This window comes from Streptomyces sp. LaBMicrA B280, from assembly GCF_049222185.1.
GTDB classification, from domain to species: Bacteria; Actinomycetota; Actinomycetes; order Streptomycetales; family Streptomycetaceae; genus Streptomyces; species Streptomyces murinus.
The window spans coordinates 1-55,636 of sequence record NZ_JBMJCT010000015.1 but is presented as its reverse complement, the minus strand read 5'-3'; the positions used below and the strand labels follow the sequence as shown (position 1 = coordinate 55,636).

At 72.1% G+C, this 55,636-nt stretch carries 51 protein-coding genes and 2 pseudogenes; 22 read left to right on the top strand and 31 right to left on the bottom strand.

The genetic code is table 11. From position 1 onward, the window contains the following. Positions 1-69 precede the first annotated feature (69 nt). The 3 genes from ACLF5H_RS15465 to ACLF5H_RS15455 all read right to left on the bottom strand — a co-directional run bounded on the left by ACLF5H_RS15465 (position 70) and on the right by ACLF5H_RS15455 (position 2,887). Positions 70-816 (bottom strand): methionine ABC transporter permease, encoded by a 747-nt coding sequence (locus ACLF5H_RS15465; RefSeq protein WP_421676658.1) that lies wholly within the window; start codon positions 814-816, stop codon positions 70-72. Continuing rightward, positions 813-1,847: a methionine ABC transporter ATP-binding protein gene (locus ACLF5H_RS15460; RefSeq protein WP_421676657.1), complete on the bottom strand. Its 1,035-nt coding sequence runs from the start codon at positions 1,845-1,847 to the stop codon at positions 813-815. Before ACLF5H_RS15460 ends, ACLF5H_RS15465 begins: the two co-directional genes overlap by 4 nt. Positions 1,848-2,242: 395 nt before the next feature. Further along, complete coding sequence (locus tag ACLF5H_RS15455) at positions 2,243-2,887, bottom strand: HAD-IA family hydrolase (RefSeq protein ID WP_421676656.1); 645 nt, start codon at positions 2,885-2,887, stop codon at positions 2,243-2,245. A 70-nt stretch (positions 2,888-2,957) separates the two neighbouring features. Here ACLF5H_RS15455 and ACLF5H_RS15450 point away from each other — a divergent pair, with 70 nt between their 5' ends. Together ACLF5H_RS15450 and ACLF5H_RS15445 are read left to right on the top strand one after the other, a co-directional pair. Next, positions 2,958-3,317, top strand: coding sequence for a hypothetical protein (locus ACLF5H_RS15450; RefSeq protein WP_037651124.1), 360 nt, complete (start codon positions 2,958-2,960; stop codon positions 3,315-3,317). Positions 3,318-3,319: 2 nt separating this feature from the next. Beyond that, a complete protein-coding gene (locus ACLF5H_RS15445) occupies positions 3,320-3,739 on the top strand; it encodes a hypothetical protein (RefSeq protein ID WP_037651125.1) in 420 nt (139 codons plus the stop codon). A gap of 25 nt (positions 3,740-3,764) precedes the next feature. Here the strand turns inward: ACLF5H_RS15445 and ACLF5H_RS15440 are convergent, their stop codons facing one another. Together ACLF5H_RS15440 and ACLF5H_RS15435 are read right to left on the bottom strand one after the other, a co-directional pair. Beyond that, complete coding sequence (locus ACLF5H_RS15440; RefSeq protein WP_421676655.1) at positions 3,765-4,262, bottom strand: GNAT family N-acetyltransferase; 498 nt, start codon at positions 4,260-4,262, stop codon at positions 3,765-3,767. A 184-nt stretch (positions 4,263-4,446) separates the two neighbouring features. Next, on the bottom strand, positions 4,447-5,628 hold the full coding sequence (locus ACLF5H_RS15435) for a glycerophosphodiester phosphodiesterase (protein WP_421676755.1): 1,182 nt from the start codon (positions 5,626-5,628) through the stop codon (positions 4,447-4,449). A 285-nt stretch (positions 5,629-5,913) separates the two neighbouring features. On the opposite strand from ACLF5H_RS15435, the gene ACLF5H_RS15430 reads away from it, so the two are divergent. Then, positions 5,914-6,678: a lysophospholipid acyltransferase family protein gene (locus tag ACLF5H_RS15430; protein WP_421676754.1), complete on the top strand. Its 765-nt coding sequence runs from the start codon at positions 5,914-5,916 to the stop codon at positions 6,676-6,678. A 147-nt stretch (positions 6,679-6,825) separates the two neighbouring features. Next, the gene (locus ACLF5H_RS15425) at positions 6,826-8,493 is read left to right on the top strand and encodes a multicopper oxidase family protein (RefSeq protein WP_421676654.1); all 1,668 of its coding nucleotides are present in this window, start codon (positions 6,826-6,828) and stop codon (positions 8,491-8,493) included. A 22-nt stretch (positions 8,494-8,515) separates the two neighbouring features. On the opposite strand, the gene ACLF5H_RS15420 is transcribed toward ACLF5H_RS15425, so the two are convergent. The 5 genes from ACLF5H_RS15420 to ACLF5H_RS15400 form a co-directional block, all read right to left on the bottom strand. After that, positions 8,516-10,039, bottom strand: coding sequence for an MFS transporter (locus tag ACLF5H_RS15420; protein ID WP_421676653.1), 1,524 nt, complete (start codon positions 10,037-10,039; stop codon positions 8,516-8,518). Further along, positions 10,036-10,587 carry a TetR/AcrR family transcriptional regulator gene (locus ACLF5H_RS15415; protein ID WP_421676652.1) on the bottom strand — a complete coding sequence of 184 codons (552 nt, stop codon included), beginning with the start codon at positions 10,585-10,587 and terminating at the stop codon, positions 10,036-10,038. The genes ACLF5H_RS15420 and ACLF5H_RS15415 overlap by 4 nt, the downstream gene beginning before the upstream one ends. An 84-nt stretch (positions 10,588-10,671) precedes the next feature. Beyond that, positions 10,672-11,643 (bottom strand): aldo/keto reductase, encoded by a 972-nt coding sequence (locus ACLF5H_RS15410; protein ID WP_421676651.1) that lies wholly within the window; start codon positions 11,641-11,643, stop codon positions 10,672-10,674. Positions 11,644-11,750: 107 nt separating this feature from the next. Continuing rightward, positions 11,751-13,178, bottom strand: a complete 1,428-nt coding sequence (argH, locus tag ACLF5H_RS15405) for an argininosuccinate lyase (protein WP_421676650.1) — start codon at positions 13,176-13,178, stop codon at positions 11,751-11,753. Between the two features lie 101 nt (positions 13,179-13,279). Then, a complete protein-coding gene (locus ACLF5H_RS15400) occupies positions 13,280-14,473 on the bottom strand; it encodes an argininosuccinate synthase (protein WP_421676649.1) in 1,194 nt (397 codons plus the stop codon). A gap of 144 nt (positions 14,474-14,617) precedes the next feature. Here ACLF5H_RS15400 and ACLF5H_RS15395 point away from each other — a divergent pair, with 144 nt between their 5' ends. Both ACLF5H_RS15395 and ACLF5H_RS15390 read left to right on the top strand, forming a co-directional pair. After that, positions 14,618-15,205, top strand: a complete 588-nt coding sequence (locus ACLF5H_RS15395) for a pyridoxamine 5'-phosphate oxidase family protein (protein WP_421676648.1) — start codon at positions 14,618-14,620, stop codon at positions 15,203-15,205. A 2-nt stretch (positions 15,206-15,207) separates the two neighbouring features. Next, the gene (locus ACLF5H_RS15390) at positions 15,208-15,921 is read left to right on the top strand and encodes a L,D-transpeptidase family protein (RefSeq protein ID WP_421676647.1); all 714 of its coding nucleotides are present in this window, start codon (positions 15,208-15,210) and stop codon (positions 15,919-15,921) included. Here ACLF5H_RS15390 and ACLF5H_RS15385 read toward each other — a convergent pair. Both ACLF5H_RS15385 and ACLF5H_RS15380 read right to left on the bottom strand, forming a co-directional pair. Next, positions 15,908-17,404 carry a sensor histidine kinase gene (locus tag ACLF5H_RS15385; protein ID WP_421676646.1) on the bottom strand — a complete coding sequence of 499 codons (1,497 nt, stop codon included), beginning with the start codon at positions 17,402-17,404 and terminating at the stop codon, positions 15,908-15,910. The genes ACLF5H_RS15390 and ACLF5H_RS15385 overlap by 14 nt on opposite strands. 131 nt (positions 17,405-17,535) lie before the next feature. Beyond that, on the bottom strand, positions 17,536-18,282 hold the full coding sequence (locus tag ACLF5H_RS15380) for a response regulator transcription factor (protein WP_421676645.1): 747 nt from the start codon (positions 18,280-18,282) through the stop codon (positions 17,536-17,538). A gap of 266 nt (positions 18,283-18,548) precedes the next feature. On the opposite strand from ACLF5H_RS15380, the pseudogene ACLF5H_RS15375 reads away from it, so the two are divergent. The 6 genes and pseudogenes from ACLF5H_RS15375 to ACLF5H_RS15350 form a co-directional block, all read left to right on the top strand. After that, a pseudogene (locus ACLF5H_RS15375) lies at positions 18,549-18,656 on the top strand (ATP-binding protein); the annotation flags it as partial. A 35-nt stretch (positions 18,657-18,691) separates the two neighbouring features. Then, entirely contained in the window at positions 18,692-19,972 is a 1,281-nt protein-coding gene (locus ACLF5H_RS15370; protein ID WP_421676753.1) for a ferric reductase-like transmembrane domain-containing protein, read from the top strand. Positions 19,973-19,982: 10 nt separating this feature from the next. Then, a complete protein-coding gene (locus tag ACLF5H_RS15365) occupies positions 19,983-20,510 on the top strand; it encodes an FMN-binding protein (RefSeq protein ID WP_421676644.1) in 528 nt (175 codons plus the stop codon). Further along, complete coding sequence (locus tag ACLF5H_RS15360; RefSeq protein WP_421676643.1) at positions 20,503-21,276, top strand: FAD:protein FMN transferase; 774 nt, start codon at positions 20,503-20,505, stop codon at positions 21,274-21,276. Before ACLF5H_RS15365 ends, ACLF5H_RS15360 begins: the two co-directional genes overlap by 8 nt. Before the next feature lie 96 nt (positions 21,277-21,372). Beyond that, a complete protein-coding gene (locus ACLF5H_RS15355) occupies positions 21,373-21,582 on the top strand; it encodes a hypothetical protein (protein WP_421676642.1) in 210 nt (69 codons plus the stop codon). 75 nt (positions 21,583-21,657) lie between these two features. Further along, positions 21,658-23,502: an ABC transporter ATP-binding protein gene (locus ACLF5H_RS15350; protein ID WP_421676641.1), complete on the top strand. Its 1,845-nt coding sequence runs from the start codon at positions 21,658-21,660 to the stop codon at positions 23,500-23,502. Positions 23,503-23,535: 33 nt separating this feature from the next. Here the strand turns inward: ACLF5H_RS15350 and ACLF5H_RS15345 are convergent, their stop codons facing one another. The 7 genes from ACLF5H_RS15345 to argC all read right to left on the bottom strand — a co-directional run bounded on the left by ACLF5H_RS15345 (position 23,536) and on the right by argC (position 29,849). Then, the gene (locus tag ACLF5H_RS15345) at positions 23,536-23,979 is read right to left on the bottom strand and encodes a hypothetical protein (protein WP_421676640.1); all 444 of its coding nucleotides are present in this window, start codon (positions 23,977-23,979) and stop codon (positions 23,536-23,538) included. Positions 23,980-24,332: 353 nt separating this feature from the next. Next, positions 24,333-24,920 (bottom strand): RNA polymerase sigma factor, encoded by a 588-nt coding sequence (locus tag ACLF5H_RS15340; RefSeq protein ID WP_421676639.1) that lies wholly within the window; start codon positions 24,918-24,920, stop codon positions 24,333-24,335. An 89-nt stretch (positions 24,921-25,009) separates the two neighbouring features. Beyond that, entirely contained in the window at positions 25,010-25,555 is a 546-nt protein-coding gene (locus tag ACLF5H_RS15335; RefSeq protein WP_285560682.1) for an arginine repressor, read from the bottom strand. A gap of 7 nt (positions 25,556-25,562) precedes the next feature. After that, positions 25,563-26,771, bottom strand: a complete 1,209-nt coding sequence (locus ACLF5H_RS15330; protein WP_421676638.1) for an acetylornithine transaminase — start codon at positions 26,769-26,771, stop codon at positions 25,563-25,565. Then, positions 26,768-27,676 carry an acetylglutamate kinase gene (gene argB, locus ACLF5H_RS15325; protein ID WP_421676637.1) on the bottom strand — a complete coding sequence of 303 codons (909 nt, stop codon included), beginning with the start codon at positions 27,674-27,676 and terminating at the stop codon, positions 26,768-26,770. The genes ACLF5H_RS15330 and argB overlap by 4 nt, the downstream gene beginning before the upstream one ends. After that, positions 27,673-28,824 (bottom strand): bifunctional glutamate N-acetyltransferase/amino-acid acetyltransferase ArgJ, encoded by a 1,152-nt coding sequence (gene argJ, locus ACLF5H_RS15320; RefSeq protein ID WP_421676636.1) that lies wholly within the window; start codon positions 28,822-28,824, stop codon positions 27,673-27,675. The genes argB and argJ overlap by 4 nt, the downstream gene beginning before the upstream one ends. Next, a complete protein-coding gene (gene argC, locus ACLF5H_RS15315; RefSeq protein ID WP_421676635.1) occupies positions 28,821-29,849 on the bottom strand; it encodes an N-acetyl-gamma-glutamyl-phosphate reductase in 1,029 nt (342 codons plus the stop codon). The genes argJ and argC overlap by 4 nt, the downstream gene beginning before the upstream one ends. 251 nt (positions 29,850-30,100) lie before the next feature. On the opposite strand from argC, the gene ACLF5H_RS15310 reads away from it, so the two are divergent. The 5 genes and pseudogenes from ACLF5H_RS15310 (at position 30,101) to ACLF5H_RS15290 (ending at position 35,920) form a co-directional block, all read left to right on the top strand. Next, a complete protein-coding gene (locus ACLF5H_RS15310) occupies positions 30,101-30,805 on the top strand; it encodes a DUF4232 domain-containing protein (RefSeq protein ID WP_421676634.1) in 705 nt (234 codons plus the stop codon). Positions 30,806-31,023: 218 nt separating this feature from the next. Beyond that, positions 31,024-31,764 carry a VOC family protein gene (locus ACLF5H_RS15305; RefSeq protein WP_421676633.1) on the top strand — a complete coding sequence of 247 codons (741 nt, stop codon included), beginning with the start codon at positions 31,024-31,026 and terminating at the stop codon, positions 31,762-31,764. 244 nt (positions 31,765-32,008) lie between these two features. After that, positions 32,009-33,286 (top strand): annotated as a pseudogene (locus ACLF5H_RS15300) (MFS transporter); the annotation flags it as partial. A 143-nt stretch (positions 33,287-33,429) separates the two neighbouring features. Further along, positions 33,430-35,121 carry an amidohydrolase gene (locus tag ACLF5H_RS15295; protein ID WP_421676632.1) on the top strand — a complete coding sequence of 564 codons (1,692 nt, stop codon included), beginning with the start codon at positions 33,430-33,432 and terminating at the stop codon, positions 35,119-35,121. Positions 35,122-35,179: 58 nt separating this feature from the next. Further along, a complete protein-coding gene (locus ACLF5H_RS15290; RefSeq protein ID WP_421676631.1) occupies positions 35,180-35,920 on the top strand; it encodes a LuxR C-terminal-related transcriptional regulator in 741 nt (246 codons plus the stop codon). Between the two features lie 25 nt (positions 35,921-35,945). Here the strand turns inward: ACLF5H_RS15290 and ACLF5H_RS15285 are convergent, their stop codons facing one another. The 6 genes from ACLF5H_RS15285 to ACLF5H_RS15260 form a co-directional block, all read right to left on the bottom strand. Further along, positions 35,946-36,338 (bottom strand): GtrA family protein, encoded by a 393-nt coding sequence (locus tag ACLF5H_RS15285; RefSeq protein WP_037651178.1) that lies wholly within the window; start codon positions 36,336-36,338, stop codon positions 35,946-35,948. Then, positions 36,335-37,285, bottom strand: a complete 951-nt coding sequence (locus tag ACLF5H_RS15280) for a glycosyltransferase family 2 protein (RefSeq protein WP_421676630.1) — start codon at positions 37,283-37,285, stop codon at positions 36,335-36,337. Before ACLF5H_RS15280 ends, ACLF5H_RS15285 begins: the two co-directional genes overlap by 4 nt. A gap of 35 nt (positions 37,286-37,320) precedes the next feature. Further along, on the bottom strand, positions 37,321-39,888 hold the full coding sequence (locus tag ACLF5H_RS15275) for a YfhO family protein (RefSeq protein WP_421676629.1): 2,568 nt from the start codon (positions 39,886-39,888) through the stop codon (positions 37,321-37,323). A gap of 208 nt (positions 39,889-40,096) precedes the next feature. Next, positions 40,097-40,690 (bottom strand): histidine phosphatase family protein, encoded by a 594-nt coding sequence (locus tag ACLF5H_RS15270; RefSeq protein WP_421676628.1) that lies wholly within the window; start codon positions 40,688-40,690, stop codon positions 40,097-40,099. A gap of 73 nt (positions 40,691-40,763) precedes the next feature. Then, complete coding sequence (locus tag ACLF5H_RS15265) at positions 40,764-41,207, bottom strand: GNAT family N-acetyltransferase (protein WP_421676627.1); 444 nt, start codon at positions 41,205-41,207, stop codon at positions 40,764-40,766. A gap of 85 nt (positions 41,208-41,292) precedes the next feature. After that, entirely contained in the window at positions 41,293-42,660 is a 1,368-nt protein-coding gene (locus ACLF5H_RS15260) for a PLP-dependent aminotransferase family protein (protein WP_421676626.1), read from the bottom strand. On the opposite strand from ACLF5H_RS15260, the gene ACLF5H_RS15255 reads away from it, so the two are divergent. Then, complete coding sequence (locus ACLF5H_RS15255) at positions 42,659-43,573, top strand: DMT family transporter (protein WP_421676625.1); 915 nt, start codon at positions 42,659-42,661, stop codon at positions 43,571-43,573. The genes ACLF5H_RS15260 and ACLF5H_RS15255 overlap by 2 nt on opposite strands. A gap of 20 nt (positions 43,574-43,593) precedes the next feature. Beyond that, complete coding sequence (locus ACLF5H_RS15250) at positions 43,594-43,791, top strand: DUF1918 domain-containing protein (RefSeq protein WP_037651188.1); 198 nt, start codon at positions 43,594-43,596, stop codon at positions 43,789-43,791. Positions 43,792-43,822: 31 nt separating this feature from the next. On the opposite strand, the gene ACLF5H_RS15245 is transcribed toward ACLF5H_RS15250, so the two are convergent. After that, on the bottom strand, positions 43,823-45,115 hold the full coding sequence (locus tag ACLF5H_RS15245; RefSeq protein WP_421676624.1) for a glycoside hydrolase family 10 protein: 1,293 nt from the start codon (positions 45,113-45,115) through the stop codon (positions 43,823-43,825). A 173-nt stretch (positions 45,116-45,288) separates the two neighbouring features. On the opposite strand from ACLF5H_RS15245, the gene ACLF5H_RS15240 reads away from it, so the two are divergent. Further along, entirely contained in the window at positions 45,289-46,146 is an 858-nt protein-coding gene (locus tag ACLF5H_RS15240) for a 3-hydroxybutyryl-CoA dehydrogenase (RefSeq protein WP_421676623.1), read from the top strand. Between the two features lie 63 nt (positions 46,147-46,209). On the opposite strand, the gene ACLF5H_RS15235 is transcribed toward ACLF5H_RS15240, so the two are convergent. After that, positions 46,210-47,562, bottom strand: coding sequence for an MFS transporter (locus tag ACLF5H_RS15235; RefSeq protein ID WP_421676622.1), 1,353 nt, complete (start codon positions 47,560-47,562; stop codon positions 46,210-46,212). Continuing rightward, entirely contained in the window at positions 47,559-48,533 is a 975-nt protein-coding gene (locus ACLF5H_RS15230) for a methyltransferase (RefSeq protein WP_421676621.1), read from the bottom strand. The genes ACLF5H_RS15235 and ACLF5H_RS15230 overlap by 4 nt, the downstream gene beginning before the upstream one ends. Before the next feature lie 347 nt (positions 48,534-48,880). Between ACLF5H_RS15230 and ACLF5H_RS15225 the strand changes: the two genes are divergently transcribed. Next, positions 48,881-50,356 carry an MFS transporter gene (locus tag ACLF5H_RS15225; protein WP_421676620.1) on the top strand — a complete coding sequence of 492 codons (1,476 nt, stop codon included), beginning with the start codon at positions 48,881-48,883 and terminating at the stop codon, positions 50,354-50,356. 36 nt (positions 50,357-50,392) lie between these two features. Here ACLF5H_RS15225 and ACLF5H_RS15220 read toward each other — a convergent pair whose 3' ends face one another. Further along, positions 50,393-51,478, bottom strand: a complete 1,086-nt coding sequence (locus ACLF5H_RS15220) for an iron-containing redox enzyme family protein (RefSeq protein ID WP_421676619.1) — start codon at positions 51,476-51,478, stop codon at positions 50,393-50,395. A gap of 419 nt (positions 51,479-51,897) precedes the next feature. Between ACLF5H_RS15220 and ACLF5H_RS15215 the strand changes: the two genes are divergently transcribed. Next, positions 51,898-52,647 (top strand): 2OG-Fe dioxygenase family protein, encoded by a 750-nt coding sequence (locus ACLF5H_RS15215; RefSeq protein ID WP_421676618.1) that lies wholly within the window; start codon positions 51,898-51,900, stop codon positions 52,645-52,647. 55 nt (positions 52,648-52,702) lie between these two features. Here ACLF5H_RS15215 and ACLF5H_RS15210 read toward each other — a convergent pair whose 3' ends face one another. Further along, positions 52,703-54,001 carry an ATP-grasp domain-containing protein gene (locus ACLF5H_RS15210; protein ID WP_421676617.1) on the bottom strand — a complete coding sequence of 433 codons (1,299 nt, stop codon included), beginning with the start codon at positions 53,999-54,001 and terminating at the stop codon, positions 52,703-52,705. A gap of 4 nt (positions 54,002-54,005) precedes the next feature. After that, complete coding sequence (locus ACLF5H_RS15205) at positions 54,006-55,094, bottom strand: GNAT family N-acetyltransferase (RefSeq protein WP_421676616.1); 1,089 nt, start codon at positions 55,092-55,094, stop codon at positions 54,006-54,008. Positions 55,095-55,636: the final 542 nt, after the last annotated feature.

Genomic DNA, 55,636 nt, shown 5'->3' with positions numbered 1-55,636 from the left:
GGCGCGGAGCGCCTCGTTGAGGGGTGGTGGTCGGGTGACGGGTGGGCGACGGGGAGTCCGGGGGTGCCGCTACGCGGCCTTGGTGACCTCGGCCGTGTCCGGCTCCTCGGTCTCCTTGGCCTTCAGCAGCCGCAGCTTGGGCGCGGGGCCCGAGCGGCCGCCGCGGTGGTGCAGGGCGCGGGCCGCGAAGTCGCCGGCGAACTGGATGAGGGAGATGACGACGGCGAGGATGCCGACGGTGATCCACATCAGCTCGGTCTCGAAGCGCTGGTAGCCGTAGCGGACGGCGAGGTCGCCGAGGCCGCCGCCGCCGACCGTGCCGGCCATGGCGGAGTAGCCGATGAGGGCGATGACCGTGGTGGTGGTGCTGGCGATCAGGGAGGGCAGGGACTCGGGGACGAGCACCTTGCGGACGATGGTCCAGGTGTTGCCGCCCATGGACTGCACGGCCTCCACGAGCCCGCCGTCCACCTCGCGCACGGCCGTCTCGACCAGGCGGGCGAAGAACGGGATGCCGCCGATGGCGAGCGGTACGACCGCGGCGGCGGTGCCGATCGTCGTCCCGGTGACCCAGCGGGTGAAGCTCATCAGGGCGACCATCAGGATGATGAACGGCAGCGAGCGGCCGACGTTCACGATCTGGCCGATCACCTTGTTGGCGACGACGTTCTGAAGCAGGCCCCCGCGGTCCGTGAGGACGAGGAGCAGGCCGAGCGGAAGGCCCACGACGACGGCGATCAGGGTGGACCAGAGCACCATGTCGAACGTCTGGGAACACGCGTCCGACAGCAGCGGCCGCATCTCGGACCAGGTCACTTGGCACCTTCCTTCACCAGTGCGGCCTCCTGGCCCACGACGTCGATCTGGAGCCCCTGCTCGCGCAGGAAGCCGATGGGCACCACGTTGTCCTCGTAGTGGCCGGGCAGCTCGATGCGCATCCGGCCGATCTGGAGCCCGCCGACGGTGTCGATGGCGGCGCCGAGGATCGAGATGTCGATGTTGTAGGTGCGCGACAGCTGGGAGATGACCGGCTGGGTCGCGGCCTCGCCGTGGAAGGTGACGTCGAGGACGGTGCGCTCCGCGCCGGTGCGCTCGCCGCTCACCGGGAACAGCGCGGCGGCCAGCTGGGAGCCGGGGGTCGCCAGCAGCTCGCTGACCGTGCCGGACTCCACGATCCGGCCCTTCTCCATCAGGGCGGCGGAGTCGCAGATCGACTTGACCACGTCCATCTCGTGGGTGATGAGCAGGACGGTGAGGCCGAGCTGCCGGTTCAGGTCGCGCAGCAGCTGGAGGATGGCGCGGGTGGTCTCCGGGTCGAGCGCGCTGGTGGCCTCGTCGGAGAGCAGCACCTTGGGGTCGCCGGCCAGGGCGCGGGCGATGCCGACGCGCTGCTTCTGGCCGCCGGAGAGCTGGGCGGGGTAGGACTTGGCCTTGTCGGCGAGGCCGACCAGGTCGAGCAGCTCCAGCGCCTTGCGGGAACGTTCCTTCCCGGAGGTGCCGAGGATCTCCAGCGGCAGCTCGACGTTGTCCTGCACGGTCCGCGAGGACAGCAGGTTGAAGTGCTGGAAGACCATGCCGATCCGGCTGCGCGCCTGGCGCAGTTCCCGGCCCGCGCGCGGGCCGCGGCCGGCCAGGGCGGTGAGGTCCTGACCGGCGACGGTCACGGTGCCGGAGGTGGGGCGCTCCAGCAGGTTGACGCAGCGGATGAGCGAGGACTTGCCGGCGCCGGACTGGCCGATGACGCCGTAGACCTCGCCTTCGCGGACGTGGAGATCGACGCCGTCGAGGGCGGTGACATCGCGGCCGCGGGAGCGGTAGACCTTGGTCAGGCCCGATGTGGTGATCACAGGATTTCCGTCACTGTCGAGTGCGCGGGCGCGGGTGTGCCCGGGCACGGGTGCGTTGCGTGCGTTCGTGGGGTACGCGGCACGGTTCTCGGGTGGCGGTGGAGCGGAGAGAACGTGGTGTGCGCGGTACGGCCCTCGGGTCCCGCTCGCCCGGGTGGGGGCGCGGGACGGGCCGCGGCTCTCGCTTCGGGGCGCGAGGCTCAGATGGTGCGGGGGCCCTCTAGAAGGCGCACATTCGACACGGACACAGACAAACAGCACCGGGCGTCATGGTCGCCTCGGTCGCAGGGATGCGGCTGTTCGTCGTGGTCATGCGGCCCAGTAAAGCAGAAGCCCGCCGGGGAGCGGTGGCCGCCGTCCGCATAGTGGACAGCGGCGGACACCTGGGGGCGGGCTCAGTCGCGGACGGAGATCGCCACTCCCCCGTCGGTGACCAGTGCCCGCAAGGCCGCGAGGTCGTCCACGACGAGGTCGGCGTCGAGCTCCTCGGCGCGGTGGGTTGTGGCCAACGCCACGGTCCGCATGCCGGCCGCGCGGGCCGCGCGCAGTCCGGCGGGGGCGTCCTCGAAGACCACGCAGTCGGCCGGGTCGGCGCCGAGCTGCCGGGCGGCCAGCAGATAGGGCTCCGGGTCAGGCTTGCCCCGGGACACGTCGTCGGCGCTGACCAGGCACTTCGGGGTGACATCCACGGCCGTGAGGCGGGCCTCGGCGAGCCTGCGGGTGGCGGAGGTGACGACGGCCCAGCGATCGGCGGGCAGCGCGTCCAGGAACTCCCGGGTGCCGGGCAGCAGCCGTACCCCGGACACGTCCGCCACCTCCAGCTGCTCGACCCGGGCGACGGCCCGGGGCACCAGGTCGGCGGGGAGCAGGTCGGCGATGATCTCCGCCGCGGTACGGCCGTGCAGCTCCACCTGTCCGAACCGCTCGGCCGGCACCCCGTACTCCTCGGCCCAGCGCGTCCAGCAGCGCACGACGGAGTCGTAGGAGGAGACCAGGGTGCCGTCGTTGTCGAACAGGAGAGCGTGCGCGTGGATCGTCATGGCCTCGACCCTACGGCGTACGGCGGGGTCGGCGGCGTTGGCCCGATTCCGCCGTAATAAGGTCGACCGCATGCTCACTGTCCTGACGCTGGTGACCGGGGTCGCCGCGCTGCTGCTCGCCGCGTGGTGCGGCTGGGCCGCCTATCGTGACCAGCCGACGAAGGACTGGCACTTCATCGGCATGGCCGTGGTGTCGCTGCTGGGCGTGATCCAGCTGGTGATCGGGATCGTGCAGCTGGCGCGGGGCGAGAAGCCGGAGCAGGGGACCGCGATCTTCGTGGCGTATCTGCTGGGCGCGTTCGCGTGTGTGCCGGCCGCGGGGTTCATGTCGCTGGCCGAGCGGACCCGGTGGGGTTCGGTGACGGCCGCGGCGGGCGGCGTGGTGCTGGCCGTGCTTCAGGTCCGGCTCTTTGACATCTGGGGAGGCTGAGGATGACGACGGTCGAGGAGAAGCCGGCCCGGTTGATCAGCGGGCCGGGCATGCTGCTCGTGTGGTTCTACGGCGTGATGGTCGTCGGCGCGGTGTCGCGTTCCGTCTACCAGATCGCGACGGACTTCGGACGGGCGCCGCTCGCCTACGCGCTGTCCGCGGTCGCCGGGCTGATCTACGCCTTCATCACCTACACCCTGGTGCGGGGCGGGGACGTGGCCCGGCGGGCGGCGCTGCTGTGCTGCGGGGTCGAGTTGGCGGGGGTGCTGCTCGTGGGGACGTGGACGGTGGTCGATCCCTCGGCGTTCCCCGACTCCACGGTGTGGTCCGACTACGGCATGGGCTACGTGTTCATTCCCGTGCTGCTGCCCGTCTCCGCGATGTACTGGCTGCGGAAGGCGCGGTCGCAGGGGGCCGGCTGAGTCGCGGGGGCGGGGGGCGCGCCCCTCACGCCGTGGCCACATAGGTGGCCGCCGGCTTCTCCAGCACGATCAGGTCGACGCCGTCCGTGCCCTTCGCCCGGCCCACCGGCTCGTAGCCGACGCGGCGGTAGAGGCGGAGGTTGCCTTCGCTGCGGTAGCCGGTCTGGAGGCGGAAGAGGGTGGCGCCGCGTTCTCCCGCCAGGTCGGCCTCGGCGGCGCGCAGCAGCCGGGCACCGATGCCATGGCCCTGGAGGCGGGGGTGGACGCAGAGGCGGGCGATCGCGGCGGAGCCGTCCTCGGTGACCCTGCCGCGTACGGCGCCCACCACCTCGTCGCCGAGCCGGGCGACGAAGACGCAGTCGACGCCGATCTCGCGGCGGACGGCGTCGAGGGTCTCGACGAGCGGGTCGATGCGGTAGTTGCCGTACAGCTGCGCCTCGCTCTGGAAGCACAAGTACTGGAGGCGGAAGATCTCCTCCGCGTCCCCTTCGGTCGCCACCGAGATGGTCACGCTCATGCCCATGTGCGCATGCCTCCCGCTCACCTGATCATCTGTCGTCCCCCACACTCCTATCCCCGCGCCCGGCGGGAAGCAACCTTCGTCGCGCGGGGACGCCCTGTGACTTAGCCAACTCCCCGCGATCTCCCGGCCGACCGGGGCCTTTGGGGAGATCGCGGGGACGTCGGCACGGCGGGGGACGCGCGGGTCAGCCCAGGAAGTCGGCGCGGGCCAGGACGCCGGTGTCGGCGTTGTCGGTGAAGACGCCGTCGATGCCGGTCGCGAAGTACGCCTTGAAGGCGCCGAAGGGATCGCCGTAGCCGTCGGCCGCGCCGCCCTTGCGGAACTCGGTGGGCAGGAAGGGGTTCTCGTTGCGCATGGTGTAGGGGTGCAGGATCAGGCCGACCCGGTGCGCGTCGGAGACCAGGGTGGAGGGCTCGGCCAGGGAGCCGTCCGCCTTCTTGGGGATGACGAGGTCCAGGGTGGGGCCGATGCCCTGGGCGTAACCGGCGATCTCCCGCAGCCCCTTGGGGGTGATCAGGTCGGCGACCGTGCGCGGGTCGCCCGCCTCCACGAAGTCGAAGGGGCGGCTGTCGGCCGTGGACAGCAGCACCACGAGCGGGTTGTCGACCAGCTGGTTCAGCCTCTGGATGCTGGTGGGCTCGAACGACTGGAGGATCACCGGGGAGTTGCGGGTGTCCTTGCCGTGCTTGCGCAGCAGCTTGGCCACCCGCTCCTCCAGGGCGAGGCCCAGCTTGCGGAAGTAGGTGGGGTGCTTGGTCTCGGGGTAGATCCAGACCTGCTTGCCGCGCTTGCGGGTCTGTTCGTCCTGCCACTTCAGGACTTCCTCGAAGGTGGGGATCTCCCAGCGGCCGTTGTAGAGCTTGTTGTGCGGCCGGTTGTCCGGGATGCGTTCGATCGCGCGCAGCGTCTTCAGCTCGGCGAGGGTGAAGTCCTCGGTGAACCAGCCGGTGGTGGGGACGCCGTCGAGCACCTTGGTGGTCCTGCGGCCGGCGAACTCGGGGTGGTCCGCGACATCGGTGGTGCCGCCGATCTCCGGTTCGTGCCGGCAGACCAGATGGCCGTCCTTGGTGGGGCACAGGTCGCCGGCCTCGACGATGTCGGCGCCGAGGTCGAGGGCCAGCTCGTAGGAGCCGAAGGTGTGTTCGGGGCGGTAGCCGCTGGCGCCGCGGTGGCCGACGATGGTCGGCACCGGCAGGCCCTTGAGCCCGCGCGCGGTGCGCTTGGCCGCCGGGGCCTCGGCGGCCCGGGCGGTGCCGGACAGCCCGAGGACCGCGCCGCCCGCGCCCAGCATCGCGGCGCCGAGGAGCGCCCGCCGTCCCGTGACCTGCGTCTGTGGCTGCGTCTCGTTCGTACGCTCGGTTCCCATGGCGGCCTCCTGCCGTCTTCTGTCTTCTTCGCTCATCAGTCCGATGCTCATCAGTCCGGGAGATCGTAGGGGCGCGCATATGACAGAAGGGCGGCTTCGCGTCGAACTCGCGGGTGCCGGCGTATGGCCCGTGCGTGCGGGCAGGTGACGGGGTGTCGCGTACGGGGACGGGACGAGCGATGTCCGTCACATCGGCACAAGGGCGTCACAAGCCGTCAACGGCACGTCACCGCAGGTAAACCCATGTCAACACTTCGTAAGACCTCGGTGAACCGCCCGTCCCCGATGTGCGTTCGCGGCGTAGCCGCGAGTAATGTCCTCACCTGCACAGACCCACATCGCACAGATTCATACCGCCCCCTGACATCGGAGGACCCGTTGTCCCGCTTCCGCCTCATCAAGGCAGTGCTCGGACCGATCATGCGCCTGATGTTCCGCCCACAGGTGGAGGGCGCGGAGAACATCCCCGGGGACGGGCCGGTGATTCTGGCCGGAAATCACCTCACCTTCATCGACTCGATCGTGCTTCCGGTCGTCACGAAGCGTCAGGTCCTCTTCATCGGCAAGGACGAGTACGTCACCGGCAAGGGCTTCAAGGGCCGGCTGATGGCGTGGTTCTTCACCGGGGTCGGCATGATCCCGGTGGACCGGGACGGCGCGAACGGCGGGGTGGCGGCGCTGATGACGGGGCGCCGGGTCCTGGAGGAGGGCAAGGTCTTCGGGATCTACCCGGAGGGCACCCGCTCCCCCGACGGCCGCCTGTACCGCGGGCGTACGGGCATCGCCCGGCTGACCCTGATGACCGGCGCGCCGGTGGTGCCGTTCGCCATGATCGGCACCGACAAGCTCCAGCCGGGCGGCAACGGCATCCCGCGGCCCGGCAAGGTCACCGTCCGGTTCGGACCGGCGATGGAGTTCTCCCGCTACGACGGCATGGACCGCGACCGCTATGTGCTGCGCGCCGTCACCGACTCCGTGATGACCGAGGTCATGCGGCTGTCCGGGCAGGAGTACGTCGACATGTACGCCACCAAGGCGAAGGCCGCCTGAGTCCGGCGCAGCAGATGGTCGCGGGCCGTTCCGGTTGTACCGGGGCGGCCCGCGTTCGTCCGTCTGCCGGTGTGAATCTCCCCTGGGGCAGGGTCATTCGGCCTACGCCCCCGAGCGCATGATCCACAGAACATGTCTTATTCAGACATGGATACACCTTCGCGGCGAACCCTCCTCCGTGTCCCGATCGCAGCCGTCGGCGCGGGTTTCCTGGCGGCCTGCGGCTCCGGTTCGGGGCCCGAGACCCGCTCCGGTCCGCACCACCCGGACACCGGTCCCCTCGGGGCGGGCATCGAGGGGAACTTCGTACCGGCGGGGCCCAAGGGGTACGTCAACCCGTCGGACCCGGAGGTGCTCGCCACCGAGCGCAAACGCGGGGCGGGGCGCGTGCGCACGTACCGGTTCACCGCCGCGGAGACCAAGCTTGACCTGGGCGGGCGCTCGGTGCGCACCTGGGCGTACAACGACACGGTGCCGGGGCCGCTGGTCCGGGTGACCGCGGGCGACGTCCTCGATCTGACGCTCACCAACCAGCTGCCGACCACCACCACCCTGCACTCCCACGGGGTACGGCTGCGCTGCGACATGGACGGCGTCCCGGATCTGACGCAGCGCCCGATCCCGGCCGGCACGGACTACCGCTACCGGTTCACCGTGAAGCACCCCGGCACCTATCTGCTCCACTCCCACGTCGGGATGCAGCCGGACCGCGCGCTGTACGCGCCGCTGGTCGTGGACGATCCCAAGGAGACCCTCGCCTACGACAAGGAGTGGGTCGTCGTCCTGGACGACTGGCTCGACGGCGTGGACGGCTCCACCCCCGACAGCGTCCTCGAACAGCTCAAGCCGGGCGGCTCCGGGATGGCCGGCATGGGCATGGGCCCGGAGCATCCGCACGCGAGCGGGAGCCCCTCCCCGAGCGCGAGCAGATCGGCCAAGGCGAAGCCGTCGCCGCCGATGAGGGCCGGAGGCGGTCCGAACCGGGTGCTGCACGACTCCCACAGCCGCATGCTGGACGGCGACGGCGGCAGTGTCGACTACCCGTACTACCTCGCCAACGGGCGCCTGCCGCACCGGCCCCAGGAGTTCCGCTGCCGTCCCGGCGACCGCATCCGGGTGCGCTTCGTCAACGCGGGTTCGGAGACGGCCTTCCGGGTCTCGCTCGGCGGGCACGCCATGACGGTCACCCACACCGACGGCTACCCCGTGCGGCACAAGGAGACCGACGCGCTGCTCATCGGGATGTCCGAGCGGTACGACGTGCTGGTGACCGCCAAGGACGGCTGCTTCCCGCTGGTCGCGCTGGCCGAGGGCAAGAAGGGCGGCGCGCTCGCCGTGCTGCGCACCGACAAGGGGAAGAACCTTCCGGCGCCGGATGTCCGCCCCGACGAACTGGACGGCGAGTGCGTGCCCGCGCGACGGCTCAAGCCGGCCGACTCGGTGGCACTGGCCGAGCGGCACCCGGACCGCCAGCTGCGCATCAAGATCACCGGCAGCATGGGGAAGTACGACTGGGGCTTCGACCACAAGCCGTACGACGTCCGCCAGCGGCACGAGATCCACGCCGGGGAGCGGGTGCGGCTGACCCTCATCAACGCCACCGACATGTGGCACCCCATGCATCTGCACGGGCACACCTTCGCGATGACGGGCCTGGACGCGGTGGGCGCGCGCAAGGACACGGCCCTGGTGCTGCCGCACCGCAAGCTGGTGGTGGAGTTCGACGCGGACAACCCCGGCCTGTGGATGCTGCACTGCCACAACCAGTACCACTCGGAGAGCGGGATGATGACGGTGCTCGGCTACAAGCGGTGAGGGGCCGCCGGGTGAGGCGCGCTCACCCGGCGTTCTCCAGCCGCTGCCCCTTCAGCAGGAACCACGCCGCGACCGCCGTGCCCAGCAGGACCGCCGCGCCCGCGCCGGAGGCCAGGTGGAGGCCGTGGACGAAGGCGTCACGGGCCGCGTCCAGGAGGGACTCGGCGGTCTCCGGCGGCAGCTGGGCCGACGCCTGCACGGCGGCGCCCAGCGAGTCATGGGCGCCCGGCGGGGTGCCGGCCGGGCCGTGGAAGCCGCTGTAGACGGCGGTCACGATGGAGCCGAGGAGGGCGATGCCCAGGGCGGCGCCCAGTTCGTAGGCCGTCTCGGAGACCGCGGAGGCGGCGCCCGCCTGCTCCTTGGGCACGCTGGAGAGGATGACATCGGCGGTGACCGTGAAGGACAGGCCCGCGCCGACGCCCACCACCAGCAGGGCGGCGCCGAGCACCGGATAGCCCGTGCTCTGGCCGAGGCAGGTCAGCACGGCCAGGGACAGGCCGACCGCGGCGAGCCCGGCCGAGACCACCGAGCGGACCGAGAAGCGCCGGGCGGCGCTGCCCGCGGCGAGTCCGGCCGCCACCGCGCCCACGGCGGCGGGCAGTTCGGCGAGACCCGCCTCGAACGGGCGCCTGTCCTGCACGAGTTGGAGGTACTGGGAGAGGAAGAAGACCAGGCCGGACATGCCGAGCACGGTCAGCAGGTCGGCGAGGACCGCGCCGCTGAAGCCGCGGTGCCGGAACAGCCGCATGTCCAGCAGCGGGGCCGGCATGGTCAACTGGCGCCGTACGAAGCCGTACAGCGCGCCCGCGCCCAGCAGACCCGCGGCGAGCGTGGGCCAGGAGAAGCCGTGGGTGGCCGCCTCCTTGACGGCGTAGACCACGCCGATCATGCCGACCAGGGAGAGCAGCACGCTGGCCAGGTCCCAGGGGCCCGGGTTCGGGTTACGGGACTCGGGCAGGGTGCGGATGCCGACCAGGACGAGGACCGCCATCACCGGCAGGTTGATCAGGAAGACCGAGCCCCACCAGAAGTGCTCCAGCAGGAAGCCGCCGACGATGGGACCGACCGCCGTACCGGCCGAGGCCGTCGCGCCCCAGATGCCGACGGCGAGGCTGCGCTCGCGCGGGTCGTGGAAGAGGTTGCGGATCAGGGCGAGGGTGGCCGGCATCAGGGTCGCGCCCGCGACACCGAGCAGCGCTCGCGCCAGGATCATCAACTCCGGTGTCGTGGCGTAGGCGTTGAGCACGGATATCGCGCCGAACGCGGTGGCGCCGCAGAGCAGGATCCGCTTGCGCCCGATGCGGTCGCCGAGGCTGCCCATGGAGACCAGCAGACCGGCGATGACGAAGGAGTAGACGTCACCGATCCACAGCAGCTGGGTGCCGGAGGGGTGCAGGTCCTCGCTGATGTAGGGGGTCGCCAGGCCGAGCACGGTGGCGTCGACGGCCACCAGCAGCACGGCCAGGACGAGGACGCAGAGCGCGAGCCAGCGGCCCGGACGCGCCGTGGGCCGCGCCGCCTTGGCCGGCCGCACTGTGCTGGTCATGATTCCTCTCTCCGTAGAGCGCCGCCGAGCAGCAGCTCGGCGACCATGGTCGGGAAGTCGCGGGCGGCCACGCGGCCGTCCAGGGTGGCCCAGGCGCAGGAGGCGGTCAGGCCGTACAGCGCCTCGGTGAGCCAGACGGGTGTCAGGTCGATGCGGAACTCGCCGTCCTGTTGTCCGCGCTGGAACAGGGCGCCGATCCGGCTGTCCAGCCGCTGCCAGCCGTCGTTCTGCCGATCGCCCTCCCACAGCTGGCTCTCGCCGTACAGGAAGGCGAGCAGTCCCGCGGCCGGCTGGATCTCGCGGACCAGTCGGCGTACGCCGTCGGTCGCGGTTCCCTCCTCCGGGCGGGCCCGGTCCAGCGCCGCCTCGCACTCGGCGATGCCGAGCGCCTCCAGCGCCCGTACGAGCGCGTCGCGTCCGGCGAAGTGCCGGTGCAGTGTCGCCCGGCTGATCCCGGCGGCCTTGGCGACCTCGTCCATGGTCGCGGTGGATTTACGGGTCAGCAGCGCGGCGGCGGCGCGCAGTACATGGTCTCGGTCCAGGGCCATGAGACAAGAGTAGCCCATGTGAGACATGAATGTCTCATCATGGGCATGCGTGACTCATCGTCGCTGGTCAGCGAGGGTTTTCGATCAGTGCCAGGGCAGCTGTCCGCGCCGCTCCCAGTACGCGCGCGGCTCCTCCGTGAGCGTGGCGAGGCGGGTCATCCGGTCCGCGTCCAGATCGACGGCGGGGGCGTGCAGATTGGAGGAGAGCTGGGTGAGGGTCGCGGCGCCGGAGAGGACGACGCCCGCCCAGGGCTGCCGCAGGATCCAGGCGAGGGCGACGGCGTCGGGGCCGAGCCCCTCCTCGGCGGCGATCGACCGCAGTGCCTCGGGGGCGTTCGGACCGGCGAGCCGCCCGTTGGCCATGCCTTCCTTGACGATCACGGTCAGCCCGGCGTCATGGGCCTCGGCGAGGGCGGGGGCGGCCGAGTGCTCCAGGATGTTGTACGTCGACTGGACGGTACGGAAGAGGGGCGCGCCGTCGACCGTCACCGCGAGGGCGGCGCGGACGGTGTCCGCCTGCCGGGGCCCGCTGGTGGAGAAGCCGACGGTCAGTCCCCCGGCGGCGGCCTCGGCGAGCCGCGCGTGGAGTTCCTTGTCGGTGAGGGCGGGGCTGTCCGGGGTGAGCGAGTGGATCTGGTAGAGGTCGAGCCGGTCGCCGAGCAGCGCGTCGGACTCGGCGCGCTGACGCTCGTACGTCGCCAGGGTGTGGTCCTTGACCTCGTGCCGCTCGGCGTCGGTGGACCAGTCGGCGGTGTAGGTGTAGCCCCACTTGCTGCCGATGACGACGTCGTCGACGCCGGGGTTCTTCGTCAGCCAGTCGGCGAGGAACTCCTCGGAACGGCCGTAGGAGCGGGCCACGTCGATGTAGCGGACGCCCTGCGCGTAGGCCGCGTCGAGGAGTTCATGGGTACGGGTGCGCAGGGCGTCGACGCTGCGGTCCCCGCCGAGGTCGTCGTCCCGGCCGAGGTTGATGTAGCCGGGGCGACCGACGGCGGCGAGACCGAGTCCGATGTGGCAGGTCGGGGTGGTCGCGTGGGCGAGGCGGGCGAAGGGCATCGCGGGCTCCGGTTCGGTCGGTTCCGGTTCGGTTCCGGTTCACGACCAACGTAACCCGCGGGGGGCTCGACACGGCCCCGCGCCTCTTCGGGGCGCCCGCCGTACGGCTACTTCTTGGCCGCCGCCCACGCGTGCTGTGCCGCCACGTCCGTCTTGACCTCGGCCAGTTGCACCGCCACCGCGCTCGGGGCCGTACCGCCGCGGCCGTTGCGGGAGGCCAGGGCGCCGGGGACGTTCAGGACGGTGCGGACCTCGGGGGTGAGGTGGGCGGAGATCTTGGCGAACTGCTCGTCCGTCAGCTCGTCCAGTTCCTTGCCCTCGGCCTCGGCGGCCTTGACGCACTCCCCCGCGACCTCGTGCGCCACCCGGAAGGGGACGCCCTGGCGCACCAGCCACTCGGCGATGTCCGTGGCGAGGGAGAAGCCGGCCGGGGCCAGTTCCGCCATGCGCTCGCGGTGGACGGTGAGGGTGGCCATCATGCCGGTGAAGGCGGGCAGCAGGATCTCCAGCTGGTCGCAGGAGTCGAAGACCGGCTCCTTGTCCTCCTGGAGGTCACGGTTGTAGGCGAGGGGCAGCGCCTTGAGGGTGGCCAGCAGACCGGTCAGATTGCCGATCAGACGGCCGGACTTGCCCCGGGCCAGCTCCGCGATGTCCGGGTTCTTCTTCTGCGGCATGATCGAGGAGCCGGTGGAGAACGCGTCATGGAGGGTGACGAAGGAGAACTCCTTCGTGTTCCAGATGATGATCTCCTCGGCGATCCGGGAGAGGTTCACCCCGATCATCGCGGTGATGAAGGCGAACTCCGCGACGAAGTCCCGGGAGGCCGTGCCGTCGATGGAGTTGGCGGCGCTGCCGTGCTCGAACCCGAGGTCCGCGGCCACCGCCTCCGGGTCCAGGCCGAGCGAGGAACCGGCCAGGGCGCCGGAGCCGTACGGCGACACCGCGGTGCGCTCGTCCCACTGGCGCAGCCGCTCCGCGTCCCGGGACAGGGACTGGACATGGGCGAGGACATGGTGGGCGAAGAGCACCGGCTGGGCGTGCTGGAGATGGGTGCGGCCGGGCATCGCCACGTCCGGGTGGGCCTCGGCCAGGCCGATCAGGGCATCCTGGAGGTCGGCGATCAGACCGCCGATGATCCGGGCGTGGTCCCTGAGGTACATCCGGAAGAGGGTGGCCACCTGGTCGTTGCGGGACCGGCCGGCGCGGAGTTTGCCGCCGAGGTCCGGGCCGAGGCGCTCCAGCAGACCGCGCTCCAGGGCGGTGTGCACGTCCTCGTCGGCGATGGTGCCGGTGAAGGAGCCGTCGGCGACATCCGCCTCCAGCCGGTCGAGCCCGGCGATCATGCGGGTCAGCTCGTCCTCGGTGAGAAGTCCGGCCTTGTGCAGCACGCGGGCGTGGGCACGCGAGCCGGCGATGTCGTAGGGCGCGAGCCGCCAGTCGAAGTGGACGGACGCGGACAGCTTCGCCAGGGCCTCGGCGGGACCGTCGGCGAAACGGCCGCCCCAGAGCCGTACGTCACCGCTGTTGCTGCTCACTGCGTTGCTCCTCGGAAGATGTCGCTGTGCCACCGCCTCCCCACCCTTGCAGGTGGGGAGGCGGCCGTCAGTGTGATGCGTGCGCGATGAACCCGTGAGGGTTACGCGAGGTCCCGCTTGGCGGCGATCTTCGACGACAGGCTGTAGATGTCGATGAAGCCCTTGGCCGCCGCCTGGTCGAAGGAGTCGCCGGTGTCGTAGGTGGCGAGGTTGAAGTCGTACAGGGACGACTCGGAGCGCCGGCCGGTGACGACCGCGCGGCCGCCGTGCAGGGTCATCCGGATGTCGCCGTTGACCTGCTGGTTGGCCTCGTTGATGAAGCCGTCCAGGGCGCGCTTGAGCGGGGAGAACCACTGGCCGTCGTAGACCAGCTCGCCCCAGCGCTGCTCGACCTGGCGCTTGTAGCGGGCCAGCTCGCGCTCGACCGTGACGTTCTCCAGCTCCTGGTGGGCGGTGATCAGGGCGATCGCGCCGGGAGCCTCGTAGACCTCGCGGGACTTGATGCCGACCAGGCGGTCCTCGACCATGTCGATCCGGCCGATGCCCTGGCCGCCCGCGCGCTCGTTGAGCTGCTGGATGGCCTGCAGGACGGTGACGGGCCTGCCGTCGATCGCGACCGGGACGCCCTGCTCGAAGCTGATGACGACCTCGTCGGCCTCGCGCGCGGTGGCGGGGTTGGAGGTGTACTCGTAGATGTCCTCGATCGGGGCGTTCCAGATGTCCTCCAGGAAGCCCGTCTCGACGGCGCGTCCGAAGACGTTCTGGTCGATGGAGTACGGGGACTTCTTGGTGGTGGCGATCGGGAGCTGCTTGGCCTCGCAGAAGGCGATCGCCTTGTCCCGGGTCATCGCGTAGTCGCGGACCGGGGCGATGCACTTCAGGTCGGGGGCGAGGGCCACGATGCCGGCCTCGAAGCGGACCTGGTCATTGCCCTTGCCGGTGCAGCCGTGGGCGACCGTGGTGGCGCCGTGCTTCTGGGCGGCGGCGACGAGGTGCTTGACGATCGTCGGCCGGGAGAGGGCGGAGACCAGCGGGTAGCGGTCCATGTACAGGGCGTTGGCCTTGATCGCCGGGAGGCAGTACTCGTCGGCGAACTCGTCCTTGGCGTCGGCGACCTCGGCCTCGACCGCACCGCACGCGAGGGCGCGCTTGCGGATGACGTCCAGGTCCTCGCCGCCCTGGCCTACGTCGACCGCGACGGCGATGACCTCGGCGCCCGTCTCCTCGGCGATCCAGCCGATGGCGACGGAGGTGTCCAGACCGCCTGAGTAGGCGAGTACGACGCGCTCGGTCACGGGGTTTCTCCTCACAGTGCATTCGCTGATATGCATGAGTATGCAGTTCCCCGCATGATTCGTCAATCACCCCTCCGGGTGACGCGTGCGGGGGCCGCGAGAATCCTTAGACAGCCAAAAGAGTTCCGGGGACAATCCGCGGGCATGGGAAAGTCCTACGAGCGCATCGACGGCAGGCTCCGCACGTTCATCGAGGAACAGCCCCTCTTCTTCACCGCGACCGCGCCGCTGTCCGGCGACGGCCGGGTCAACCTCTCCCCCAAGGGCCTCAAGGGCTCGTTCGCCGTACTGGACGAACTCACGGTGGCCTACCTGGACTTCGCCGGATCCAACGCGGAGACCATCGCCCATCTGCGCGAGAACGGGCGGATCACGCTGATGTGGTGCGCCTTCCAGGGCCCGCCGAACATCGTGCGGGTGCACGGCCGGGGCGATCCGGTCTTCCGCGACGACCCGCGCTTTTCCGGCCTGCTCGCCCGCTTCCCCGGCGTCGACACCCGCGCGCACGGGCTGCGCGCGATCATCGTGGTGCACGCCGAGCTGGTGCGGGACACCTGCGGGTACGCCGTCCCCTTCATGGCGTACGAGGAGGAGCGCGATCTGCACGAGCGGCGCTTCGCGCGGGAGGACGACGCCTCCCTGAACGACTACTTCACCAGGAAGGAGCACATCGCCAGGAGCCTGGACGGACTGCCCGGGCTGCCGTTGCCGCTGCCCCCGTCTAGCGTCTGAGCATGCGCCCCGGTGTCGTCGCCAGCCTTGTGTCCGTCTGTGTGTTCGGCCTGCTCGGGGCCGCGCCCGTGCCGCGCGCGCCGGTGCCGGTGCCGCTGCCCGCGCGGCTGGCGGACACCGGCGGCGGCACCCAGCTGATCATCGCGCGGGCACCGGACACCTCGTCCACGACCGGCACGCTCACCTGGTGGGACCTGCGCGACGGCACCTGGACCCGGGCCGGTTCCGCGCCCGCGCGGTTCGGGGCGAAGGGGCTGGTCGAGGGGAACGCGCGCACCCAGGGGACGGACACCACACCGACCGGGTTGTACGACCTTCCGTTCGGGTTCGGAGTCAGGGCGGCACCGGCCGGCACGGGGATCTCCTACCGGGCGGTGAAGGAGAGTTCCTGGTGGTGCGAGGACAACGCGTCGTCGTCGTACAACCGCTGGACGGATCCGCTGCCGGGCGACTGCCGGGCCGCGGAGGCGGAGCGGCTCGGCGCGTACGGCGGGCAGTACGCGTACGCGCTCGTCGTGGGGTTCAACTACCACCGGCCGGTGCGGGGGCGGGGCGCCGGGATCTTCCTGCACGTCAACGGGGCCGGGGCGACGGCCGGTTGTGTGTCGGTGCCGGAGGATTCCATGCGGCGGATTCTTCGGTGGGTGGTGCCGGGGGCCGCGCCGCGTATCGCCATCGGCACGGAGGGCGGCGCCACAGCGGTTACCCGGTATTGATCTGCCGTGCGCGGTTCCTCGCGCCCCTGACCACGTATCCGGTCGGCAATTTCACCGTGAACGTCGTAGAGCCCGGTGTGCTCTCCACGCCGACCGTGCCCCCATGTGCCTCCACCACCGCCGACACGATCGACAGGCCGAGGCCCGCGCCCGTGGCGGACGCGTCGCCGGGGCGGCGGTGGTCGGCGCGGGTGAAGCGTTCGAAAACGGCGGAGCGCAGCTCCTCGGGTATGCCGGGTCCGTCGTCGTGGACATGGAGGAGGACCGCGTCGGGGCCGGGGTCCAGGGTGACGGTGACCTTGGTGCCCACGGGTGTGTGCAGCCGCGCGTTGGCCAACAGGTTGGCCAGCACCTGGTGGAGGCGGTGGGCGTCGCCGGTGACGGTGACCGGGTCCGCCGGGAGGTCCAGGGCCCAGCCGTGGCCGGGACCGGCGGCGCGGGCGTCGGTGACCGCGTCCAGGACCAGCCGGGTCAGATCGACCGGGCCGCGCTCCAGCGGGCGCCCCGCGTCGAGCCGGGCGAGCAGCAGCAGGTCGTCCACCATCAGGCCCATCCGCGAGGACTCGGCGGCGATGCGCTCCAGGGACCGGGTGACCTCCGGCGGCACCGGCCCCGGATGCAGCAGGCCCAGCTCGGCGTGGCCCCGCACCGAGGCGACCGGGGTGCGCAGCTCATGGCTGGCGTCGGCGGCGAACCGGCGCAGCCGCTCCTCGCTCGCGTGCCGTTTGGTGAGCGCGTCCTCGACATGGCCGAGCATGCCGTTGAGGGCCGCGGCCACCTGGCCGACCTCGCTGTGCGGATCGGCGACGGGGGCGCGCGGGGGCAGCGCCACCACACCGCTGGCGAGCGGGAGTTCGCTGACCCGGGTGGCGGTCGCGGTGACCCGGCCGAGGGGGCGCAGGGACCAGCGGACCCAGAGCGCGCCGGTCACCCCGGCCGTCACGAGGGCGAGGCCGAAGACGATCCCGGCGACCAGTTCCAGCCGGTGCACGGCCGCCTCGACGGGCTTCAGCGGGAGTCCGGCCATCAGGACGTCACCGTCGCGGCCGGGGGTGGCGAGGACCCGGTAGTGGCCCAGGGCGGAGAGCTGGACGGTGTACGGGCGGCCGTCGTCCGGGATCCGGGCGAGCCGTTCGGCGTCCCGCGCGGTCAGCGTGATGTCCAGGTCGACGGAGAGGTCGCCGGAGCTGATGAGGCCCTTGTCCGTGACGGCGCCGCCGCGCAGGCAGGCGCCGAAGGTGCCGGTGGCCATCCGGCGGGTGTCGGCGTCCTCGTCCCCGTCGTGGTCGTCGGGCAGCTTGCCGTGGTGCTCCAGGCTCTCCGGGAACCGGGTGCCGACCTGGGCGAGCTGTTCGTCCAGGCGCTGGGTGAGGAAGCCGTTCAGCTCGACCACGGCGGCCACCCCGACCGCGGCGCAGCTCACCGCGAGCAGCACCACCAGGCCGAAGGTGATCCGGGCGCGCAGGGTACGGAAGCGGGGCAACCGGGCGAGCAGGCCACCGGATCCCGCCCGGCGACCGGGTCCCGTCCGGCGACCGGATCCCGCCCGGCGACCGGGTTCCGTCCGGCCACCGGATTCCGCCCGCCCATCGGATTCCGTCCGGCGACCGTTCCTCACCCGGTCACCGGTTTCAGCACGTACCCCGCCCCGCGCACCGTGTGGATCATGGGCTCGCGGCCGGCGTCGATCTTCTTGCGCAGGTAGGAGATGTACAGCTCGACCACATGGGCGCGGCCGCCGAAGTCGTAGGACCAGACCCGGTCGAGGATCTGCGCCTTGCTGAGGACGCGGCGGGGGTTGCGCATCAGGAAGCGCAGCAGCTCGAACTCGGTCGGCGAGAGTTCGATCAGCTCACCGGCCCGGGTCACCTCGCGGGCGTCCTCGTCCATCGCCAGGTCGCCGACGACAAGGCCGGGGTCCTCCGCGGGCTCCGGGCGGCGGGCCATACCGGCGCGGCGCAGCAGTCCGCGCAGCCGGGCCACGACCTCCTCCAGGCTGAAGGGCTTGGTGACGTAGTCGTCGCCGCCCGCGGTGAGCCCGGCGATCCGGTCCTCGACCGCGTCCCGGGCGGTGAGGAAGAGCACGCACACCTCGGGCTGGGTCTCGTGCAACCGGCGCAGCACGGTGAAGCCGTCCATGTCGGGCAGCATCACGTCCAGCACGACGGCGTCCGGCGTCAGCTCGCGCGCGGCACTGAGCGCGGCGGCGCCGTCACCGGCGGCGCGCACCTGCCAGCCCTCGTAGCGCAGGGCGCCGGTGAGCACCTCGGCGAGGTCGGGGTCGTCGTCCACGACGAGGACGCGCAGTGCGGTGCCGTCGGGACGGGTGAGGGCCGGGCGGCCGGAACGGGTCGTGTTCATCGCGCCTCCCAGCATCGCGGGTGCGGGCCGCGGCCGGTCGCCGCGGCGGCTCTGAGTTTCCTCTGAGTGGGCTCGGCAAAGTGTCGTACTCCCTGGTCAGGGCGGTTTGTGAGAGGTCTCTGAGACCTCTGTGAGAAAGCCCTCAGGAACCGGCCGCGGGGCCCCTTCTCAGAGGTGCCTCAGAGCTCGGGCCCGCACAGTGGCCCCGCCGGCCGGTGGCCCGGGCGGCGGACGAAGGGAACGGCACTGATGACAGCCGTGGACATGAGACGGGCGGTCGGCTCATCGTGGAGGTCACGGACGGCGGGGGCCCGACCCGCCCGGCGCCGGCCACCCCCTCGGTGACCGCGCACAGCGGCCGGGGGTCCGATCTCGGCCGGGACTCGCCCGGCGCTCCCCCGCGGGGCCGCTGCTCGCGGTGCTGTGGGCGGGGGCGGCGGCCGTGGTCGCGCTGTGGTGGGCGGACACCGCCTCCGTGGTCGGCGCGGCGGGCCTGCTGACCGGTGCGGGGCGGCTCGCCGGGCTGGGGTGCGGATACGCCTGCGCGGTGCTGGTCGGCCTGATGGCGCGGGTGCCGGTGCTGGAGAACCGGGTGGGCTCGGACCGGGTGGCCCGCTGGCACGCGATGGCCGGGCGGTACACGGTGTGCCTGCTGGTGGCGCACATCGCGCTGATCCTCACCGGGTACGCCGCGCAGGACCGGGCGTCGCTGTGGCACGAGGCGGTCACCGTGGTGCTGGACTACCCGGACATGCTGAAGGCCACCGCGGGCACGCTGATCCTGTTCGCGGTCGGCATCACCTCGGCGCGGGCGGCCCGGCGCCGGATCCGGCACGAGTTCTGGTACTACGTCCATCTGCTGACGTACGCGGCCGTGTTCCTGGCCTTCTTCCACCAGGTGTCGCTGGGCGAGCAGTTCAACGGCGAGCCGGTGGCGACGGCCGCCTGGTACGCGCTGTACCTCGGGGTCGCGGCGCTCGTGGTGTGGTTCCGGGTCCTCGCGCCGATCCGGCTCAACCGGCGCCATCGGCTGCGGGTGGAGTCGGTGCGGCGGGAGGCGCCGGGGGTGTTCTCGGTCGTGGTGCGCGGGCGGCGGCTCGATCGGCTGGGCGCGCGCCCCGGGCAGTTCTTCCGCTGGCGGTTCCTCGCCGAGGGGATGGCCTGGACGTCCACGCCGTACTCCCTGTCGGCGCCGCCGCGCCCGGAGCGGCTGCGGATCACGGTGAAGGCGCTGGGCGACCACAGCGCGGCGATATCCACGCTCCGGCCCGGCACCCGGGTGTGGGTGGAGGGCCCCTACGGCGCGCTGACCGCCGACCGGGCCACCGGCGGGCGGTCCCTGCTGATCGCGGCCGGTGTCGGCATCACCCCGCTGCGGGCCCTGTTCGAGACGCTGCCCGGCGAGGTCACGCTGCTGTACCGGGCGCGCTCGGCGGCGGACCTGGCACTGGGCCGTGAGCTGGAGGCGATAGCGCGATGGCGGGGCGCCACGGTGCTGTACGCGCTGAACGGTCCGCGCGGCGAGCGGCCCCGCATCACCGCGGAGTCGCTGCGGGCGCGCTTCCCCGATCTGCCCGCCCTCGACGTCTACGTCTGCGGGCCCCATGGGTTCGCCCGGGACGTGTACGAGGCCCTGCGCGCGGCGGGTTCGCCGGACCGCCGTATCCATCACGAGTCGTTCGAGCTGTGAGGCCGAGGTCATGCACGCATTGAGGAAGAACCGCCCGCTGCGCCGTGTCGTGCTGGCGAGTGCCTCGACGGTCTCCGCCGTGGTGCTGCTGCTGTCCCTGAAGCCGCACAGCAGCCCGGGTCTCGCCCTGGGCGCGTCGGCGCAGGGCTCCGGGGGCGGCGCGAGCGCGCCCGCCGCTTCCGGAGGTTCCTCGACGGCCGGGAGTTCCTCGGCATCGGGGAGTTCCTCGACGTCCGGCGGTGCCCCGGCGGCCAAGGGTGCCGCGACGACCGTCACCGGTGAGACCGCGCAGACCCGCTGGGGTCCGGTCCAGGTACGGGTGACGGTCAAGGACGGCAGGCTCACCGAGGTGACGGCCGTGCGGTACCCCACGGAGAACCCGCGCGACCAGGAGATCAACAGCTACGCGCTCCCCCAGCTGCGGCGGGAGGCGCTGGCCGCGCAGAGCGCGCGGATCGACATGGTCTCGGGCGCGACGTACACGAGCACCGGATACCGGCAGTCCCTCCAGTCCGCCCTGGACCGGGTCCATGGGTGAGGGCGTCCGGCACGCGGAGGAGGTCATGGGGACCGTGTTCTCCTTCGACGTACGGGGCGGGGAGGCCGGCGCGGTGCGGGCGGCGCTCGGGCAGGTGGTGGCAGAACTGCACGAGGTGGACGCGGTGTTCAGCACCTACCGCGCGGACAGCGCGGTGTCGCGGCTGGCCCGGGGCGAGCTGACCGTCGAGCGGTGCCCGGCCGAGGTCGCGCGGGTGCTGGGGCTCGCGGCGCGGGCGGAGCGGGTGAGCGAGGGGTGGTTCAGCGCGCGGTACCGGGGGGTGCCGGATCCCACCGGGATCGTCAAGGGGTGGTCGGCGGAGCGGGCGGCGCGGCGGCTGGCCGAGGTGGCGGGGGTGAGGGGGGTCAGCGTCAACGGCGGCGGCGATGTGCAGTCGCTGGGCGCGCCGGAGCCGGGGCGGCCCTGGCGGGTGGGGATCGCGGACCCCCTGCGCCCGGGCGGGCTCCTCGCGGTGGTGTCGACGGCGGGGGCGCCCGAGCTGGCGGTGGCCACCTCGGGCACGGGCGAGCGGGGCGCGCACATCACGGACCCGGGCACCGGGCGGCCCGCGGTCACCGACCTGGTGGCGGTGACCGTGGTGGCGCCCCGGCTGACCTGGGCGGACTGCTGGGCCACGGCCGCGTTCGCGCGGGGGTCGCGGGCGGGGCTCGCCTGGCTGGAGTCGCTGCCCGGCACCGAGGCGCTGCTGCTCACGGCGGACGGCGAGGTGCTGCACACCGAAGGACTGGCCGCGTACATAGCGTGAAAAAGGGGTTGAACGGGAAATTTTTTCGCCGGAGAGCCATCCCTGTGCCGCCCTCGGACGTACCCCAGGTGCAGCAATTTTTCCGGGAGGAACACCATGGCTATCTTCAGCAGTCTGCTGCCCAAGGGCGGCGGCGGCCACGGCCGGGGTCACGGCCGTGACCACGACGACGACCGCTTCGACGCCTTCGACCGCTTCGACCGCCACGGGCACCGGCACGGCGACCGCCACGGTCACGGCCACGACCACGGACGCGGTCACGGTGGCCGCGGTCATGGCGGCCACGGCGGCCACGGCGGCTACTGACCGACCCGCACAGGCTGAGCGGACCGGGGCCCGGAGGACCCGGTCCGCCCGGCCGCTGTCCGAGGAACGCATCCCATGGCGCAAGTCCTGCGGCGTCTGCTCTCCTGGGGGGACCCCGACGGCTCCTCCTCCGACGTCCCCGAGGCATCCGGCGATGTCGTCGCGGCCGCGCCCGCGGTCTCCCCGCGCGCGGTCTTCCGCCGGTTCTGGCCCTACACCCGCGGCAACCGGCGCTGGCTCGCCCCGCTGCTGCTGCTCAGCCTGACCGGACCGGTCATCGACGCCGGTGAGCTGTGGCTGTTCAAGAGCGTCGTGGACCAGGTGCTGGTCCCCCGGGACCTGCACCCCTTTCTGTGGATCGCCCCGGCCTACCTGGGGCTGATCCTGTGCTCCGGCGTCCTCGGCTTCGCCGACGAGATGACCTCCACCTGGGTCGGCGAACGCTTCCTGCTCTCGCTGCGCCGCGATGTCTTCCGGCATGTGCAGGGCCTGTCCCTCGGCTTCTTCGAACGCCGCCGGCTCGGCGATGTGCTCTCCCGCGTCACCGGTGATGTGGACGCGGTCGAGACCTTCCTGCTCTCGGGCGTGGCCGACGCCCTGTACTACGTGCTCCAACTGGCCGTCTTCGTCGGCCTGCTGTTCTATCTGAGCTGGGATCTGACCCTGCTCGCGCTGGTCATCGTGCCCCTGTTCTGGGGCGCGGCCCGGCACTTCTCGCGGCTGATCAAGGACGCCTCCCGGGAGCGCAGACGGCGCAGCGGCTCGCTCAGCGCGATCGCCGAGGAGGTGCTCGGCAATGTCGCGCTGGTGCAGGCGTACAACCGGCAGGGCTGGGAGGCGCGCCGCTTCGAGCGGGAGAGCGTGGGCCGGTTCCGGGCGGTGATGGCCTCGACGCGGATCCGGTCCGTGTACGCCCCCCTCGTGGAGATCATCGAGGTGGCGGGCGGCCTCGCGGTGCTGGGCCTCGGCACCTGGAAGCTGTCCCAGGGCCAGCTCACCCTGGGCGGGCTGCTGGTCTTCCTCGCCCTGATCGGCAAGATGTACAGCCCCGTGCACGGCCTGTCCGGGCTCGGCACCACCTTCTACTCCGCCGCCGCCTCGGCCGAGCGGATCATCGAACTGCTCGACCAGCGGCCGCAGGTCACCGAGCGCGCCGGGGCCCGCCCGCTCGGCCGGGCGCGCGGGGCGGTGGAGTTCGACGGCGTCTGGTTCCGCTACCCCGGCGCCGGTCCCTGGGCCCTCGCCGATGTGTCGTTCCGGGTGGCGCCCGGCGAGACGCTGGCGCTGGTCGGGGCGAGCGGCGCGGGCAAGTCCACCGCCGCCCGGCTCCAGCTGCGGTTCTACGACCCCGACCGGGGCGCGGTCCGGCTCGACGGCACCGATCTGCGCGAACTGCGCCTCGCCGATGTGCGCGAGAGCGTCGCGGTGGTGCTCCAGGAGACCCTGGTCTTCCACGGCACGGTGCGGGAGAACATCGCCTACGGCCGTCCGGAGGCGTCCGAGGCGGAGATCGTCGCGGCGGCGCGCGCGGCGGACGCGCACGAGTTCATCGAACGGCTCCCGGACGGCTACGACACCCTCGTCGGGCAGCGCGGCCGCACCCTGTCCGGGGGCCAGTGCCAGCGCCTCGCGATCGCCCGCGCGATGGTCAGGGACGCGCCCGTGCTGCTGCTCGACGAGCCGACCACCGGGATCGACGCGAGCTCCGGGCGGCGGATCATGGAGCCGCTGCGCCGCCTGATGGCCGGGCGGACCACCATCGTCATCTCGCACAACCTGCTCACCGTGCGCGACGCCACCCGGATCGTGGTGCTCGACCGGGGCCGGGTCGTGGAGGACGGCGCCCACGGCGATCTGCTGGTGCGCGACGGGACGTACGCCCGGCTGCACCGGCTGAACACCGGCACCGTGCTGTCGTAGCGCTCGCCGTCCCCGTCTCCCCCGTGGCCGCCCTCATGTCTGCTGGGACGGCGCGTGCTGCTCCCGGGTCAGCACGTGCCCGGTCTGGAGGTGGGCGCGGGCGAGGACCGTGCCGTCGGTGGCGGTCAGCCGGGCGCCGGAGACCGCGTCCGCGTCCACGGGCGCCTGGGCCCCCCAGTGGCCCTGCCCGTTGCGCACGGTGAAGTCGCCCACCCGCACGGTCGTGCCGTCGGAGCGCTCCAGCACACAGCTGACCCGGCCGGTGTACGCGCTGCCGTGCCCGGCGAGGTAGACGGACACGAAGATCCAGCCGGGGCTGCCGGGATGGGCGTAGACCTCGCCGATGGGCGAGCCGTCGGCCGAGTCCGCGGTCATGTCGCCGACCAGCATGGGCTCGGACTCCATGGTGTGCGGGGGCGAGGCGGTGACCGTCTCCACGGCGGTGCCGATGCCCCAGCCGGCGAACCCGGCGACCACCGCGAGCCCCGCCGCGGCCGCCCCCAGCCGGATCCGGGCCCGGCGCGCCCGCCCGCGCAGGACCGGGAACCCGCCCGCGCAGGACCGGGAACGCCGGGGCGCGCGCGGCGGTGCGCCCGTCGGCGGCCGCCTGCTGGGCGAGGCTGCGGGCCACCCGGGTCTCGAAGCCCAGCGGCGGCTCCTGGCAGGGCAGCAGGCCGATCAGCCGGTCGCCGACCAGGGTCAGCTGCCGGACGAACTCCCGGCAGTCGGCGCAGGTGTCCAGATGCGCGACCGCCTCCGCGCGCTCACGTCCGGGCAGCACGCCCAGCGCCAGCTCGGCGCCGGTCTCGCGCATTTTCTCGCAGTTCGCGTCACTGGACATGGCCGCCTCGCTCCGGAGCCGACAGTGTGGTGCGCAGTTTGCCCATCGCCGCTCTGATGCGGGTCTTGGCGGTGCCCAGCGGGATCCGTTCCGCGTCGGCGACCTGCTGGGCGGTCATTCCGTAGATACCGGCCATCATCAGGGCCCGCGCCTGCTCGCGGGGCAGCCGGGAGACCGCGGCCCGCAGCCGGGCGGAGGCCTCGTCGGCCAGCGCCCAGCGCTCGGGGGTCTCGGTGACGGTGCCGAGGAGGGCGTCGAGGTCCTCGGGGGCCACCGGCTCGGGGCGCCGGGCGCGCACGGCGTCGATGGCCAGGTTGTGCGCGATGGTGGTCAGCCAGGTGGTGACCGAACCGCGGCGCGAGTCGTAGATCTGCGCGTGCCGCCACGCGCGTTCGAACGTCTGCTGGGCGACGTCCTCGGCGAGCTGACGGTCCCCGGTGACGGCCATGGCGACACCGAAGACCCGGTGCTGGAAACGTCGTACGAAGACGACGGCCAGCTCCTGGTCTCCGGTGGCCAGCCCGGACAGCAGAGCCTCGTCCGGGAGGCGACCCACGGGGAACCGCAAACCCGACACACCTCTTTATACGGCCGACGGCCAGGGGGAGATTGCCGCTCCCATTGTCCGCCGCGGCGCGGGGACCCGCATGCCGGTCGGGGCCCGGCTCAGTGGCCGTTCTGCGCGAGCTTGAGCAGGTGGTCCGCGAGGGCCTGGCCGCCGGTCGGGTCGCGGCTGATCAGCAGCAGGGTGTCGTCACCGGCGATGGTGCCGAGGATGTCGTGGAGTTCGGCCTGGTCGATGGCCGAGGCGAGGAACTGGGCGGCCCCGGGCGGGGTGCGCAGCACCACCAGGTTGGCCGAGGCCTCCGCGGAGATCAGCAGCTCCTGGGACAGGCGCCGCATCCGCTCCTCCTTGGCGGACTCGCCGAGCGGTGCGCGCGGGGTGCGGAAGCCGCCTTCGCTGGGCACGGCGTAGATGAGATCGCCGTCGTTGTTGCGGATCTTGACCGCGTTCAGCTCGTCGAGGTCCCGGCTCAGCGTCGCCTGGGTGACGCTGAGCCCGTCGTCGGCGAGCAGCTTGGCCAGCTGGCTCTGCGAGCGCACCGGCTCCCGGTTGAGGATGTCCACGATCCGGCGGTGCCGTGCGGTACGCGTCTGCGGCACGGCGGGCCCGGCACCTGTCTGCTGCTCGTGCTCCTGCGCCTGGCTCATCGTCGTCTCATTCTCCGGATCGTCCGTCCCCGCCTGCGTCGAGGATGCCGGGCAGCGCCTGGAGCAAGGCGCCCGCCTCGTCGTCGCGCAGGTTCAGCGGGGGCATGAGCCGTACGACGTCGGGGGCGGGGGCGTTCACCAGGAACCCGGCCTCCTGGGCCGCCTGCTGCACCTCGTGCGCGCGCGGCCCGGTGAGCACGATACCCAGGAGCAGGCCCGCACCCCGGACATGGCCGACCAGCGGGTGGCCCAGCGCCTCGATGCCCGCGCGCAGCGTCTCGCCCTGCCGCTTCACGTTCTCCAGCAGTCCCTCGCCCTCGATGGTGCCGAGGACGGCGAGGCCGGCGGCGCAGGCGACCGGGTTGCCGCCGAAGGTCGTGCCGTGCTGGCCGGGCCCGAGCAGTTCGGCGGCGCGGCCGAAGGCGACGGTGGCGCCGAGCGGGAGGCCGCCGCCGAGCTGCTTGGCGAGGGTGACCACATCGGGCAGCACGCCCTCGTGGGCCTGGTAGGCGAACCAGGTGCCGGTGCGGCCGACGCCGGTCTGCACCTCGTCCAGGACCAGCAGGGCGCCGGTGGCGGCGGTGATGGCGCGGGCGGCCTTGAGATAGCCGGCCGGGGGCACCACGACGCCGTTCTCGCCCTGGATCGGCTCGATGATCACCAGGGCGGTCTCGTCGGTGACGGCCGCGGCCAGGGCCTGGGCGTCGCCGTAGGGGACATGGGTGACCTCGCCGGGCAGCGGCCGGAAGGGGTCCTGCTTGGCGGGCTGCCCGGTGAGCGCGAGGGCGCCCATCGTACGGCCGTGGAAGCCGCCCTCGGTGGCGACGACATGGGTGCGCCCGGTGAGCCGGCCGATCTTGAAGGCGGCCTCGTTGGCCTCGGCGCCGGAGTTGCAGAAGAACACCCGGCCCTCGCGGCCGAAGAGCTGGAGCAGCCGTTCGGCGAGCGCGATGGGGGGCTCGGCCATGAACAGGTTGGAGACATGGCCGAGGGAGGCGATCTGCTTGCTGACGGCGTCCACGATCGCCGGGTGGGCGTGGCCGAGCGCGTTGGTGGCGATGCCGCCGACGAAGTCGGTGTAGGCGCGGCCCTCGGCGTCCCACACGGTGGCGCCCGCGCCGCGCACCAGCGGCAGGCGGGGGGTGCCGTAGTTGTTCATGAGCGCGCCCTGCCAGCGCCGGGTCAGGTCCTGGTTGCCGCTCTGCTGCCCCGTCACGATGCGTCCCCTTCGGGCTCGTCGGGCACGACCATGGTGCCGATGCCCTCGTCGGTGAAGATCTCCAGCAGGATGGAGTGCTGTACCCGGCCGTCGATGACGCGGGCGGTGCGCACGCCGCCGCGCACCGCGTGCAGGCAGCCCCGCATCTTGGGCACCATGCCGGAGCTCAACTCCGGCAGCAGCTTCTCCAGTTGGGTGGCGGTGAGGCGGCTGATCACCTCGTCGGAGTGCGGCCAGTCCTCGTAGAGGCCCTCGACATCGGTGAGGACCATGAGAGTTTCGGCGCCAAGGGCCGCAGCGAGTGCCGCAGCCGCCGTATCAGCATTGACGTTGTAGACATGACCGTCGTCCTGACTGCGGGCGATGGAGGAGACGACCGGGATGCGGCCGTCGGCGAGCAGGGCTTCGATGGCGCCGGTGTCGATCGCGGTGATCTCGCCGACGCGCCCGATGTCGACCAACTCCCCGTCGATCTCGGGCAGATGCTTGGTGGCGGTGATGGTGTGCGCGTCCTCGCCGGTGAGGCCGACGGCGAGCGGGCCGTGCTGGTTGAGCAGGCCGACCAGTTCGCGCTGCACCTGTCCGGCGAGCACCATCCGGACGACGTCCATGGCGTCCGCGGTGGTGACCCGCAGGCCCGCCTTGAACTCGCTGACGATGCCGTGCCGGTCGAGGGCGGCGCTGATCTGGGGGCCGCCGCCGTGCACCACGACCGGCTTGAGCCCGGCGTGCCGCAGGAAGACGACGTCCTGGGCGAAGGCGGCCTTCAGTTCCTCGTCGACCATGGCGTTGCCGCCGAACTTGATGACGACGGTCTTTCCGTGGTGCCGGGTCAGCCAGGGCAGCGCCTCGACGAGGATCTGCGCCTTGGGCAGGGCCGTGTGCTTACGGGTCAGGGTCATGAGGAGTAGGCGCTGTTCTCGTGGACGTAGTCGGCGGTCAGGTCGTTGGTCCAGATCGTCGCGGTCTCGGGGCCGGCGGCGAGGTCGGCCACGATGTGCACCTCGCGGTAGCGCATGTCGACCAGGTCCCGGTCCTCGCCGACGGAGCCGTTCTTGCACACCCAGACGCCGTTGATGGCCACGTTGAGCTGGTCGGGCTCGAAGACGGCGCCGGTGGTGCCGATCGCGGACAGGACGCGGCCCCAGTTGGGGTCCTCGCCGTGCAGGGCGCACTTGAGGAGGTTGTTGCGGGCGATGGAGCGGCCCACCTCGACGGCGTCCGCCTCGCTGGCGGCGCCCACGACCTCGACCTTGATGTCCTTGCTGGCGCCCTCGGCGTCGCCGATCAGCTGGCGGCCGAGGTCGTCGCAGACCTGCCGTACGGCCTCGGCGAAGGCGTCGTACTCGGGGGTGATGCCGCTGGCGCCGGAGGAGAGCAGCAGCACGGTGTCATTGGTGGACATGCAGCCGTCGGAGTCGACGCGGTCGAAGGTGACCTTGGTGGCGGCGCGCAGGGCCTGCTCCAGGGTGGCGTCGTCCGTGTCGGCGTCGGTGGTGATGACGACCAGCATGGTGGCGAGGCCGGGGGCGAGCATGCCGGCGCCCTTGGCCATGCCGCCGACGGTCCAGCCGTCCCCGGTGGCGACCGAGGTCTTGTGCACGGTGTCGGTGGTCTTGATGGCGATGGCGGCCTTCTCGCCGCCGTGCTCGGACAGCTGGGCGGCGGCGGTGCCGATGCCGGGGAGCAGCTTGTCCATGGGCAGCGGGACGCCGATGAGGCCGGTGGAGCAGACGGCGACCTCGATGGCGCCGCGGCCGAGGGCCTCGCCCGCCTTCTCGGCCGTCGCGTGGGTGTCCTGGAAGCCCTGGGGGCCCGTACAGGCGTTGGCGCCACCGGAGTTGAGGACCACGGCGGAGACCTGGCCGCTCTTCATGACCTGCTCGGACCACAGCACCGGCGCGGCCTTGACGCGGTTGGCGGTGAAGACGGCCGCGGCGGCCCGGCGGGGCCCGTCGTTGACCACGAGGGCCAGGTCGGGGTTGCCGTTCTGCTTGATCCCGGCGGCGATACCGGCCGCCCGGAATCCCTTGGCTGCCGTGACGCTCACGGTGCGACTCCGATCGTGGAAAGCCCGGTGGTCTCGGCGAGACCCAGGGCGAGGTTCATGCTCTGGACGGCACCGCCGGCGGTGCCCTTGGTCAGGTTGTCGATGGCGCTGATCGCGATGATGCGGCCCGCGGCCTCGTCATGAGCGACCTGCACCTGAACGGCGTTGGAACCGTGGACGGCGGCCGTCGCGGGCCACTGCCCCTCGGGCAGCAGATGGACGAAGGGCTCGTCGGCGTACGCCTTCTCGTACGCGGCGCGCACGGCCTGCGCGTCCACCCCGGGGACGGCCTTCGCGCTGCATGTGGCGAGGATGCCGCGGGGCATCGGGGCGAGGGTCGGCGTGAAGGAGACGGTGACCGGCTCGCCCGCGACCGCGCCGAGGTTCTGGATCATCTCGGGGGTGTGCCGGTGGCCGCCGCCGACGCCGTACGGCGACATGTTGCCCATGACCTCGCTGCCCAGCAGGTGCGCCTTGGGTGCCTTGCCCGCGCCGGAGGTGCCGGAGGCGGCGACGATCACGGCCTCGGGCTCGGCGATCCGCGCCGCGTACGCCGGGAAGAGGGCGAGGGTCGCGGCGGTGGGGTAGCAGCCCGGTACGGCGATCCGCCTGGTCCCGGTCAGCGCGGCACGGGCGCCGGGCAGCTCGGGCAGGCCGTAGGGCCAGGTGCCGGCGTGCGGGGAGCCGTAGAACTTCTCCCAGTCGGCCGCGTCCCGCAGCCGGAAGTCGGCGCCCATGTCGATCACGAGCACGTCCGGGCCGAGCTGTTCGGCGACGGCGGCGGACTGTCCGTGCGGCAGCGCGAGGAAGACCACGTCGTGCCCGGCGAGGCTCTCGGCCGTGGTCTCGGCCAGCACCCGGTCGGCCAGCGGCCACAGGTGCGGCTGGAGCGCCCCGAGCCGTTGCCCGGCGTTGGAGTTCCCGGTCAGGGCCCCGATCTCGACCTCGGGGTGCGCGAGGAGCAGCCGCAGGACCTCTCCGCCCGCGTATCCACTCGCTCCGGCAACCGCCGCACGTACCGCCATGTCCGTCCTCCTCTGGATGGCATGACTATACGCATCGCTGCACGTTTATGCAATGAGTGTGCGGGCGGGAGGCGGGGCGGCGGCGTCCGCTCGGGGGTCGCTCCCGGCCTGCTCGGGGGCCGTTTCCGGCCCGCCCGGGGGCCGTTTCCGGCCGTGACAGAACACGGACATCGTGGAGAACCCCCTGTAACTGGCTGCGAGATACAAATATCTCCGACCATGCGCAGTGCACAGTTTCTGGGGGAAACACCGTGAAGACCACTCGTATCACCGCTCTCGCCGCCATCGGCCTCGTCGCCACCCTCTCACTCACCGCCTGCGGGAACGACTCCGGGAAGGACACGGGCGCAAAGGGCTCCTCGGCGTCGTCCGCGCCCACGGATTCGTCCTCGGCCTCGGCGTCCTCGGCCTCGGACGGTGGCGCGCGGCCGGGGAGCGGCTCGGGCTCCGGCGGCTCGGCGGCCGGTCAGTCGGCGTCGTCCTCCGGCGAGGGCGGCAAGGCCGGGTCCGGCACCGGCACCGCGAGCGGCGGGACGACGGCCGGTGGCAAGGTCACGTTCTGCAAGACGGCGGACCTGGCCATCGACGCCGCGGACGCCTCGCCCGACAAGGCGTCCGGCAGGATCGACATCACCATGGTCAACCGGGGTTCGACCACCTGCTCGGCGACGGGCTTCGCGGGCGTCGACATCAAGGACGCCGACCACACCTCCAGCCCCATCGAGCGCGGCCCCGCCCAGCCGCGTGTCACCACCCTGAAGCCCGGTGACGCCGCCGTCTTCGACCTCGCCTACGACATCGACCCCAGCGGCAAGAGCCTCGCCTCCCCGACCGACATCCTGGTGACGCCCCCGAACGAGACCCACACCGTGACCCTGAAGTGGCCCGCGGGCGCGGGGGCGATCAAGGGCGCCTACACCGACGTCCAGGTCTACCCGACGCACACGACCAAGTAGTCACGGGGAGGGTACGGCGCGCGGGCCAGGCCGCGGGGGCGGCGAGGACGAGCGCGGCGAACGAGGGTGTGCCGTCCGGGCGATGTCCTTGAGCCGCGCCTGGTCGAACTCGGCTCGCGCCGGGCCGGGCCGGTCGTCCAAGGCTCGTGGGATGCGGGGGTGTGGCGTCCCGTGCGACGCCGGATGCCGTCGCGCGGTGGTTGCATAGGATCATCGGCATGGCGCTGCGACCCGTCCAGGTGAACATCAAGGCCCTCGACCCCTCGGCGGTCGGCCGGTTCTGGGCGGCGGCGCTCGGCTGGAGCCTTCACCAGCGCGGGGTGAGAACCCATGTCGGGCCCGCGGGCGGCCTGGCCCGGCCGGACCCGGTCGTCGTCGGCATCGAGGTCGTGCCCGTGCCGGAGCCCAAACCGGCGGCGAAGAACCGTACGCACCTCGATCTCGCCACCACCTCCCCGGCCCACCAGGCGGAACTGGTCGAGCGCCTGACGGAGCTCGGCGCGCATCCCGTCGACGTGGGGCAGGGCGAGGTGCCGTGGCGGTGCCTCGCCGACCCGGAGGGCAATGAGTTCTGTGTGCTGGAGCCCCGGGAGGTCTACCGGGACGCCGGGCCGATCGCCGCGGTGGTGGTGGACTGCGCGGATCCGCGTGCCATGGCCCGGTTCTGGGGCGCGGCGACGGACTGGACCGTGCGCAGGGTGACCGACGATCTCGCGGTGCTGCGCTGCGCCACGGGCACCGGCCCCTACCTCGAATTCCTCCGGGTGCCCGGCCTGCAGACCGCGCCGGACCGCGTCCGCCTCGACCTGCTGCCACGCCCCGGTGACGACAAGGAGGCGGAGGTGGCCCGGCTGCGGTCCCTCGGCGCCACCGATCTCGACGTCGGCCGGGGCGATGTCCCCTGGACCTGTCTGACGGACCCGGAGGGCCACGAGTTCCGCGTGCTCGCCCGGTCCTGACCCGCTGCGTCAATTCGCTTCCGGGAGGTGCCGGGTGAGGGCTAGGGTGCGTGCGGTCGGTGACCGGGGAGGAGCGAGGAATGGTCGGTCGTAAGAGCACGCGTTGACGTCGTGGCCGTGAGAGCGGCCGGTCATCGCGTGCCGCCCTGAACGCGCGGCACAGCGAGCCCTTCCTGCCCGCTGCCCGAAACGGTCGAGACGGTCGGCGGGACTCGTCTCCGGCTGCTCCGAGGGGCCCTCACCCGTGCCGTCCGCTTCCCCTTCTCCCGCCGCCGTACCCGGTGCTCCGTCGACGCTGTGGCGCGATCGCGACTTCCGTCGGCTCTGGGTGGGCCAGACGGTCTCCCAACTGGGCGAGCACACAAGCCTGGTGGTGCTGCCGCTCTTCGCCGTCCTGACGCTCCACGCCGGTGCCGGTCAGCTGGGCGCCCTGCGCGCCGTGGAACAGGCGCCGATCCTGCCGCTGTCGCTGTTCGTCGGTGCCTGGGTGGACCGATGGCGGCCGCGGGCGCTGATGGTTCCGGCCGACGCCGGACGGGCGCTGGCGCTGGCCGCCGTCGCGGTGGCGGGCCTGCTGGGCGGGCTCGGTCTGCCGGCGCTGTTCGTGGTCGCCTTCGCCGTCGGGGCGCTGTCCGTGTTCTTCGACGTGGCCTACCAGGCGTCCCTGGTACGGCTGGTGGCGCGCGATCAGCTGGTACGGGGCAACAGCGCACTCGAAGGCAGCCGGTCCGCCGCACGGATCGGCGGTCCCGCCCTCGGCGGCGCGCTGGTGACCGCGCTGTCGGCGCCGATCGCGGCCGCCGCCGGGGCGTTGTTCTTCACGCTGTCGATCCTGTCGGTCCGCCGGATCGGCCGCCACGAGTCCGTCCCGGAACGCCCGGCGCACCCGCCCCGGATCGGGCGGCACATCCATGAGGGCCTGCGCTTCGTCGCCGGTGACGCCACGCTGCGGGCCGTGTGCCTCGCCTCGGCCGCCTTCCAGTTCTTCTTCTCGGCCGTGACGACCTGCTGTCTGCTGTTCCTGCCCCGGGAGCTGCGGCTGCCGGGCACCGTCGTCGGGTCGGTGCTCGCGGCGGCGGGGCCCGGCGCGCTCCTCGGCTCGCTGCTGGCCGCCCGTCTGCCGGGCCGCTTCGGGCGGGGCGCCGTACTGCTGTCGGCGGCGGCGCTCGGCGACGGCGCGTTCCTGCTCGTGCCCGCGCTGCACGGCTCCCCCGCGGTGACGGTTCCGGCGCTGCTCGCGGTCAACGTGGTCTTCGGGACCTGCGGCCAGCTGGTGAACGTCATGCTCATGGCCGTACGGCAGACCGTCACCCCGGACGGGATGCAGGGCCGGGCCGCCGCGACGATCAACTGCGCCGGCATGGGCCTGACCCCGCTCGGCTCCCTGCTCGGCGGCCTCCTCGCGGACGCCTGGGGCACGCGCACCGGCCTCCTCGTGACGGCCGCGGGCATGCTGCTGTCCCCGGTCGTGATGGCCCTGTCCCCGCTCGGCCGCCTGGACCGGACCCCGCCGCGCCGCCGGACCCCCCTGCCGCCACGGGCGCCCACGGCCGCTCCCGCTGACGTCGTCGTACCGCCTCGGTATCGGTGGGATGACCGATGTGCCCGGGGCTGCGGGGCGGAGATAGTTCCTCGGAGGTTGTCCGGTCGTGGAAGGGGCTTTTGGTGGACGCGTACGCGGATCTGGTGTTCGTCGGTGGGACGGTGGTCACGGTGGATGCCGGGTTCTCCCTGGCGTCGGCGCTCGCGGTGCGCGGTGGGGTGATCTGTGCCGTCGGAGAGCGGGCGGAGGTCGCGGCTCTCGTCGGGCCCCGGACCCGGGTCGTGGAGCTGCGCGGCGGGACGCTGCTGCCGGGGATCAACGACTCCCATCTGCACGGGTGTGCCTTCGGCATGGCGACCCCGCCGATGTCCGTCGACGTGGGGCATCCGGCCGTGTCCTCGCTCGCCGACGTGGCCGACGCGGTGCGGGCGGCCGTCGCAGGGGTGCCGGGCGGGCGGTGGCTCACCGGGCACGGGTGGGACACCGGGTATCTGAAGGAGTGCGCGGGCGATCCGGCTCGGCTGCCCTCGCGGCACGACCTCGACGCCGCGAGCGGGGACCGTCCCGTCGTGCTGTACTCCTTCTCCGGGCACGCCACCTGGGTCAACTCCCGGGCGCTGGAGCTGATCGGGCTCGACCGGGACAGCGTCGTACCGGGCGTCGTCGTGGACGGCGCGGGCGAGCCGACCGGGCTGCTGCACGAGGGGGCACAGGCCCTGGTGCAGAACGCGTTGCCGCCGCTCAGCGGGCAGGAGCGCACCGACGCGATCAGGTCGGCGCTCGGCGCGCTGGCCCGCCTCGGGGTGACCAGCTACACCGAACCGGGGCTCGGTCCCGGGGGCGACGGGATCATGCGGGGCGCGCTCGGCACCGGGACCCTCGACGCGTACCGCCGGTTGCTGGCCGAGGACGAGCTGACGGCCCGGGTCGGCGTACTGCTGCTGCCCACCGGGATGGCGGGCGGCGCGGATGAATTCGCGCGCGGCCTCGGGGAGTTCGGCCCGGGGAGCGCGGATCCGCGGCGGCTCGCGATCCACGGCGTCAAGATCTTCGGCGACGGCGTCGTGCCCAACAGGACGGCCTGGATGCACGAGCCGTACCTCGGCGGCGGCTGCGGCTCGCTGTGTGTCGGCGGGGAGAGCGACGCCGAACGGATCGCGGAGATCGGTGCCATGATCCGGCACGCCCATGCCGCCGGGCACCAGATAGGCGTGCACGTCACCGGCGACCGGGCCATCGACACCGTCGCGGACGCCTTCGCGGCGGCCCAGGCCGAACGCCCGCGCGATGACGCCCGGCACTACGTCATCCACGGCGACTTCCTCACCGCGCACAGCATGAAGGTGCTGGCCGCGCATGGTTTCGGGGTCAACATGAACCCCACCATCAAGTGGACCGTCGCCGACCTGGAGGAGGAGTTCGTCGGCGCCCGGCGGGCCGCGTACGCGTGGCCGTACCGCGACGCGCTCGACGCCGGGGTGCGGGTCGCGAGCGGTTCGGACGCGCCGGTCACCGCGCCGGACTGGCGCCAGGGTCTGGCCACCATGATGCTGCGCGAGTCCAAGGCGGCCGGCCGGGTCAGCGGTCCCGAGCAGCGGATCGGGCTCGCCGAGGCGCTGCGCACCTACACGATCGACGCGGCCTGGCAGGACTTCGCCGACGGCTGGAAGGGCTCCCTGGAGGTCGGCAAGGCCGCCGACCTGTGCGTCCTGGACGGGGATCTACTCACCGCCGACCCCCATGACATCCCCGGCATGCCCGTCGTCCTCACCATGATGGACGGGCGGGTCGTGCACGACGTCCTGCGCGATTGACGTATTCCGGGCACATGATCATCCTTGAGGGGTGGCAGCGCGACGGAGCACGGCGGATATGTTGGACGCGGCCCTCCAGGTCCGCGCGGCCGCCCGGGAGGCCGCAGGCACCGCCACCGGCGCGGCGACGGTCCTGGCCGCGCTGTCCGAGGTGATGGAGTACGACCACGCGTCCCTCACCCGCTGGGATCCGGTACGACGACGCCACACCACCCTCGCCGGGAGCTACCCGGACGCCGCCACGGCCTACATCGAGACCCTGCTGCACCGGGACCCGGTGTTCGCCGTGCTCCGGGGCCCGGAGCGGGACGGGCTCTGGCTCCGGGACGTGCCCCCGCCCCTCCTCGCGTCCTCACCGGGTTTCCGGGACGTGCTGCGCCCGCTCGGCATCACGGACGGCGTGGCCCAGTGCCTGTTCGCGGCCGACGGCCGGTACGTCGGCATGCTCAACATCAGCACCCGGCGGCCGCGCCGCGCCCCCGATCCGGCACGCGCCGTGGTCACGCTGCTGACCGAGTCCCTCGCGGCGACCGTGGCCGCCGGTGCGGAGGTACGGCACCCTGCGGAGCCGCGCCCGGACACCCGGCCCCCCGATCTGCGGCGGCTCTCGCCCCGGGAACTCCAGGTACTGGCCGAACTGGCCTCCGGCCGCACCAACCGCGAGATCGCCGAGCGCCTGTACATCACGCCCCGCACGGTCGGCACCCATGTCGAGCACATCCTCGCCAAGCTCGACCTGCCCAACCGCGCGGCCGCCGCCGCCCGGGCCGCCGCCGGGGGCATCGGGGCGGCCCGCTGACGTCACCGGGGTGGGCCCGCCTCGGTCACTTCTCGACCGCCACCCGCGGCGACGCGCCCGGCAGCATGATCCACCGGGACACCACGAAGGTGATCGGGATCGCCGCCGCCGAGGCGAGCAGGGGGGCGAAGCGGCTGCCGGCGCCCAGGACGTCCACGATCACATACACACCCACCGTGGTGATCACGAAATTCGCCGCGTTGGTCAGCGGGAACAGCAGGAATTTCCGCCAGGTCGGGCGGATGCGATAGGTGAACCGCGCGTTGAGGAAAAAGGAACCGACCATGCTCAGCGCGAATGCGAGAACATGCGCGGCGAGATACGGCAGCCAGGTCAGGAAGAGCAGGTAAAGACCGTAGTAGACGGCCGTGTTGAGCACGCCGACCACGGCGAAGGTGATGATCTGTCGCGCTATCAAGGAATGAGATCTTTCGTCCGTTCCACATTGGTCGCCTTCACCAGGAAGTGCGGGCGGCCCTTCACCTCGTAGTAGATGCGGCCGGTGTACTCGCCGATCACTCCCAGCATGACCATCTGTACACCGGCGAGGGCGGTGACCGCGGTGATGATGGTGACATATCCGGGTGTCTGCACGCCGTGCAGCAGCGCGGCGACCACGATCCAGGCGGTGTAGACACCGGCGCACAGCAGCAGGCTGACGCCGAGCCAGAGGGCGGCGCGCAGCGGGCGGTTGTTGAAGGAGAGGACGCCGTCCAGGCCGTAGTTGAGCAGTCCGCGCAGGTTCCAGGAGCTGCGGCCGGCCTCGCGCACGGCGTTCTCGTACGCGAAGGTGGTGCTGGGGAAGCCGACCCAGGCGAACAGGCCCTTGGAGAAGCGGTTGTACTCGGTCAGGCCGAGCACCGCGTCCACCACCCGGCGGGACAGCAGCCTGAAGTCCCCGACGCCGTCCATGAGTTCGACGTCGACCAGGCGGTTGACGAGTCGGTAGTAGAGGCGGGCGGTGAGGGTCCGGCTGAGGCGGTCGCCGGTGCGGGAGCGGCGCGCGATGACCTGGTCGTAGCCCTGTTCGCGCAGCCGGACCATGCGGGCGATCAGCTCGGGCGGGTGCTGGAGGTCGGCGTCCATGACGACGACCGAGTCGCCGGAGGCGTGCCGCAGCCCGGCCAACAGGGCGGCTTCCTTGCCGAAGTTGCGGCTGAAGGAGACGTAACGCACCCGCTGGTCGCGGGCGGCGAGGCGTTCGAGGACGGTGAGGGTGCGGTCGCGGCTGCCGTCGTCGACGTACACGAACTCCATGTCGTGGCCGAGTGGCAGCAGTTCATCGGCGATCTCCTGGACGGCTTCGTGGAAGCGTTCCAGGACGTCTTCCTCGTTGTAGCAGGGCGCGACGATCGATATCAGCATGGCGGAGGTCCCCCAGGGGCGCGGTCGGATCGCGGTCAGGGCGCGGCTGTCACGCGCTCGCGCGGTGCCGGTGGTGTGGTCGGGGCGGGTGTCGGCACGCGTCGGCGGCGGACGGCGCTCGCGGCGGTGAGCAGCAGGAGTGCCGCGAGCGAGGCGAGGCCGACGGCTGTGCCGAGATGGCGGCCGGGTGGGTGGAAGGTGCAGGTCAGGCTGGTCTCGGTGCCGTCCAGGGGGACGGCGATCAGTCCGTGGTACTGCCGGGCGGGGCGGGCCGGGCCGTCCCCCGCCCCGCATCGCCAGCCGGCGATGCGGGGCGCGGCGAGGACGGCGAGTCCCCTGCTTCCCGCGGGGAGTTGGGCGCGCACGGTGTTGTCGGCGACGGTGACCGAGGTGGCGCCGGTGGCCTTGAGGCGGGCGGCGGCGGTGCTCAGCCGGGCGGTGTCCAGGCAGCCGACGGCGCCGGGCGGGATGCGGCCGGGCCGGTCGGGGACCAGGTCGATCCGTATCCGTCCGGAGGCGGGGGTACGGCCCAGCGGCTCCATGGCGGCCGTGGCACGCCCCTGGTCGTAGTGGAACGGGGCGGCGCTCCGCGAGCCCCCGGCGAGCTGGGCGGTGCCGGAGAACCGCGGGGCGGCCAGGTACACCTGGGTGCCGGCCGGGCAGCGGGCGCCGACGGTCGGACCGGTCAGCGCGTCGCCCGAGCCGACCCGGCGGCCGGGTACGGGTGTTCCGTCGTCGCCCCGCACGGTGATCCGGGGCACGGTGTAGACGCGGCTGCCGAGCAGCAGTTCCTGGTTGCGGTACGGCGAGGAGCCGAAGGCGGCGTGGTCGGGGCGGGCCCGCACGGTCACCAGGGGCGGCACGTCCCGCCGGGTGACGGTCGGCGCGGCGGTGTCCTCGGGCAGGTGGGTCAGGTGCGGGTCGGGCGGGCTGTGCACCCGGGCGCCGACGGAGAAGAGCACGTCGGTGACGGCGTTGTCCAGGCTCTGCACGCCCCGGCCGCCCGAGGTCCAGCCACCGCCGAGGGCGGTGAGGGTGCGGGTCAGAACGTCCGAGGTCAGGCTGCTGTAGTAGGCGGCACCCTGGCCGCCGACCGCCAACGGGTCGTTGGCGACGGTCTGTTCACGGCCGGGGTCGGTGCGGTAGCGGGGCCAGCCGTCGGCGCGGGCGATCGCCGCGGCCTGGAGCCGCTGCCGGGGCCCCCAGGGCGCGTAGTCGTCCAGGTGCTTGAGGCGCAGCCCGCTCGCCACGGCGGCACTGGCGGCGCTCTCCCCCGCCTGCGCGCCGAGCAGCACCAGCACGGCCAGTACGGCGAGTCGGCCGCGCTCCCCGCTGCGGCGCAGCAGGAGGAGCCCGGTGAGCGCCCCGGCGACGCCGAGCAGCAGGACGGGCCAGGTGTGCGCGTGGACCAGCTTCGTGCGGCTCGCGGCGGCGACGACCAGGGCGAGCAGGGCCCCGGCCGCGCCGAGGGCGGGGAGCCTTGGCGGGCCGTACGACAGCGCGTGCCAGGCGGCGATGACCAGCAGCCCGCACAGCACGAAGCTCTGCCGGTAGGAGCTGCCCTGCGGGACGGCGAAGGCGTGCCAGGCCAGGCTGGTGGGCGCCCATTGCAGGGAGAGGGCCACCAGGAGCACCAGCGCGGTCCATCCGGCGCGGACACGGCCGGGGACGGCCCGGTGGAAGGGCAGGGCGAGGGCGAGGAGCAGGGTGGTGGTGCCGACGTAGAGCGCCGGGGAGCTGTAGTCGTACGTCGCCGGGAGCAGCCGGGCCAGCAGGTTCTCGGCCGGGACCGGATGGAACCGGGCGAGGCGGCCCGGGTAGGCGTGCTCGGTGCCCAGGTAGACGACCGTGAGCAGCGGGGCGGCGAGACCCGTGCCGAGGACGACGGTGAGCACGGCGCGGCCGGTGGCGGCCAGGGCCTGCCGGCGCGGTGGGGCGGTGAGCAGCAGCCGTAGCAGCAGCACGAGCCCGGCGCCGAGGGTGGCCATGTAGGCGGTGTAGAAGTTGGCGCTCCAGGCGAGCGCGACGATCAGCACCCCGAGGACCCGGTGCCGTCCGGCCAGGGCCCACTCGCCGACCAGGCAGAGCAGCGGCAGCGCGATCAGCCCGTCGAGCCACATCGGGTTGTAGTCCGCGGCGAGCGTCCAGCCGCACAGCGCGTACGACGCCCCGAGCAGCGCCGCCGCCCACCAGCGGCCGGGCCGCAGCCGGAGCAGCAGCCAGGCCATCGCGGCCGCGGCGCTCGCGATCTTCAGGACGGTGATCACATATACGGCGAGGTCGATCCGGTCGCGCGGGAAGAGCGCGACGAGCGGTGCGAACGGGCTGGAGAGATAGGTGCCGAAGTCCGGCAGGAAGCTGGAGCCGTACCCGGACTGCCAGTTGACCAGCAGCCCGCCGTCCGCCCTGCCGTGCAGCAGGTCCCAGAGGTGGGCGTGCAGGGGCACGTACTGATTGCCCAGGTCGTTGACGCTGCGGGTGCGGGCGCCGAAGGGAAAGTCACCGGCCAGCAGATCACCGGCGCACAGTGCCACGCCCGCCACGAGGGCGGCGAGTGCCGCGGCGGCCCGGCGCCTCGCACCCGGCACGGTCGAACGGTCCATCGGTCGGCAGACCCCCAGTGAATTCACCTTGGATTTCGCCAACCTAGACGGGACAGCATTCCGATCGGTTGTGCTCTCAACGGAAGTTGATGCGTTTTACAGCGAACCTCACCGGAAATTGAGCGGCGTGATGTCCGGCCGGGAAACTCGACCTTTCCTGCGCGTTATTCACAGGTGTTTTCAAGGTGACGTGACCCTGGGGGTGCCCCTAGAGCTGGGGTGCCCGTACGGCCGGGCCCTCGAAGCGGAGGTTCCAGCGGCCCCGGTGGCCGGTGAGGGTGGTGGTCGACAGGGGGCGGATGTCGAGGCTCCAGTAGGTGGCGGGCGGCGCCTTCAGGGCGTAGACGAGGGCCGCGCGGATCACCGCGGGCTCGGCCACCGCGACGACCCGGGCGCCGTCGTCGGCGGGGCGGGTGTCGAGCCAGCCGCCGGCCCGGGAGATGAAGGCGAGCAGGGACTCGCCGCCGTGCGGGGTGGCGCGCGGGTCGGCGAGCCAGGCGTCCACCGCCGCCGGTTCCCGGGCCATCGCCTCGCCCAGGGTCAGCCCGCGCCAGCGCCCCATGTCGCAGTCGCGCAGCGCGAGCTGGGCCAGCGGGGCATAGCCCAGGGCGTCGCCGGTGGCGCGGCTGCGCCGGGTCGGCGAGCAGTAGCGCAGCTCGGCGGCGGCCAGCGGCACCAGTTCGCCGGCGGCGCGCCGCACCTCGTCCCAGCCGGACTGGTCCAGCGGCCGGTCGTCGTCGAACCGCTCCGCGAGCAGCGGCGCGCTGCGCGCGGCGGCGACGAACGTCACCCTCAGTGGCATGCGGTGATGGTGCGGCCGTGACGGGCACAGGTCAAGGTCTTCCGCCGGTGCTGTACCGGCGGTGAGCGCCCGCTCACTCGAAGCGGTGGACCATCCAGGTTCCGGGGTCCTCCAGCGGCGTGAAGCCCAGCCGCTCGTAGACCCCGTGCGCGTCCGCGGTGGCGAGCAGGATGCGGCGGACGCCGAACGACGCGAGGTGGTCGCGGACCCCGGCGACGAAGGCGGTGCCCACGCCCTTGCCGCGCACCGAGCGGTCGACGTACACATCGGCGAGCCAGGCGAACAGCGCCCGGTCGGTGACCCCGCGCGCATAGGCGACCTGGGCGCCGGAGGCCGTGTCGTAGACGCCGAAGTTGATCGAGGACGCCATGGCCTCCTCGTGCTTCGCGCGGGTGCGGCCGCTCGCCCAGTAGGCGTCGGTCGACAGCCAGCGGTGGACCAGGTCGACATCGACGCGGGCGGTGTCGGTGGAGAACTCGTAGCCGTCGGGGAGCCGGAGCCGGGATGCGTCACTCATCCCGCGATCGTCGCAGGCCGCCGGGTACCGGGGCGAGCCGTTAACTCCTGTACGACACCCGGTCACTCCCCGTGTGCCAACCCCCCTAAAGCACCTCGTCGCACGCCGCCCGCAGCCGCCGTACCCCCTCCGTGATCTCCCCGAGGCCCGCCACCGCCGCGAAGCTCAACCGGACGTAGGGCGCCGGGGGTTCGGCGCTGAAGTAGGGGCGGCCCGGGGTGAGGGCCACGCCCGCGCGCAGGGCGGCGGCGCTGAACGCGTCGTCGTCGGTGCCCTCCGGCAGCCTGGCCCACAGGTGATAGCCGCCCGATGGGACGTGCGGCAGGGCGAGTTCGGGCAGCCGCAGCGCGAGCGCGCTCGTCATGGCGTCCCGGCGTTCCTTCAACTCCCCCGACAGGGTGCGCAGATGGCGGGGCCAGGCCGGGGAGCCGACCAGTTCGAGGGCGGCCTCCTGGAGCGGGCGGGGCACGAAGAAGGAGTCCACCACCTGGATGGCGCGCAGTCGTTCGAGCACCGGGCCGTGCGCGGCGAGCGCGCTCACCCGGAAGCTGGGCGAGGTCGCCTTGGTCAGCGAGCCGACGTGCACCACCACGCCGTCCGGGTCGTCGGCGGCCAGCGGGCGGGGCAGCGGGCCCGCGTCGGCGTGCACCAGGCGTCGTACGAAGTCGTCCTCCACGACGAAGGCGCCGGCCGCGCGGGCGATGCCCAGCACCTCGGCGCGCCGGCCGGGGGCGAGGACCGCGCCGGTCGGGTTCTGGAAGAGGGGCTGGCAGACGAACACCCGGGCGCCGGTGGCCCGGAAGGCGTCCGCGAGCAGCTCGGGCCGTACGCCGTCGCGGTCCACCGGCACCGGCACCGGGCGCAGCCCGCCCGCGCGGGCGAGGGCCAGCATGCCGGGGTAGGTGGGCGACTCGACCAGCACCGGGGCGCCGGGCGGGGTGACCGCGCCGCCGATCTCCCGCGCGAACCACTCGCGCAGCTCCGGCAGCCCCTCCAGCGGCGGCCGCCCCCAGGCGCCGGGGCGCCGCCCCGCGCGGGCGAGCGCCGCCGCCATGGCCTGCTCGGGCTGGAGCGAGGGGTGCGGATAGCCGCCGTTGAACTCCAGCACCCCGGGCGGCGGGGCGGCGAGCGAGACGGTGACCCCGGTGGCGTCCACCGTGCGCGGTACGAGGTCGGCGGCGCCGTCGGCGCTCAGCGCGACCTCCTGCCAGGAGGTGTCCCCGGCCGGTGCCTCGGGGGTGCGCGGCCGGGCCCGGAAGGCGCCCGCGCCGGGCCGGGTGACGACCAGACCCTCGGCGGCCAGCTGGGCGAGCGCCCGGGAGACGGTCACCGGGCTCACCCGGAACCGCTCGACCAGCGCCCGACTCGACGGCAGCTTCCCGCCCGGTGAGTAGCGGTCCAGCTCCCTTCGCAGCTGTTCTGCCAGTTCACCCACACTGCTACGCTCTTGCATGAAGATACAGAGTAGCGCTACTGAGGCCGGCCCGATAGCGGTCACCGCTCCCCGGCCGGAGCACCGGACGTTCGGCACCACGCTCGCCGCCCTCGGCGTCGCCGCCTTCTCCCTCACCTTCCCGGCCACCGCCTGGGGCCTGGAGGGCTTCGGTCCCTGGACGCTGGTGACCGTGCGCAGCGTCCTGGCCGCACTGGTCGCGGGCGGCGCCCTGCTGGCCCTGAAGGTACGGCCGCCCGAACGGCGCCGGCTGCGCGGCCTCGCCGTCGTGGCGCTCGGTGTGGTCCTCGGCTTCCCGACGCTGACCACGCTCGCGCTGCGCACCTCCACCACCGCGCACGCGGCCGTCGTGGTGGGCCTGCTGCCGCTGACCACGGCCGTCTGCTCGGCGCTGCGCACCGGCCACCGCCCCTCCCGCCGGTTCTGGCTCGCGGCGGTGGCGGGCGCGGTGGCGGTGCTCGCGTTCACGGCCGTGCAGAGCGGGGGCGCGCTGACCGCGGCCGACGGCTGTCTGTTCGCGGCCCTGCTGGTGTGCGCCGCCGGATACACCGAGGGCGGGCTGCTGGCCCGGGAGATGCCGGGCTGGCAGGTCATCGGCTGGGCGCTGGTGCTGTGTCTGCCGCTGACGCTGCCGGCCGCCGCGCTGGCGCTGTCGTACGAGCCGTACCGGATGACCGCGCACGGGATCGCCGGACTGCTCTGGGTGGCGCTGGGGTCGCAGTTCCTCGGACTGGTCGTCTGGTACCGGGGGATGGCGGCCATCGGGGTGCCCAGGGCGAGCCAGTTGCAGTTGGCCCAGCCGCTGCTCACACTGGTGTGGTCGGCGCTGCTGCTGGGCGAACACTTCACGGCGGCCGCTCCCCTGACCGCCGTCGCCGTGCTCGTGTGCATCGCCGTCACCCAGCGGTCGTGATCGTTGAGGAGGGCCTGGAGATGCGCGCATCCAAGGGCGACCGGCTTGTCCAGCACGGCAGGGTGGTCGGCCAACACGACCAGGAGTCCGAAGTCGTCGAAGTGATGGGCCAGGAGGGCAATCCGCCCTACCGGGTCCGTTTCACGGACGGGCACGAGGCGATCATGTCGCCGGGACCCGACTGCCAGGTCAAGCACAAGGAGGACGGGCAGCGGTAGGCGCCGACGGCCCAGCGCCGCCTTCGTCGGTTCAGCGGGGCGGGCTCGCCGGTTGCGCGTAATGGTCCGCGACCACGCGGCGCATCGCCCCGATCGGATCGTTCGCCATGTCCTCGGCGGCGAAGAAGATGTGCCCGCCCACCCGCGGACGGCGGGCGGCGAGGGTGAGGTGCCGGGTCAGCTCCGCCGGGTCCTGCCAGGCCGCGGGGCGCCCGTCCGCGCCGGACGCCCCGGCCCGGTACAGGGCCTCGCCGATGTAGAGCCGGGTCCCGGTGCCCTCGGCGGTCCGCGCCCACCAGTCCAGCAGCGTCGCGTAGTCCGCGCCGCTCGCGCCGATCTCCCAGTACAGCTGGGGCGCGATGTAGTCGATCCGGTTCTGCCGGACCCAGGCGCGGGTGTCGGCGTACAGGTCGTCGTACGTCTGCGCGCCCGCGTCCGTGTCGGAGCCGCGCGGGTCGGTCGACGCGTTGCGCCACACCCCGAAGGGGCTGATCCCGAACCGGGCGGCGGGGCGCACCCGCTTGATGCCCGCCGCCATCTCCGTGATCAGCCGGTCGATGTTGGCCCTGCGCCAGTCGGCCCGGTCGGTGAAGTCGCCCCGGTGGCGCGCGTACGCGTCGTCGTCCGCGAAGGTCTCCCCGTCCTCGGGATAGGGGTAGAAGTAGTCGTCGAAGTGGACCGCGTCGACGGGGTAGCGGGCGACCGCGTCGAGCATCGCCCGCTGGACGAAGGCGCGCACCTCGGGCAGGCCCGGGTTGTAGTAGAGCTTGCCGCCGTACGGCACCGCCCAGTCGGGGTGCACCCGCGCCGGATGGGTGGCGGTGAGGAGGCCCGGGTCGGTGTGGTTCGCGATCCGGTACGGGTTGAACCAGGCGTGCAGCTGAAGACCCCGGGCGTGGGCCTCGCGCACGGCGGTGCCCAGCGGGTCCCAGCCGGGGTCGCGGCCCTGGGTGCCGGTGAGGAACCGGGACCAGGGCTCGTACGGCGAGGGCCACAGCGCGTCGGCGGTGGGCCGCACCTGGAGCAGCACGGTGTTCAGCCGGTTGCGGACCGCCCGGTCGAGGTGGGCGATCAGCTCCTTCTCCTGCGTGGCGGCGGTCAGGCCCGGGCGGGAGGGCCAGTCCCGGTTCTCGACGGTCGCCAGCCACACGCCCCGCATCTCGCCGGCCGCGCGGGCGCCGGGCGCGCCGGTGGCGCCCTCGGCCCCGGTCCTCCTGACCGGCGGCCTGATCTCCGCGGTCCCGGTCGTCGCCGCCCCGCAACCCGCCGTGGTCAGCGCCGACAGCGTCCCCAGGGCGAAGGCCCGGCGTGAGATGGGTTCCATCGGCCACTTTCCTTGACGGTCCGGATCCGCTCGGTCACGGATGGTCTCCGTGGCCAAGAATGCCCGCACCCAGACGATCGATCATCGATACTTCGCGGTAACGTGCTCGATCGGAGCAGGCGCCGGAACCCGGAGGTCTGCCAGCCAAGCCGGAGAACAGCGAAGGGGACGATGTGACCGACATCGAGCGCGTCGGAGTCGTGGGCTGCGGCCAGATGGGCGCGGGCATCGCCGAGGTGTGCGCCCGCGCGGGCCTGGACGTGAAGGTCGCCGAGACCACCGGCGAGGCCCTGGAGATCGGCCGCACCCGGCTGCACAACTCCCTGTCCAAGGCGGCCGAGCGCGGCAAGATCTCCGTGGAGGAGCGGGACGCCACCCAGGCGCGGCTCAGCTTCACCACGGACCTCGGCGAGTTCGCCGACCGCGACCTCGTGATCGAGGCGGTCGTGGAGAGCGAGGCCGTGAAGACCGAGATCTTCCAGGTGCTCGACCAGGTGGTGACCCGGCCGGACGCGATCCTGGCCTCCAACACCTCCTCCATCCCGCTGGTGAAGCTCGCGGTCGCCACCTCGCGCCCGGACCATGTCGTCGGCATCCACTTCTTCAACCCGGCCCCGGTGCAGAAGCTGGTCGAGCTGATCCCCGCGCTCACCACCTCCGAGGGCACCCTCAGCCGGGCCCAGGCCTTCGCCGAGAAGGCGCTCGGCAAGCACGCCATCCGCGCCCAGGACCGCTCGGGCTTCGTGGTGAACGCGCTGCTCGTGCCCTATCTGCTCTCCGCGATCCGGATGTTCGAGTCGGGCATCGCGGCCCGCGAGGACATCGACAACGGCATGGAGATGGGCTGCGCCCACCCGATGGGCCCGCTGAAGCTGTCCGACCTGATCGGTCTGGACACCATCGTCTCCATCGCCAACTCGATGTACGCCGAGTACAAGGAGCCGCTGTACGCCGCTCCCCCGCTGCTCCAGCGCATGGTCGAGGCGGGCCGGCTCGGCCGCAAGACCGGCTCGGGCTTCTACACGTACTAGGGAGCGCGGCAGCGGCGCTGCCGCGGGGTGGCCCCCGTGGCACCCGCCGCGCCTTCCGGCAGCTCACACCTTGACCGGCTCCAGCTGTTCGAACGTCCTGGCGCCCGTCTCCGGAGCCAGGCAGGCGGCGATGACGGTCGGCACGGACAGGGCCACGAAGTAGGCGACTATCAGCCATGGCCGCCCGGAGCCGGCCATCAGCAGGAACGCCCCCACGAGCGGCAGGATCCCCCCGCCGAGCACGGCACCGATCTGATAGCTCATGCCCACACCGCTGCCGCGTACCGCGGTGGGAAACAGTTCGCTGATCCAGGCCGGTTGGGGCGCGGACATGGCGTCGTGGAAGACGTTCAGCCCGAAGACCACGCCCAACCCGATCAGCACCGGCGACCTCGTGTCGACGAGGAGGAAGAACGGCGCGATGAACAGCGCGCCGCCGATGGCGCCGAACAGGTACCAGCCACGTCGTCCGGCCCGGTCCGAGACCACGCCCCAGAAGGGTGCGCTGACGAGACTCAGCGCCGAGCTGATCGCCACCGAGGCCGACCCGACCGAGGACGCTTTGCCCAGCACCACGCCGACGTAGTACACCGAGAAGACGGTGTAGAAGTACGACGCGGTGGTCTGCGAGATCCGCAGGCCCACACCGAGTGCCAGTTGTCTGCGGTGGTTGCCGAAGAGGTCGCCGATGACGTTCGTGCTGGTCGCGGACATCTCCTGGGTACGCTCGAAGACTTCCGGTTCCGGGACCGTTGTGCGGATGATCAGCCCGACGATGATGAGCACGGGGCTGACCAGGAACGGGATGCGCCAGGCTCCGGCCAGGATGTCCGCGGTGCTGACGAAGTGCTGGAGCAGGAAGAACGCGCCCGAGGCGAACAGCAGCCCGAGCCCCGCCCCCGACGTCGCCAGACTGCCCCACCTGCCGCGCCGACGGGCACCCGAGTGCTCGATCATGAACACCGCGGCCCCGCCCTGCTCGGCGCCCGCCGCCACGCCCTGGAGCAGGCGCAGGAACACCAGCGCCGTCGGCGCCGCCACACCCACCTGCCGGTAGGTCGGCAGCGCCCCGACCAGGGTGGTGACCACACCCATGGTGACCAGCGACAGGATGAGCACCCGCCGACGGCCGTGCCGGTCGGCGATCTGGCCGGCGAGCACGGCGCCGAGCGGACGAGCCACGAAGCCGACCGCGTAGGTGGCGAAGGCGGCCAGTACGCCGGTAGTCGAATCGAGGGCCGAGAAGAAGACCTTGTTGAACACCAACGCGGTGGCCATGCCGTACAGATAGAAGTCGTACCACTCGAAGACCGCACCCACCATGCTGGCGACGGCCGCACGCCGCGCGTACGGCTGGTCGACGGGAGTGCCCGGTGGCTTCGCCGTCCCCCGCGCGAGCGCTCCACCTGGGTTCATGACGCTGGCTTTCGCGCTATGACCACACTGCGATCGCTGATGACGTCCAGGTACCGGACATCGACGAACCCGGCGTCGGTCAGCATGGTGTCCATTTCCGACACCGCCCAGCACTTGCCCTCTGTCCCGTGCATCATCGTCACCGAGTACTCGGCCACGGAGAGCGGACCGGTCTTGTCCGCGTTGATGTGCGCGTCGTGGTCGACGATCCAGCCGCCGGGCTCCAGCGCGGCGTACGACGCCGCGAGCAGACCACGCACCTGATCCTCGGACCAGTCGTGCAGCACATGCGAGTAGATGTGCAGGTCGAATCCCGTGGGCAGCGGGCCGGCGAACATGTCACCGGTGATGACGCTCACCCGGTCGGCGTAGCCGCGTTCGGCCAGCAGCTCGCGGGCCACCTGATCCACCGGCGAGCGCTCCAGTACCGAGGCACGCACCTCGGGCCTGCGGTCGACCAGGGCACACGAGTACACGCCCGAGTCACCGCCGATGTCCAACGACCGGCTGATGCCGGTGAGATCGTCGAGGGCCGCGGCGAACTCCGGTCCGAGGAAGCGGCCGCGGGAGTCCATGGACGCGACGACGCGCCGCGCCCAGGACTGATCGACCAGACGGTCCGACCAGTCCCGGTTGTCGTCGGGCGCACTTGACCACGAGGACGTCCGCCCACTGCGCAGGGCGGTCAACATCTCGGCGCAGCCGGGGCGTTCGCTCAGCACGTCGAAGTACGCCCGCATGTCCCACGGCGAACCGGCGACCAGGTGCTCGGCGGCCAGGGGGGCGAGCCGCACCGTCGCCTCCGGACCGCGTTCCAGCAGCCCGAGCGCGACGAGGTAGGTGATGAGCACGTCGAGGGCACGGGAGTTCAGCCGAAACTCCTTCTCGATGTCCGCGACGCGCACCGGGCCCTTTCGGCCGATCCAGGTGAAGAGGTCGAGTTCCACGATCGCCGCGATGAGCAGATCCATGGCGTAGACGCCTTCCCGAAGGCGGTAGAGCGCCACCGGGTTGGTCGTCGGTCGCGTGCCGTTTTCCGTTCCGCTGGGAATCACTTTGCGCACCCAATTCCTGATTTGAGAATGTGTCAAAACTCGGACGGGTTCAAAGAACGTCGGAAGCCTAACCAGACCGATCCTTCCCTGACAAGAACACGCCAACTCGCGAACATCTCTCCGCGGCCGGCGAACCGGGAAGGATACGATCGGCATCGACATATACGGGACACGTCACTTCCGGCCCGATCGGATCCCTCCTTCGCCGAGGTGGCGCCGACATTCGACAACGCATGGCGGTGATCTCGCTGGGAGTACGTCGCGTGGCGGTGACCGACAGCACGCAGACCGATTCCACATGTTCCTGGCTCGGCCTCGGCATCGTTCTGACCGGTGCGTTCATCGCCATGATGGATACGTTCATCGTCAATGTCGCGGCACCGAGCATTCAGGCGGATCTGCACGCGGGCCCCGCGGACACCGAGTTCATCATCGCCGGTTACACGCTGACCTATGCGGTCGGGCTGATCATCGGTGGACGGCTGGGGGACGTCTACGGCAGGCGGCGCATGTTCGCCGTGGGGCTGGCCGGGTTCACGGCGGCCTCGCTGGCGTGCGGACTGGCCCATGGCGCCGGGGAGTTGATCGCCGCCCGGCTGGTGCAGGGCGCCGCCGCCGCCCTGCTGTCGCCGCAGGTGCTGGCCATCATCCGGACATCCTTCGCGGACCCGCAGCAGCGCGCCCGCGCGTTCGGGCTCATGGGCGCGGTGCAGGCGCTGGCGAGCGTGTTCGGGCAGATCCTGGGCGGCGCCGTGACCCAGGCCGACCTGCTGGGGCTGGGCTGGCGTCCGGTGTTCCTGATCAATGTGCCGATCGGCATCGCCGCACTGCTGCTCACCTCGCGCGCGGTGCCCGAATCGCGCTCTCCCGGCGCCGACGGCATCGACTGGGGCGGTGCCCTGTTCGGTGTGGTGGCGCTGAGCCTGTTGCTCGTTCCGCTGATCGAGGGGCAGCAACTCGGCTGGCCCGGCCCGCTCGTGGCAGTGCTGCTCGTGGCGGTGGCCGCGGTGACGGCGTTCGTCGCCACCCAGATCCGCCGGACCAGACGCGGCGCCACGACCCTGCTGAACGCCGAGCTGCTGGCGGGCCGCGGCTTCGCCGGTGGCGCCGCGCTGGTGCTGCTGTTCTCGGCCACCATGACACCGCTGTACCTCGGCTACACGATCCTGCTCCAGGACGGTTATGGGAGCCCTCCGCTGCGCGCCGGGCTCGCTTTCGCCCCGCTCGCCACGGCGGTCGCGGTCAGTTCGTTCCTCGCGGGCCGGTTCATCCGGCGGCTCGGAGCGCGCGCGGTGCTGGCCTCCGGTGCCGTACTGCACGGCGTCGGCAGCGGTGTCGCGCTGTGGATCTGCCTCGCGGCACCGGCCGGTGTGCCCGGCAGCCTGCTGCCGGCCATGGTGGTCATCGGCCTCGCCGAGGGACTCTTCGTGGCACCGAGCCTGAACGCCGTGCTCGAAGGCGTCGAGGAACAGCACATCGGGGGCGCCTCGGGGGTGCTGACCGCGATGCAACGGCTCGGCAACGCCCTGGGCACGGCCGTGCTGATGCTGCCGTTCCTCGCGACCTTCGAGCACACGCACGCGGCCGGCGCGGCGCCGGCCAGGGGATACACCCTGGCCTTCGCCGCCCTCTGCGCCGCCGTCACGCTCGCGTCCTGGCTCACCGCGGCACTGCTGTACTGCGTGCCCATCGGACGGCCCCCCGCGCGGCGCGCGGAGACCTCGTCGGCGGATCGCTGACGAGCCCCCGCCTTCGCGCTCCGGCACGGGCATGGCTCAGCCCACGGTCTCGGGCGTACGGCGGCCGTCGGACAGGGCGAGTTCGAGGCGTTCGTCGAGGTGGCGGGCCGACGAGTTCACCCGCCACAGCGCGCCGCGGACGATACCGCGCTGCATGTGGGGCGAACGGGCGCTGGGAGCCACGACGTTGCGGAACCAGCCGGCGGCGTGCTGGGAGTCGACGGTGATGTGCAGCCGGTGGTAGGTGATCCCGACCTCGGGCAGGCCCAGCCGCTCCCAGGCCCGCACGACATTGCGGAACCGGTCGGGGGCCAGCCACTCGGCCGTACCGAGGAACCCGACGGCCTCGGGGTAGAGGTGACGGTAACGGCACAGCAGCACCGCGATGTTGCCGGAGTGCAGGTCGGCCGTGGTCATCGCGGCCTCGAGGTCCTCGTCGCGGACGTCGAACACCTCGTAGATCTTGTTGAAGAGATGGGTGTGCACGGCCTCGGGGTCGCCGTTGCCCATCTCGTCCCAGTAGTTGTTCGCGATCTCCATCTTGCCGGCGCCCGACGTTCCCACCTGCATCAACGCGAGCAGGTCGTCGAAGCGGCCGTCGACCACCGACTCCTGGATCACATAGGTGCGCAAGTCCTCGCGCCGGGCCACGCGGTTGATGAACTCGGTGTAGTACGGGTGCTTGAAGGCGCGGTGCTCGCGTATCAGGCCCTTGAGCCAGGACACGAACAGCTTGGGTTCTTCCGGTGCCTCCTCGATGAGACCGGGCGTCAGGTGGGCGTCCTCGGCCTTCATGGTGGCGTTCTCCAGCAGGCGGGTCACCTCGTGCAGGACGACGGAGCCCTCGGCCGTGGGGTGATCGGCTATCTGCATCACCGTCCGGTAGATGCGCGACAGCAGCAGCTGCTGCGCGTAGCGGGCCCGGTCGGCCGCGGGGCCGGGGCTGCCGGCCGCGGCCGTGTTGAGGGCGGTGACCGCGGCGACCACCCGCTCGCGCTCACCGGCGAGGGAGCGGTCGACCTCATCGCCCGGAACCGCCAGCCAGGACGAGATCTCGTCCACGATCGCCATGGGTTCGTCCGGCGTGGCCGGGGCCGTTGCGGAGCTGTGGTTGATGGACACTGCGTCTCCAAGTCTCTGGGAATCGAGCCGGTTTCGCGTGGTGCACGGGCGGAGCGGGAGCGCGGCTCCGCCGACAGGGGGTCTGGGGTGATGGTGGGTCGCGGACGGCCACGGGCGGGGCCGGAAGGCGTGGATTCCGGTCGGCACGAGGCGGGAACGTCGGCGACAGGGCAGAAGGCGGATCCAGATCCGCGCGGTAGCCGCTCACGCCGTGGTCGGCCTGCGGCGCCTGGGACCACTGCTCGTACTTGAGCAAGTCACCGAGTATGCACTCCTGTTGGAGTAAACCACAGAGGGCGGGCTCGCGCGCGGCACATACGACTGCCGCCTCCGGTCCCGGGGGTGCCCGCGCCAAGCCGTTCATGGCACCCTCGTACGCGGGAGTGTGCTTCCTTCGTGGATTCGTGGAGGAGTCAGAGATGCCGCACACAGACATCCGGGACGAACTACGCGTCCGCGGTTACGCGTTGCTGCCGGCCCGGCAACTCTCCATCGCCCCCGAGCTGCGTCCTCGGGTGGCGGAACTGGCGCGCGAGTGGGAGCACTTGGGGGCCGACCGGTATCTGAGGAACGGAGCTCGTTTCCGCGAGCGGGCCTACGACCGCTTCTTCTTCCTGCCCCGTACGGGAGAGGTCCGGCTGCACCCCCATCGTCCGTACTTCCAGTCCGAGGGCGCCAACGGCTACGCCGGCGGCATCCAGCGTGACGTGGCCCCGCTGAGCCGCTCCACCGTGGACAACCCGCTGCTGACCCGCCTGCTCCGCGACGACTTCGCCCGCTTCCCGGTGGAGGACGGCCGCCTCGACGAGCCCTGGGACGTCCAGTGCCACCAGTTCCGGATCATCGGCACTCCCGAAGAGCTGGGTGAGCCGACGCCGGAGGGGCCGCACCGGGACGAGGTCGACTACGGCGCGATCCATCTGATGGGACGCCTCAATGTGACGGGCGGCGAGTCCCAGGTCTACAGCGAGGGCGAGGAACTCCTCGCCGAGTTCTGTCTGAGGGACCGGATGGACACGATGTTCTGGGCGGACCGGAAGATTCTGCATGCCGTCAGGCCCGTCGGGGCCAGGGACGAGAGCCGCCCCGCGGTGCGCGATGTGCTCATCCTGGGCTACACCCACGCACCCGGGCAGCGGCGGACCGACCCCGTGCACGGCGGGGGATGAACGCACGGCGGAACCGGCCGTGGCCTGCGGCCTGCCGCCCTGCCCGCCGCCCCTCTCACTCGAACTCGATGCCGATCTGGCCGATCGCCGCGTCCGCCCTGCGGAGGGCTTCCCCGCCGTCCTGCCCGCACACCACGATGCTGCCGAGCAGATCCACGTTGTTCTCCGGGACCCGTACCTGATCGCCGGGGGCCACATGCAGATCCACCTCCACGACTCCCGGGATCCGCCGGAGCAGGTCGAGACCGTGCACCGCACGCACCGTGCCGTCGCGGGGTGCGGAGAGAAACCGCGACACCGCGGAGCCGAGCGGGCGCGTCGTGAGATCCGGTTCCTGTCCGGAGTGCATCCGCACCTGCTCGTGCTGGAGGTGGAACCCCGTGCTCTCCCGTATGAGTCGGGTGATCTGTCCCCCGGGCATGCGGGCGTTGATCTCGATGAGCTTGGGCCCCGAGTCCGTCATCCTGACCTCGACATGGGCACAGCCGAAGTCGTGTCCGACGGCGTCGAGTGCGGCGAACGCCGTATCGACGAGATCCTTCTGGACGGTCCGCGGGAGGAGCGAGGGGAAGACGTCTCCGGTCTCGACGAAGTACGGATGCGAACCGAGTCCCTTGTCGGTCACCCCGATCAGGAACCGCTCGCCGCGGAAGGTGAAGGACTCGACGCTCACTTCGTACCCGATGAGGTACTCCTCCACGAGCGCGCCGGGCAGCCGCCGCCCGCCGAAGAAGTCGGTGGGGACCGAGGCGATGGTGTGGTACTGCGCGGCCACCTCCTCCACCGTGCGGCACAGCTTGACATCGAGACTGCCGGCATCCGTCATCGGCTTGACCACGCACGGCAGCCCGAAGCGCTCGGCCGCGGCCACCGCCTCGTCCCGCGTGCGGACCCAGGCCCACCCCGGAACGGGCACGCCCGCCTTCTCGGCAACCTCGCGCGTCTTCAGCTTGTTGCGGCACATATGGGCCGCGGCAGGGTCGAGTCCGGGCAGTCCCAGCGCGCGTGCGGCCTCGGCCACGACCGGGACGTAGTGGTCGATGGTCGTGTAGATCCCGCACAGTTCGCCGCGCTCATAGGCCTGGTCGAGGGCCGTGACCACCGCGGAGCTGTCGTGCGGGTCCGCCTCGATCACATCGTCGACGCAGGCCTCGAACGCCTCACGAGCCTGGGGGTTCGGCGCGTAACGGGACATGTCCCGTGTCACGAACGCGATATGCAGCCCCTGGGCGCGTGCTGCCTGCAGTGGTGTGCGTCCCAACGCCCCCAGGAAGGTTTCGACGACCGCGAACACTCGGCGCTTGCTGTGGTGTGGCACACCGGCCCTTTCGGTGGTGGGTGGGTCAGATGACATGCCCTCACAGGCGCGACACGTAGCAGAACTGGTCCGTGGCCACGCAGCCGCGTGAGCGTTTGGTGTCCTCGCTGCCGTGCCCGTAGTAGATGGTGGTGACGCCCGCCGCGGCGGCCTCTTCCACCAGCCGGTAGTAGAGGACCTCGAAGTACAGCGGCAACCGTCTGCCGCGCTGGTAGGCGTAGTCGAATCCGCTCTGCCGGGCGTACCAGTGATGGTGGTGCCGCAGGATCAGGCCGAACCCCCGGACCGCCCCGTCGGCTCGGGCGACCAGCGCGAAGGCGTCCTCCCCGAAGCGGTCCCGGATCTGGAGGTAGGTGGGCAGCGACTGGTCGTCGCGCCACTCGATTCCGTACTTGCGCATCAGCTGCGCCTCGAGCGCGGCGAAGCGGGCGAGGTCGGCGCCGTCGAGGGACTCCAGGGAGACCCGGCAGCCCTCGTCGCGCAGCCTTCGCCGCTCGGCGTTGACGGACACCCGCCGTTTGCTCGGCATCGCGGCAAGGTACCCGGGATAGCCGTCGGCCGGCACATGCAGGGAGCTGTACCGGCCCGAGGTGTAGTTCTCGTACCCGCGCCCGGCCAGAACGGTCCGCAACGCGTGATCCGTCTCGTCCACGTAGAGGAAGGAGACGCTCGCCGCGCCGGTGGCCCGGGCGAGACCTTCCGCACCGGCGACGAGCGCGGCGAGGTCGTCGGCGGAGGCCGATGTCCCGTACAGGACACGGGTGTTGCCGAGATGGCGCCCGCCCGCCAGCAGTGTGGGCATCAGGGCCGCGGAAGGCGTGTCCGGCAGACCGGCGAGGTACTCCTTCGCACCGGGCAGCCCCGCCTCGGCGCTGCGCTCCAGCACATAGTCGGGCCGGCCGAGGGACCAGGGGACGGTGTCACCGGCAAGAGCCGTGGCGAGTCCGGCGACGAGTCGGCCCTCGCGCTCGACCCAGAGGTAGGCCATGGGGACACCCGCGGTCTCCTCCACCACGTCCAGCCAGCGGGTGGTGAGGAAGATGTCGGAGGGCCGGGTCAGCGCGTCCCACTCCCGCCGGGGGAGATCCGCGGCGTGCCGTACCGCACGGACCCCTTCCGGGAGACGCACCGTGCTCAGGTCCACGGTCGCGCACTCACAGCGGGGTGGCCCGGCACCGGAGAAATGCCATGTGAACAGGCTGGAGCGGACGTGCAGATCATCGAAGTACCCCCGTACCGACCGGCAGTTCAGCAGACCAGTTTACCTTGAGCACACTTGATCACGATGGCTCAAGTCGCGCATCAACCTACACCACATGCGTCAGTCCGGAAACAGACGGACGGAACTTCAATTGGCGTGAAATCGACGGTTCGACGGCCTCGATATTTGCCGCATTCATACAGCTCACGGGCAGGAAGTGCGCATATTTCGCGCGGCGAGGAGCTTCGCCCGGATCGCGCCACGGGCTCGAAAGAGACGGGGCAGCCCGCCGAGCCGGAAAGCCCGGCGCCGGCCTCCGGGACCCATTTCAGGCCCGAAGACCGGCTTCATATGGACGGCCGTGCCGCCGCTCAGCCCGGGAAGACCATCTCGTCGCGGCCCAGACCGGCGAAGACACCCGAGACACGGCGGGCGATGTCCGCGGCCGTCAGACCCACACGCGCGAGCAC

What these genes read in the sequence shown, in the direction of transcription:
- ACLF5H_RS15455 (WP_421676656.1), bottom strand. Translation starts at nt 2,887, where the DNA reads ATGACGATCCACGCGCACGCTCTCCTGTTCGACAACGACGGCACCCTG.
- ACLF5H_RS15450 (WP_037651124.1), top strand. Translation starts at nt 2,958, where the DNA reads ATGCTCACTGTCCTGACGCTGGTGACCGGGGTCGCCGCGCTGCTGCTC.
- ACLF5H_RS15445 (WP_037651125.1), top strand. Translation starts at nt 3,320, where the DNA reads ATGACGACGGTCGAGGAGAAGCCGGCCCGGTTGATCAGCGGGCCGGGC.
- ACLF5H_RS15440 (WP_421676655.1), bottom strand. Translation starts at nt 4,262, where the DNA reads ATGGGCATGAGCGTGACCATCTCGGTGGCGACCGAAGGGGACGCGGAG.
- ACLF5H_RS15435 (WP_421676755.1), bottom strand. Translation starts at nt 5,628, where the DNA reads ATGGGAACCGAGCGTACGAACGAGACGCAGCCACAGACGCAGGTCACG.
- ACLF5H_RS15430 (WP_421676754.1), top strand. Translation starts at nt 5,914, where the DNA reads ATGTGCGTTCGCGGCGTAGCCGCGAGTAATGTCCTCACCTGCACAGAC.
- ACLF5H_RS15425 (WP_421676654.1), top strand. Translation starts at nt 6,826, where the DNA reads ATGGATACACCTTCGCGGCGAACCCTCCTCCGTGTCCCGATCGCAGCC.
- ACLF5H_RS15420 (WP_421676653.1), bottom strand. Translation starts at nt 10,039, where the DNA reads ATGACCAGCACAGTGCGGCCGGCCAAGGCGGCGCGGCCCACGGCGCGT.
- ACLF5H_RS15415 (WP_421676652.1), bottom strand. Translation starts at nt 10,587, where the DNA reads ATGGCCCTGGACCGAGACCATGTACTGCGCGCCGCCGCCGCGCTGCTG.
- ACLF5H_RS15410 (WP_421676651.1), bottom strand. Translation starts at nt 11,643, where the DNA reads ATGCCCTTCGCCCGCCTCGCCCACGCGACCACCCCGACCTGCCACATC.
- ACLF5H_RS15395 (WP_421676648.1), top strand. Translation starts at nt 14,618, where the DNA reads ATGGGAAAGTCCTACGAGCGCATCGACGGCAGGCTCCGCACGTTCATC.
- ACLF5H_RS15390 (WP_421676647.1), top strand. Translation starts at nt 15,208, where the DNA reads ATGCGCCCCGGTGTCGTCGCCAGCCTTGTGTCCGTCTGTGTGTTCGGC.
- ACLF5H_RS15380 (WP_421676645.1), bottom strand. Translation starts at nt 18,282, where the DNA reads ATGAACACGACCCGTTCCGGCCGCCCGGCCCTCACCCGTCCCGACGGC.
- ACLF5H_RS15365 (WP_421676644.1), top strand. Translation starts at nt 19,983, where the DNA reads ATGCACGCATTGAGGAAGAACCGCCCGCTGCGCCGTGTCGTGCTGGCG.
- ACLF5H_RS15360 (WP_421676643.1), top strand. Translation starts at nt 20,503, where the DNA reads ATGGGTGAGGGCGTCCGGCACGCGGAGGAGGTCATGGGGACCGTGTTC.
- ACLF5H_RS15355 (WP_421676642.1), top strand. Translation starts at nt 21,373, where the DNA reads ATGGCTATCTTCAGCAGTCTGCTGCCCAAGGGCGGCGGCGGCCACGGC.
- ACLF5H_RS15350 (WP_421676641.1), top strand. Translation starts at nt 21,658, where the DNA reads ATGGCGCAAGTCCTGCGGCGTCTGCTCTCCTGGGGGGACCCCGACGGC.
- ACLF5H_RS15335 (WP_285560682.1), bottom strand. Translation starts at nt 25,555, where the DNA reads ATGAGCCAGGCGCAGGAGCACGAGCAGCAGACAGGTGCCGGGCCCGCC.
- argB (WP_421676637.1), bottom strand. Translation starts at nt 27,676, where the DNA reads ATGACCCTGACCCGTAAGCACACGGCCCTGCCCAAGGCGCAGATCCTC.
- argC (WP_421676635.1), bottom strand. Translation starts at nt 29,849, where the DNA reads ATGGCGGTACGTGCGGCGGTTGCCGGAGCGAGTGGATACGCGGGCGGA.
- ACLF5H_RS15305 (WP_421676633.1), top strand. Translation starts at nt 31,024, where the DNA reads ATGGCGCTGCGACCCGTCCAGGTGAACATCAAGGCCCTCGACCCCTCG.
- ACLF5H_RS15290 (WP_421676631.1), top strand. Translation starts at nt 35,180, where the DNA reads ATGTTGGACGCGGCCCTCCAGGTCCGCGCGGCCGCCCGGGAGGCCGCA.
- ACLF5H_RS15280 (WP_421676630.1), bottom strand. Translation starts at nt 37,285, where the DNA reads ATGCTGATATCGATCGTCGCGCCCTGCTACAACGAGGAAGACGTCCTG.
- ACLF5H_RS15275 (WP_421676629.1), bottom strand. Translation starts at nt 39,888, where the DNA reads ATGGACCGTTCGACCGTGCCGGGTGCGAGGCGCCGGGCCGCCGCGGCA.
- ACLF5H_RS15270 (WP_421676628.1), bottom strand. Translation starts at nt 40,690, where the DNA reads ATGCCACTGAGGGTGACGTTCGTCGCCGCCGCGCGCAGCGCGCCGCTG.
- ACLF5H_RS15265 (WP_421676627.1), bottom strand. Translation starts at nt 41,207, where the DNA reads ATGAGTGACGCATCCCGGCTCCGGCTCCCCGACGGCTACGAGTTCTCC.
- ACLF5H_RS15255 (WP_421676625.1), top strand. Translation starts at nt 42,659, where the DNA reads ATGAAGATACAGAGTAGCGCTACTGAGGCCGGCCCGATAGCGGTCACC.
- ACLF5H_RS15260 (WP_421676626.1), bottom strand. Translation starts at nt 42,660, where the DNA reads ATGCAAGAGCGTAGCAGTGTGGGTGAACTGGCAGAACAGCTGCGAAGG.
- ACLF5H_RS15250 (WP_037651188.1), top strand. Translation starts at nt 43,594, where the DNA reads ATGCGCGCATCCAAGGGCGACCGGCTTGTCCAGCACGGCAGGGTGGTC.
- ACLF5H_RS15245 (WP_421676624.1), bottom strand. Translation starts at nt 45,115, where the DNA reads ATGGAACCCATCTCACGCCGGGCCTTCGCCCTGGGGACGCTGTCGGCG.
- ACLF5H_RS15235 (WP_421676622.1), bottom strand. Translation starts at nt 47,562, where the DNA reads ATGAACCCAGGTGGAGCGCTCGCGCGGGGGACGGCGAAGCCACCGGGC.
- ACLF5H_RS15230 (WP_421676621.1), bottom strand. Translation starts at nt 48,533, where the DNA reads ATGGATCTGCTCATCGCGGCGATCGTGGAACTCGACCTCTTCACCTGG.
- ACLF5H_RS15215 (WP_421676618.1), top strand. Translation starts at nt 51,898, where the DNA reads ATGCCGCACACAGACATCCGGGACGAACTACGCGTCCGCGGTTACGCG.
- ACLF5H_RS15210 (WP_421676617.1), bottom strand. Translation starts at nt 54,001, where the DNA reads ATGTCATCTGACCCACCCACCACCGAAAGGGCCGGTGTGCCACACCAC.